Source organism: Mesorhizobium sp. M1A.F.Ca.ET.072.01.1.1 (genome assembly GCF_004023325.1).
GTDB lineage: Bacteria > Pseudomonadota > Alphaproteobacteria > Rhizobiales > Rhizobiaceae > Mesorhizobium.
Genome location: NZ_RZSF01000006.1, coordinates 1 through 56,741, shown reverse-complemented (window position 1 = coordinate 56,741; position 56,741 = coordinate 1). Strand labels below are relative to the sequence as shown.

The following is a 56,741-nucleotide window of genomic DNA, read 5'->3' as shown; positions in this document are numbered from 1 at the left end:
GGTGAGTTCCAGCAGCCGATCAAGCGCAGCCGTCGGATCCACAGCGTCGTCGTCGCGCAACCAGAACTCCGCCTTGCGGTCCGCCCGTCGCCAGCACGCCAGTTCTTCCACCAAGGGCTGCCAGATCTGATCGAATGTCATGCAACCGCGATCTTCGCAAGAAGTTCGGAAAGCCGCGCCGCTGCAGTACCGAGAGAGCGTTCTTCGAGGATGAAACGTCTGGCGTTGCCGGCCATGGCGGTTCTTTCGTCGTCACGGACCAGAAGCCTTTCAATGGCAGACGTGAACGCTGCCACATCGCCCGGCGGGGTGAGAAATCCGGTCTGGCCATCCCGCACGACCTCCGGCACGCCGGCGAGGTCCTGCGCCACCACCGGAAGGCCGGCAGCTTGTGCTTCAAGATAGGCAACGCCATAAGCTTCGCCGCAACCCGGCCAGACGTAAATCCCTCCACTGTAGAGGACATCCGGCACGGCGGCTGGCTCGATCGCGCCAAGCCATTCGATCCGGTCGGCGGGCAGGCCGGCGAATTGCGCTTTGACCTCGTCACGGGCAGGCCCGTCCCCGACGACCGACATGGTCCAGGGCAGGTGGCCGATCGGAGCGAGGGCGTGCGCGAGCATGCGATAGCTATCGACCTTGTCGCCCGGTCGCATCATGGCGACGGTAACGAGACGCGTCGGACAACCACGCGCCGGCAGTTCCCGGAATACCGATGTGTCGATGAAGGGCGAAAGCATGCCGAAAACGGCGTCTGGAAGAGCGTCTGTCAGTCCCCGACGATCCCTTTGCGTGAAGCAGATGTTCAGCGCCGCCTGTTCGACGGCTCGCGCCACCAAGGCTTGCATATCGGTCCAAAAACCGACGTTGCGCCGCTTCGAATAGGAGGCTTCCGCGGTCACATAGGGGATGGCAAAGGCCGACGCCAGCTCGGGCCCGATCAGGTCGGGCGCCTTGTAATAGAGATGATAGGAGAACCAGAGGTCGGGCTTGCCGTCACGCTGCCAAAGCTCTGTCAGCCGCGCGACTTCCTGTCGGGCTTCGACCTTGAGCGCATCGAAACTTTTCGACTCCGGTTCGCGTAGATAGAAGCGCAATTCGGATGCCAGATCGACGCGATGCCCTCCATGCTCAAGCGCCTTGATCAACATCCGTGCCATCTGACGGTCGCCAGAGGCAACGGCATGATTGGGCGACTTCAGCGGCGCGTAGAAGGCAATTCGCATCGCCGGAGCCTATCATTCGAAAGCCTGCGCAAGTCAATTTCGAAGCATGATCGAGTTTCACCTTCAAGCAGTGGAATGTGCTATTGCATGCTCATGGAAACAGCCGCAGCGTCCGACCCGTTCGTCGCTTCCTTGCCGGTGTTCGCGAAGTTCGAAAGCGTTGCCGACATCGACAACTATCGGCCGCTCCCCGATGGCTGGGCGCTGGCCACCGCCGACATCGTCGGCTCGACCAAGGCGATCGGGGCCGGGCGCTATAAAACCGTGAATATGGCCGGCGCCAGCGTCATTTCGGCGCTGCTCAATGCGCTGGGTCGGCAAGATCTTCCCTTTGTCTTCGGCGGCGACGGCGCGCTCGTGGCGTTTCCGAGCTCGGCCCTGGAGATAACGCGCAACGCCCTGGCGGCGGTCCAGCGATGGGTGGCGGACGAACTGGACCTGACCTTGCGTGCCGCAATCGTGCCGATAGAGGATATAAGAGCGCAAGGCCTCGACGTTCGGGTAGCGAGGTTCCGGGCCTCCGAAGCGGTGTTCTATGCCATGTTTGCCGGCGGCGGCGGCAGTTGGGCGGAAGCCGAGATGAAAGCGGGGCGCTACCTGATCGATCCTGCGCCGGCCAACGCGCGGCCGGATTTGACCGGTCTCTCCTGCCGCTGGAGCCCGATCGAAGCCCGGCATGGCGAAATCGTCTCGATCATAGCCGTTCCGGGGGCCTCGCGCGATGTGCGCGGCTTTCAGGTTCTGGCTTCCGACATCATCGCCCTTGTCGGTCGACAGGAACGCGATGGCCATCCGGTGCCGGTGAACGGGCCGGCCTACGGTTTTTCGCCCGCCGGCCTCGATCTCGAGGCCCGGGCCGTCGCGCCGGCGGGAAGGCGGTGGTTGTCGAAGCTGTGGATAGTGTTCCTGTTGTCGCTTGCGGCTGTGACCGATCGATATGGCTGGACGATCGGGAGGTTCGATCCGAAGATCTACAAACGCGACGTGGCCAGCAATTCGGATTTCCGGAAGTTCGATGACGGCTTGAAGATGACCATCGATGTAGATGCGGATTTGTTGCAGCGGATCGAGCACCGGCTGCAGCAGGCCGAAGAGGCGGGCATTTGCACCTATGGCCTGCACCGCCAGCAATCGGCGTTGATGACGTGCCTCGTCGCCTCGCCGCTGCAGCGCGATCATGTTCATTTCATCGACGGCGCCGCCGGCGGTTATGCGATGGCTGCCGCAAGCCTGAAGGCGAAGGTGTCGGCCTGACGACGGCTTGCGGAGATCCATTTTCCGCAATATGCCTCGGGGTTGTTGGACCCACATGAGCCTCGCCGTGGAAGCGGGCAGTCTGTCCACATTGAGGAAAACAGATTTTTGGACGCCTCACGATCGACATATGACAGTCTGCTAAACCGGATTTCGACGCGCACCGCGCAAGTCGGGGTGATCGGACTGGGTTATGTCGGATTGCCGCTGGCGGTCGCGGTAGCACGCGCCGGCTCCCCGGTTTTCGGCTTCGACATCGAAGCCCAGAAGGTCGAGAATCTGAACAGCGGGCAATCCTACATCGAGGCGGTGACGTCCACTGCCCTTGCCGTCGAGGTGTCGAGTGGACGGTTTCGCGCCACTGCGGATTTTGCCGAACTGGCCGTCTGCGATGTCATCATCATCTGCGTTCCGACGCCGCTGACGAAAAACCGCGAGCCAGACCTCTCCTTTGTCAGGAACACGGCAGGCACCATCGCGAAGCATCTGCGTCTCGGCCAGCTGGTCGTGCTGGAATCGACCACCTATCCCGGCACCACCGACGACGTGATCAAGCCCATCCTGGAACAAACCGGCTTGCAGTCGACAATAGACTTCTTCCTTGGCTTCTCGCCCGAACGCGAGGATCCCGGCAACCGCAGCTTTGAAGTCGCGACGATCCCCAAGGTCGTGGCAGGCGACGGCATTGAAGCGGCGGCGCTCGTGAAGGCCTTCTACCAAGGTGTGGTCAAGACCGTCGTTCCGGTTTCCACCACCGCGACCGCCGAGGCGGTCAAGCTGACGGAAAACATCTTTCGCTCGGTCAACATAGCCCTGGTCAACGAGTTGAAGGTCGTGCTCGGTGCGATGGGCATCGACATCTGGGAGGTGATCGAGGCGGCAAAGAGCAAGCCCTTCGGCTACATGCCTTTCTATCCTGGGCCCGGACTTGGCGGGCACTGCGTCCCCATCGATCCTTTCTACCTGACGTGGAAGGCGCGCGAATACGAACTGCCGACCCGCTTCATCGAGCTGGCGGCAGAGATCAACACGGCTATGCCGCGTCATGTGGTCGATGAACTGGCCAGGGCGCTGGACCAGCGTTGCGGCAAGGCGCTCAGCCGCTCGCGCATTCTCATCATTGGGCTCGCCTATAAGAAGAATGTTCCGGACATCCGCGAGAGCCCTTCATTGCGGCTCATTGAACTCATCGAGGAATGGGGCGGCAAGGCCGAATTCCACGATCCGCACGTCAGAGAAATTCCGACGACACGGGAGCATATGGCGATCAAGGGGCGTCGGTCTGTCGAATTGAGCGAGGCAACCTTGAAGGATTTCGATGCTGTCGTCGTTGCAACCGACCACGACGCGATCGACTATCAGGCGATCGCCGATCACGCCCTTCTGATCGTCGACACGCGCAATGTTTTTGGCCGCCTCGGGCTAGCCCGAGAGACGGTGGTAAAGGCCTGACGGCGGTCTGAGCCGGCGAATTCTTTGCTCGATGTCAGTATCTTGGTTGCACTCGGCCGGCAGCGTCGACACATAATGCCCCAGTTAATAGATAAAGTTACGCCTGTCGCTCGCCCGCACGGACAGCCAGTTGCGAAGTTCTTCGCCGGCTTTTCCTGCCAAAGCTGGCTTCATTAACTTCGGGGATCTCTTCTTGGGGTCGTTGGCGGACTGTGTTGTGGGCGGATCAAAGGACAATGCCTCGTCTTCGAGGAGTTTCGAGATAGCATGAGCACAACGCAAGCAGAAATTTCCACCATCCTCATGGATAAGGTAGCCGATTGGCTGAACCAATCGGTACTTGCCGGCAACGACCTGGAAACATTGGTAAAAGGCTTTTGCGAACGGCTGGCTGCTGCCGGCCTGCCGTTGAAGCGGGTGCATTTGAGCTTTTCGATGCTTCATCCGCTTTATGATGCGCTTGGCTTCACCTGGGTTCGCGGCCGAGGCTTAGAAATCGAAAGCTTCCGCAATGAGCCCGGCGCGCCGTCCGACAGGTTCCTGACCAGCCCATACTATCATCTGCTCAGCAATAAGCTCGACCACCTGCGACGCCGGCTCGACCCGTCGCTGCCTTCAGAGTTTCCTGTTTTCGATGATCTCAGGCTTATAGGCGTCACCGACTATTTGGCTTTCGTGCATTCCTTCAACGGCAACGCCAGTCAGGGCATGATGGGGTCCTGGTCCACCGACAGTGCCGCAGGGTTCAGCGACAGCATGATTTCGGCGCTGCTGCGCATCCAGAACCATCTCGCTATGGCAACCAAGATGGCGGTGCTCACCAAGCTCGCCGACAACATGATGACCACTTATCTCGGCGGCGACGCCGGCAGGCGCGTGCTTGACGGTCAGATCAAGCGCGGCGAGGGCGATACAATCCGGGCCGCGCTGGTCATGGGCGACATGCGCGGGTCGTCAAGGCTTGCCGAAACCTCCGGCCGTGAAATCTATATCGATACGCTGAACCAGTTTTTCGACGCCGTTGCAGCACCTTTCAATCGCAAAGGTGGGCAGATCATGAGTTTCATCGGGGATGGCTTCATCGCCGTTTACCCTTGCGAAAGGCATCGCTCGCAGTCCGAGATCGCCTGCCAGGCTGCTCTTGCGGCAGCGCGCAGCGCCACAGCGCGCGTGACGGATCTCAATCTGCGCAGAAAGGAAAAGGGGCTAATCGACATAAAATTTGGTATCGGCCTACATGTCGGCAATGTGATGTTCGGCAATGTCGGGCTTACCGACCGGCTCACATTCTCCGTCTTCGGCTCGGCTGTAAACGAGGTCCAGCGCCTCCAGGTACTGACCAAGAAATATCCGCACAGCATTCTCGCCAGCAAGGACTTCGCCAGCTATTGCGGCGCCAGCAACTGGCTGACGCTCGGCAGCGAGGAACTGGCTGGCATCAAGCAGAAACTGACGGTGCTCTCACCCGATCTGTCGGGTGCTCTCGCAGTCGATGAAGACGGTGCGCTGGAGCCGGTTTATGACCGAAGATCGGACGCCGAGCAGGTCATGCTGCTTCACCGCGATGCCGCGCGGCTGTCGGCGGGCGACCCGAGCAAGCTCCAGTAACCGCCACGACCTGATCCGAAGGGCCCCAGATAGACAGTCCGCTCGCCGGTTCCGCCGCTGGCGACCGTTCCGAATCCAAGTTGCTCTAAGCTGGCAATAGGTTAGTCTCGCTTCCGAACCTGCCAGATTGGGGCTGGTGTGGAATGAATTCGGGTGTTGATCTGCTGCGGATCGAGGATGTTGGCATCTCTTTTGCCATCATCGGCGGACCGTTGCATGCCGTCAGGCGCGCAAATCTTCGCGTCCTGCCCGGCAAGGTTACCGCGCTTGTGGGCGAGTCCGGCTCCGGAAAATCGGTTCTCAGCCAGGCAGTGATGGGCATTCTGCCGGGATCAGCCCATGTTCGCGGCCGTATCCTGTTCTCCGATCCTGAAAGGCCCGGCACCACGCAAGATATCCTGAAGATGCCACGTGACGGACCCGAAATCCGGGCATTGAGAGGCAGCCGCATCGGCAAGATCTTTCAGGAGCCGATGACATCGCTGTCGCCGCTGCACACGATCGGCAACCAGGTCAGCGAATCCTTGCAGATTCATACCCCCATGGCTCGGGCGGAGCGCAAGGCGCGGACCGAGGAAATGCTCGGTCTTGTCGGCTTTCCCAATCCCAAACGCGCCTATGATATGTATCCCTTTGAGCTTTCAGGAGGATTGCGTCAGCGCGCCATGATCGCCATGGCGCTTATCTGCCGGCCCGCCCTGTTGATCGCCGACGAGCCGACGACGGCGTTGGACGTCACCATCCAGGCGCAAATCCTACATTTGCTGCGCGGCCTTCAGACCAAGCTGAACATGGCGATGTTGCTGATCACCCACGACCTCGGCGTGGTCGCCAACGTCGCCGACGAGGTCGTGGTCATGTACCATGGCGAGATCATGGAAGCGGGACCTGTCGAGGCGATATTCCGCCGACCAGGTCACCCCTACCTGAAGGGCCTGATGGCAGCCGTTCCGCATTTCGACCTGAAGCCTGGCGAAAGGCTAAAGGCGCTGCGCGAGGTGCCGGTGAATGTCGAGAACCTGCTCGGCAAGCAGACGGCGCCGCCGTCGAAGGGGCCAGACGATATCCTGTTGTCGGTCAGGGATCTGAAAAAGACCTTCACAATCCGCAAGTCCGGATTGTTTGGCGGGGATCATCAAACCACGGTTCGCGCCGTGGGCGGCGTGAGCTTCGATATCAGGCGCGGCGAGTGCCTGGGGCTGGTCGGCGAAAGCGGCTCCGGCAAAACCACGGTCAGCAAGATCCTTATGCGGGCTATCACCCCTAGCGGCGGCTCTGTGACGTTCAACGGCCGCGATGGAGCGATCGACGTCTTGCAAGGCGAGGGAGACGCCCTGCGCATGCTGCGCGCCAAAATCCAGATGGTCTTCCAGGATCCGGTTTCATCGCTGTCACCTCGCATGACGGTGGAGAACATCCTGAGCGAGCCGCTGGAGATCCATCAACGTGGCGATGCCGCGTCCCGACTCGCCACTGTCAAAAGCCTGATGCAGGCGATCGGGCTCGATCCGCGCTTCATCAAGCGCTATCCGCACAGTTTCTCCGGCGGGCAGCGTCAGCGTATCGGCATCGCGCGCGCGTTGGCGCTGGGCCCTGAACTGCTGATCTGCGACGAGCCGGTTTCGGCGCTCGACGTCTCTGTCCAGGCGCAGATCTTGAACCTGCTGAAGGACCTGCAGAAGGAACTGGGCCTGACCTACCTGTTCATATCGCACAATCTGGCGGTGGTGGACTACATGGCAGATCGAATCGCGGTGATGTGCGGTGGGCGTATCGTCGAGCTTGCGCCGCGCGAAACTCTGCTGAGGAAACCGATCCACCCCTACACGCGCTCACTCGTCGCCGCAGTACCTTTCCCCGACCTCGACAGGCCGATGGATTTCAAGACGCTGAAGCTCAGCGGCGCTTCCGACACCAGCGCATGGGGACCGCAATTCCGCGATGAGGGCGACGAGGATGTACTGTCGCCACTCGATCTTGGTGGCGGCCACCTCGTGCTGGCCCGACGTTCGGCCGATGTCAGCGAGCTACGCCATTGATCAGCCGGCGCACCGTCCTTGGACTCATGGCTTCCGCGTTTGTGCCGGGCACGTTGCGCGCAGGCGATCTGGAGCCGGAATTTCTTCAGCCGCTGCTGAAGGCCCTGGCGCTGCCGGCACTCTCCGAGCGCTTGCCCAAGAGCCCGCGCGTGTTGAATCTCGCTGCGATGGGGCGGCAGCCCGGCCAGTACGGCGGCACGCTGCGCACGATCATCGGCAGTCAGAAAGATATCCGGATGATGACGATCTACGGATATGCTCGCCTGGTCGGCTATGACGAAAAGCTCAACTTGCAAGCCGACATTCTTGAAAGTTTCGAGGTGGCAGACGATCGCGTCTTCACCTTCAAGATACGGGAAGGACATAAATGGTCTGACGGTAGCCTGCTGACGCCGGAGGACTTTCGCTATTGCTGGGAAGATGTCTGGCTGAACGACGAACTTTCGCAAGGCGGGCTCGCCCCGGCCCTGCTGGCCGACGGCAAACCGCCACGCTTCGAGATCGTCGATCCGTTGACGGTCCGTTATACCTGGGATGCGCCGAATCCCGACTTCCTGCCCAAGCTCGCTGCTGCTTCGCCGCTATCGCTTGTTCTGCCGGCCGCCTATCTCAAGCAGTTCCACAAGAAATACCAGGATCCATTCCGGCTCGCCGGCCTGATGGAGGAGAACAGGGCCAAGAAATGGACGCTCCTGCATATCCGCATGTCGCGGCAGTATCGCCCGGAGAACCCGGAACTGCCGACGCTCGATCCCTGGCGGAACCGGACCAAGCCGCCGGCTGAGCAGTTCGTCTTCGAGCGCAATCCGTTCTTTCACCGCATAGACGAGAATGGCCGGCAACTGCCCTATGTTGACCGGATTGTCATGAATGTGAGCTCGTCGGCGATTATTTCCGCCAAGACCGGCGCGGGCGAGAGCGACCTGCAATGCATGGGAATTGATTTCAGCGATTACTCCTTCCTGAAGGACGCGGAGAAGCGCTACCCGGTCAAGATGCACCTCTGGAAACGCACACAGGGTTCGCGACTGGCGCTGCTGCCCAATCTGAATTGTGCCGACCAGGTCTGGCGTGGCCTTTTTCGCGACGTGCGCGTGCGTCGAGCACTGTCGCTCGCTGTGCACAGGCGCGAGATCAATATGGCCGTGTTCTATGGATTGGCGCAGGAAAGTGCCGATACGGTCCTGCCGGAGAGCCCGCTCTACCGGCCCGAATTCGCGAAAGCCTGGGTTACCTACGATCCTGATCAGGCCAATGCCCTACTCGACGAGGTCGGGCTTCAGACGCGTGACAATGACGGCCTGCGGATACTTCCCGATGGACGCCCGGCGCAGATCGTCGTGGAAACGGCCGGCGAAAGCACGCTGGAAACGGATGCGCTCGAGCTCATCAGCGATCACTGGCGCCAGATCGGTATCGCCCTGTTCATCCGGACTTCGCAGCGCGACATCTTTCGCAGTCGCGCGCTTGGCGGCCAGATCATGATGTCGATGTGGTCGGGCATCGACAATGGCGTGCCGACCGCCGACATGAACCCGTACCAGCTGGCCCCCACCATTGACGACCAACTGCAATGGCCGCTCTGGGGTGCTCACTACTTGTCTCGTGGCAGGCTCGGCGAGGCGCCCGATCTTCCGCCGGTGGTCGAGTTGATGACCTTACTCAAGCGCTGGAACGCATCGACCGAAGCCACGGAGCGCGCTGAAATCTGGAATTCAATGCTGTCGATCTACACCGATCAGGTGTTTTCGATCGGCACGGTGAACGGAACATATCAGCCGGTTCTGGCCTCCTCGCGGCTGCGCAATCTGCCTGACAAGGCGCTCTACGGCTACGACCCGACCGCCTATTTCGGTGTCTACATGCCCGATACATTCTGGCTTGGAGAGTCCTGAGCGTGCTTCGATATATTGTCTGGCGCCTTGCCGTAATGGTTCCAACGCTGCTGATCATATCGGCGCTTGTGTTCACGATCATCGAACTTCCCCCAGGCGACTATTTCGACAGCTATGTTGCCGAGCTTCGGGCTCAGGGCGAAGCGGTGGATTCCGACCGCATCGAGATGATGCGGAAGGACTATGGTTTCGACAAGCCGCCGGTCATTCGCTACTTCTACTGGGTCGGCGGGATGCTGCACGGCGATTTCGGCTATTCCTTCGAATATGAGCTGCCGGTTCGCGACGTGATCGGGGACCGAATGTGGCTGACCGTGCTGGTTTCCTTCGTGACGATCCTCTTCACCTGGCTCATCGCCTTTCCGATCGGCATGTACTCGGCCACGCATCAATACAGCTGGGGCGACTACGGCCTGACTTTCTTCGGCCTTCTCGGCCTTGCCATCCCGAACTTCATGCTGGCGCTGATCCTGATGTATTTCGCCAATATCTGGTTCGGCACGTCCGTCGGCCATCTCATGGACCAGCAATATCTCGGCGAGCCGATGAGCTGGGCCAAGGCGAAGTCGATCCTCGCCCATCTCTGGATCCCGGTCTTGATCATCGGAACCGGGGGCACGGCAAGCATGATCCGGCGGCTGCGCGCCAATCTGCTCGATGAGCTTCACAAGCAATATGTCGTGACGGCGCGCGCCAAGGGCCTTCATCCCTTCAGGACCCTGGTCAAATACCCGCTGCGCATGGCGCTCAATTTCTTCATTTCGGACATCGGCTCTATCCTGCCGGCCATCATTTCCGGTGCCGAAATCACGGCGATCGTGCTGTCTTTGGAAACGACCGGACCGATGCTGATCAAGGCGCTGCAAAGCCAGGACATGTATCTGGCAGGGTCGTTCCTGATGTTCCTTGCCTTCCTGACGGTCATCGGCGTGCTGATTTCCGATCTGGCGCTGGCACTGCTTGATCCACGAATTCGTTTGCAGGGCGGCAGTACCAAATGAACACGCAATCGCCACTTCCCGCTCCGGGTGCTCCGCTGCAACACTATGTTTCCATCGCGCCCTTTGACCTGCAGTCGGTCGAGGCAATGACGCCGGAGCAGTCGAAGGTCTTTCAGGCGTCCCAGTTGCGGCTGATGTGGTGGAAATTCCGACGCCACCGGCTTGCTCTTGTATCCGGCATATTCCTGGCGGTGCTCTATTTCGCGATACTGATCTGCGAGTTCCTGGCGCCCTACAATCTGCACACGCGCAACATGGACTACATCTATGCGCCGCCGCAGCGGGTGCACCTGTTCCACAACGGCCAGTTCGTCGGGCCGTTCGTCTATGGCCGCCAGATGAAGCTGGATATGGACACGCTGAAGCGGAACTACATCGACCAACAGGACGATGTTCAGCGGATCCGCTTCTTCTGCGAGGGCGACAGCTACCGGTTCTGGGGCCTGATCGAAGGTGACAGGCATTTTGTCTGCCCTGCCGAAAACGGCCAGCTCTTCCTGGCCGGCACTGACAGGCTGGGGCGCGATGTGCTCTCGCGCATCATCTATGGTGCACGCATTTCACTGACGATCGGCCTCGTCGGCATCAGTTTCAGCTTCCTGCTCGGCATAGTCATCGGCGGACTGGCCGGCTATCACGGCGGCATCTTCGACCTGATCGTTCAACGGATAATCGAAGTTCTGCAATCGATCCCCAGCATTCCGCTATGGCTGGCTCTGGCGGCGATCATGCCGATAACTTGGAGTCCGATCCTGATCTATTTTGGCATCACCGTCATCCTCGGGCTGCTCGACTGGACCGGATTGGCGCGGGCCGTGCGTTCAAAGCTTTTAGCGTTGCGAGAGGAGGATTACGTTCTGGCCGCGCAATTGATGGGCGCCAGCAGCGGCCGCATTATCCGGCGGCACCTCATTCCGGGCTTCATGTCGCATCTGATCGCGACGGCGACGATCTCCATACCCGGCATGATCCTGGGCGAGACGGCGCTGAGCTTCCTCGGGCTCGGGCTGCGGGCACCGATAACCAGTTGGGGCATCCTGCTTACTGAGGCGCGCAGCGTCAGCGTGATCGCGTTTTATCCATGGCTACTTTTGCCGATCCTCCCCGTCATTCTCGTCATTCTGGCGTTCAACTTCCTGGGCGACGGCTTGCGGGACGCTGCGGACCCCTACAAGTGACATCGCCAGTCCGCCGCGCTTCAAGGCGCAGACTCCGCCCGGTTCGTCGGGGGCCTGTTCTGTTGTTGCCGCGTTGACCGTTCGCCTCTATATGCGGCGACGCCGGATCGGGCTAACACGTTGCTCTCGGGCTTCATCCTGGTCGCGGGCATTGCCGCTCTCTTGAGCTGGTTCAGGACACACAAACGCATATGAGTCGCCTCGAAAGTTTCATCCGCAGGCTGACCGCACAGCGCGACATTCTCGATCAAGTCTGCGCGGAGGTGGCGAAGATCGAGGGTCCCATCCTTGAGCTCGGCCTCGGCAATGGCCGGACGTTCCACCATCTGCGCGAGCGTCTGCCCGGCCGACGGATCGTGGCGTTCGACCGCGCACTTGCCGCACACGCCAGCTCAATTCCCGAAGCTGAAAACCTCGTGCTCGGCGAAATCCGCGAGACGGCGAGCAGGTTCATCGGCATCGAGGCCGCTCTTGTTCATGCCGACATCGGCACCGGCTATGAAGATCGCGATGCAGTGACCTCTACCTGGCTCCCCGAACTGACCGCGCGCCTGCTTCGCGTCGGAGGCATTGCGGTCAGCGGCACGCCGCTCGATCACCCGCAGTTGCAAAGCCTTCCACTGCCGCCTTCGGTACCCGCCGATCGCTATTTTGTCTGCAGGCGCGTCTGAGGTCCCCAACGGCCCAAGTCTTAGGGGATCGTGTATACCGCTATCTCCCTCTCGATGCCGCGCAGCGAGACCTCGTGTGGCACGGGCGTCAGCGCGTTCCTGTGCAACAGATCGGCGGTGAGATTGTCGTCGACCACCGCGCGCGTGGCGAAGATCGCCTGTGCGTTGGCAAGGTTCTGGACCCGCGAAGCAATGTTGACCGTCTGGCCGAAATAGTCCTGTCGCTCGTTCATAGACACAGCAATGCACGGGCCGGCATGAACTCCGATCTTGAGCAGCAGATCCTCGCGCCCGCTCTTCTCATTGAGCGCACGCATGGCGTCGCGCATCCTGAGGGCCGCCGCAATCGCACGATCCGGCGTCGCGAAGGTCGCCATCACCGCATCGCCGATCGTCTTCACCACCGCGCCTGCCTCGGACGCGACGATCTCGTGCAGGACCTGAAAATGCACGCGCACGAGATCGAAGGCTGAAAGATCGCCCACCCGCTCGTAAAGCTCGGTCGATCCGCGCAGGTCGGTGAACAGGAAGGTGAGGCTAGTGATCTTCAGGCGCTGGTTGATGTCGAGCGTATCGGTGCGATAGAGATCGCGGAAGGTCTGGTTGGTGAGCAGGCGCTTGGCTGTCAGGAACGGCCGGCGTTTGCCCAGGAGATCATGCAATTCCTGGCCGGCGATGAAGACCGTCGGCAGCACGCGGGTGTCGGTCCTGTTTTCCAGCGAAATGCGCAACGGGCCGGGTTGCATCTCCAGCGTCTGGTTCTGGACATGCTCGCGGTCGAAGACCAATGAGAGGCTTCGGCGCTCTCTTGTCGGTTCGCCCTTGACGTCGATGAACTGCACTGAATGGGTGACCGGCTCGAAGACGATGATGAATTCGGACGGAAGCTGTACGGGCAGAACAGCCTTTTCACCGGGCGCAAGCTCGATATCCTCCAGCGAGAACGCTTCCATCGTCTTGGCGAAATCCTCTTCCGGCAGGTCGACGCCGGACGCCCAGTAGATCTGGCGGAAATATTCCACCAACGGCAGTTCGTGTGGATTGTGGGCGGCAATCTTGCGCACGCGAGGACTGACCGTGAATGTCACCTCGACCATCTCGTCGAGGGTCGGTGAATAGCCCTCGGAACACAGCGCGCAGGTATATTCGTCCTTCTGCAGGGTTTTCAGCGTGGCGTTGCTGTCGAGCACGCCGCCACAGCCGGGGCATAGAACATTCCAGGAAATGTCGAACAGGCCCACCCGCGCCGCATGCAGAAAGGCGCCTATGGCGCGTTCCTCGTCGAGGCCATGCTTGCTGGCGAACGCTAGAGCATTGATGCGGCAAAGCTCGCGGTCCTTGCCCTCCGCGATGGTTCGCTTGATCGCATCGATTGCCCGCGGATCGACATCGGTCGATTGCCGCAGAAGCGAGAACAGATCCTGAGCTTCGTTCATCGTGCAGGCTCCGGAAGAAGTGCGCCGCCGAAACGTGGTGACCGGACCGGTCTTGGTCCGACTGCGCCATTTTACTTCGAAACCGACCCTACGGCCATTCGAATAGACAAGCCGGGCGATAGCTCAATTCCGTTTGCAGGATTTTCGCCGGCCGCAAGCGGCACTATGATGACCATGGGCATTTATCTATGCGGGCTCTCCGATGCCGACATCCGACAATCCGCCGCTTCCGGCCACCCTGCGCCTCTTTTCCTTGGTGGTCATTATCGTCCTGGCCGTAGGCGCCGGCCTGTTCTTCGCGCCCGTGCTGGTCAAGCCGCGCTGGCCTTGGGCCGTCACCCCGTTCAATGCCCGCTTCCTTGGTGGCTTCTACACCGCCGAAATGGTCGTGATGGCGGCGCTGCTGTTCTGGAATCGCTGGTCGCCTGGCAGGCTCGTGCTCGTCATGGCCCTCATCTTCACCGTCATCGTGTCGCTGGCCTCGTTCATCAATCTCGACTATTTCAACTTCGGGCGCAAAGCGCCCTGGCTCTGGTTTCTGGTCTATCTTGGTTCGGTCGCGGTATCCGGGCTGTTCCTATGGCGGGCCGGGGCCCGTCCTTCTGCAAAAGGCGTGACCTTAAGGCCCGCATGGCGCGGCTACATGCCGGTGGAATCGGCAGTCCTTGGGCTCTATGGCGTCGGCCTGTTGCTGTTCCCCCTGACATTCGGCAGCTTCTGGCCATGGCCGGTCGATGGCTTCCACGCTCAGGTTTACAGCGCCATCTTCCTCGCGGGGGCGGGCGGCATATATGTCGTCTGGAGAAGCGCGCCGCGCGAGGAACTGCTGGTGCTGGGCTTGGCGCAGTTGCTGGTTGGCCTGCTTGCCATTGTTGGACTCGTCATCACCGACGCTGCCGTGCACCGGATCGACTGGGCGGCGATCGGGACATTGTGCTGGCTCGCCCTTTTCGGCTGGATCGGCATCAGCGGCGTCTTCAAAATCTCCGCCGCCACTCGGTATTTCAGCTCGCAATCGGCATCATAGGTTCTAGAGACGGCTGGATTTTCAGGTGACGTAGGGTGCATCGTACCGTGCCGATTGCCATCGCCCGGAACGTTATGACCAGCACAACCTCGCCATCCTCCGAGAACATCCAGCCGCAGCTCCGATCCGTTCGGCTAAGCGATGCGGAGGCGCTTTGCGCCATCTTCAACATGCCGGGCTTCCGCTCGGGCACGCTCAGGATGCCTTTCGAGATGGTGGAGCAGGTGGAGCGGCGCATCGCCAAGTCCGGCCAGGAAACCACCTGGATCGTTGCGGAGGTGGAGGGCAGGGTCGTCGGCCATGGCAGCCTGGTCGTGCAGGGCTCGCCGCGCCGTTCGCATATCGGCGAGATCAATATGGGTCTTGACGATGCCTTTGTCGGCAAAGGCATCGGCTCTGCCATACTTGGCGCGCTGCTCGACGTGGCCGACAACTGGCGCGCTCTGAAGCGGGTCGAATTGACCGTCTATGCCGACAACGAACCGGCCATGCGCCTCTACAAAAGCCATGGCTTCGAGGTCGAAGGTCGGCATGTGAAAGCCGGCTTTACCGACGGGCAGTACCACGACCTCCTGAGCATGGCCCGGCTGCGATTCTGAAATCGGCTGTTCGGTGTTAACTGTTTGGCCAATCTAGCAATTCAAGCCGAGTTGGCGAACTGGTGGTTGCCGATGGAGAGCTCTGTAGGATAATTTCATCTCACACCGTTCTGATGAGTTGACGATCCATGTGTGGGCCGGCATCCAGGAAGTCTGGTCTCCCTTGGCGTTTGCACCGCGAGCCGCCAGACGGGACAGATGACCGCCGTGGCTGACCCAATCCCTGCGCCTCCGGCGGAAATTCTGGCTGTGCTGTCGCTGCTCTGCCCGGAGGTCGTGCGTGACATCGAGCAGAACTGGAATGCACCGGTTTCCGATTATGCCCGCCATCTGTGGCGGCCGGTGGTAAGGCCTGCATCGGACCCGGCGATCGCTGCCCGCTCGATCCTGCGCGACGTGCTGCATCAGCGTCTTGGTGCGATCATGCAGCCTGAAGAGGTCGGCAAGGCCTTCGACGAGTTCGAGCACAGACCGGTCATTCAGTCGGGCCTGCACTGTCTGCTTCTGATGGACCGGATCACCTTCGACGCCCTCCTGCTTGCCTGGCTCGGCGCGGTCGAAAGCGGGCTCTCGGCCTTCTTCTGCTTCATGGGAACGACGATGACCATGGAGACAATCGGCCGGGAGGGGCCCGGATGGCTCGATATCGGCGACGACAAGGTCAACCTGTTTGGCATGGGGCGCCACAAGCTTTGCCGCAAAAGCGCCTGCGTGGCCGGTCCCGTCTTCCTCAACAAGCGTGCGCTCGAAGCGGTGGGTGATGAAACGGATGCCAGCCGCTGGCTGGGCACACTGCTTGCCAGCCGGGACAAGATGTTTGCAACCGCGGCCGACGCGGTGACAGCCCTCAACGAGGATCTGGTCGCCAATTGGGACTGTTCCGGCATGGCCAAGCCGGTTTTCATCGATGATCGGCTGGCCGCGGCCGCCATGGCTCGGCATCTGGAATATGACGGCAGCCTTCTTTCCAAGCTGCTCTTTGAGCCCGCGAGGCGCCAGCGTCTCGAACGTGCCCTGCAAGAGACCGCATCGAGACCATTTGGCAGATTCCTGCCCAATGCCACAGCCTATTTCTGGGGCATCCGCGACGAGCGCGTGCGCAAGCTCGTCCTCGAGAACGGGCACCTGATCGAGCCCGACAGGCCGCATGGTCTTTCCATCCCGTTCGAGCGAACGCATCTCAAGCAGGCGCTACTGGAAGGCGTGCTGCTGCCGAACTTGTTCCTCACGTTCCTCGTGCTCGCCATATTGCCGCGCGTGCGGGTTGTGGGCGGCCTGAGACAGATTGGCTATGTGGCGCTTTTCCACTCGATCCTGCTGGCCGCGCTTGACGAGAACGCGCCGGAAGAGCGCGATCTGGCTCAGGAGCTGCAGGTTCGGGAAAATGCCTGGGGCGTGCGGGTCATCGATGAAAAGATCTCGGTTCGCGAGCAGCTTGCCGGCCTGCCGCAAGGGGCGCTCTTCGCGGATCTGCTGCGGCAGTATCGCTTGCAAACATTTGCCGAGACGTCCGACGACCTGAAACTGGTTCGAGAAGACGCCCGATGGCGCAAGATCGGCCAGGCAGAGATCAAGGCGACCTGAGCTTCGCATCAGGTTTTATTCGCGGAGAGTCCATTCGCGATCGGCCGCAGTTCAAGGCCTGACCTGACATGGCCTCACCTGTCATTGCACGATACCGGCCTTGCGGAGCCCATCCACGATGAGTTCGAAATCGGCAGGGTTCTTGTAGGGCAAGACCTTGCGTCGGTAGTCCAGCGAATAGTCGGGATTGATGCGAAGCACCTCCTGCCATGCCCTGCGGGCCTTGGCGAAACGGCCCAGATGGCCGTAGCTGGCGGCCAGAAGCGCGCGCGAGACATCGGTGACGGCGTTGCGAGCCAGCCGCTGCAGCAAGAGGTCAACGGCCTCTTCGTACCTTCCGAGTTGAAACGATGCCAAAGCCTGGAAATGCAGAAGCACATCCGGAAAGTATGGATTCAAGGTCTTGCCCCGGGCGTAACTCTCGAGCGCCTCTTCGGATCTGCCCGAATAGTGCAGCGACTCGCCGAGGATCACGTGCCCTTCGGCGAAGTTCGGATTGAGAGCTATCGCGTGCTCGGCCTCGTTGATGGCCTCATCGTGCCGTCGTGTATACAGCTTGACGATAGCCAGCGCCCAATGCGCCCAGGGATCGCTGTCATCCAGCGTTACCGCTCGCGTTGCAGCCTCTTCCGCTTGCGCCATCGATTCCGGCGGCGACGCACTCCACCTGTTCAGGTAATCGAGCCCGTGCGTGAGGGCGAGGAAGGCGTGGGCAGAGGCAAACTTCGGGTCCAGTTCGATCGCACGTTGCAAGAGGTCGCGGGCTGCGACGTTCGTCTCCTTCGTCAGCCGGTGCCACAGCTCCCGGCCCCGCATGAAATAGTCATATGCCTGCGTGTTGCGCGCATACTCGGGCGCCAGCCGCTGACGGTCGCCCTCAGTCAGATTAAGCGCCAACGCCCCGACGATCTGCTGCGTCACGTCGTCCTGCACGGCGAATATGTCGGTCAGGTCGCGATCGAACCGCTCTGCCCAAAGATGGCCGCCCGAGGTTGCATCGATGAGCTGCGCGGTGATGCGCACCCTGTTCCCCGACTTGCGTACGCTGCCCTCGAGTACATGCCGCACGCCGAGCTTCGAGCCCACCTCCTGCACATGGACGTTCTGGCCCTTGAAGGTGAACGACGAATTGCGTGCGATGACGAAGAGCTGCGACAGTTTGGACAGCGCCGTGATGATGTCCTCAGAAATGCCGTCGGCGAAGTAATCCTGTTCGGCGTCACCGCTCATGTTGGCGAACGGCAGGACGGCGATCGACAGTTTCGGCGGCGCTGCCGTCGCGGGCCGGCTCGCCGCGCTTTCCGGGGTCGCGGCCGGCTTGGTCCCGGCGCTGCCGACTTGCAGCGAATAGACCCGGATCGGCTCGGCGATGTTCTTGAGCTGTGTGCTGCCGAGATCGCTGACCGAGAGGTCGAGCCGCGCCTTGACCTGGCGATAGGCATCCTCGGACAGGCAGATGGCGCCGGGCGCCGCGACGCCCTCCAAACGCGAGGCGATGTTGACGCCGTCGCCCATCAGGTCGCCGTCGCTCTCTTCGACCACATCGCCCAGATGGATGCCGATCCTGAACTCGATGCGGCGGTCCTGCGGCACGCCGGCATTGCGCTCGACCATGCCGTTCTGAACCTCAACGGCGCAGCGCACGGCATCCACCACGCTGCGGAACTCGACCAGCGCTCCATCCCCCGTGCGCTTGATCACCCGCCCGTTGTGCACTGCGATGATCGGATCAATCAGGTCGCTGCGCAGTGCCCGCAACCTCGCCAAAGTACGATCTTCGTCCTCGCTCGCGAGCCGGCTGTATCCAACCACATCTGCAGCGAGGATTGCGGCCAGCTTCCGGTTTTCGCTCATTGGCACGTGTCCTCGGCTCCATAATAGCAGGAAGCCGGAGGCTAAGAGGGAATTTTCGTGGACGACGGCTACGCAGACGCGCGAGCCGGCAGCGATCTGCCACCGGGCCTAGACCGATCGCTCGATGGCCCATTTGCCCTGCCGCTTGCTGGCCGACGACTATCGGTTCATTCTTGTCTGAATACCCCGGCCGTGAAGTGCGTGGCGAGATCACGCCGTCATGGCTCCAGTGAGGTCTTGCTCGATGGACTGCTCGGGCTGCGGTTTCGAGGTTGAGGGCGGTTTCGCTTTCTGTCCGAAGTGTGGCAGGCGCCAGCCCGTGCCATGCGCCAACTGCGGCTACCTGTGCGCACCCGATTTCGAGTTCTGTCCGAAATGTGGGGCAAGCGTCGGTGCGACGGTAAAAGCCGTCGAACGGCCTGCTCCGACATCAAGCCGGACCATTGTGCCGCCTTCTCGAACTCCGTCGCTGCTCGCGAACATCGAAAGCGAAGATGATGGGTTGCATCCCGTCTCTGAAGCCGATCGCAGGACGGTGACGGTCCTGTTCGCCGACCTTTGCGGCTTCACGACACTCAGCGAGCAGCTCGACCCCGAGGTGATGCAAGCGCTGCAGAACCAACTGTTCAAGGAATTGACGGCAGCCGTGCGAAACTTTGGCGGTTTCGTCGACAAATTCATCGGCGATGCATTGCTTGCCTTGTTCGGTGCGCCGGTCGCGCATGAGGACGATCCGGAACGTGCGCTTCGCGCCGCTCTCGACATGATGGCCCGGACGACGCGGCTCGGCGAAAGCGCTCCCCACTCCGGCTCGCCTCTGTTGCTCCACATCGGCATAAACACTGGTCCGGTCGTCACTGGCGGATTGGGCATCGGCACCGCCAAATCCTATTCGGTGACCGGCGACACAGTGAATACGGCGCAACGCTTGCAATCGCTGGCCGCACCGGGTGAGGTTCTGGTAGGCGAACTCACTCACAGGCTGACCCGGCATGCCTTCTCTTTTGAGCCGCTGGGTGATGTTGTGCTTCGCGGCAAAGCAGGCAGTGTGCTCGTCCATCGACTGGACGCACCGCTTGCGTTGCCGCGCGCAGCGCGTGGGCTCGAGGCGCTCGGCCTCAGCGCGCCGATCATAGGTCGTGGTGCGGAGCTCCATAGAATGCTGGCCAGCCTTGACCAGGCGTGCGGCGGCTCGGCCCAACTTGTTCGCCTCGTCGGAGAAGCCGGTATCGGGAAATCGCGGCTGGTGAAGGAGTTTGTCGCCCGCGTCGGCGACGAGGATCGTTTTCGCAACGTCGCCGTGCGGCAGGCCACATGCTCCCCGCTGGGCGAACAATCCTTTGGCGCCTTGGGCGCAGTGGTGCGCAGCGCTGCCGGGATGATGCAAAGCGATAATGGGGACGAAATGCGGGCGAAGCTCGCAGGCTTGCTGACCGACCTCGGCCTCCAGGGCGAGGAGGCGAAGCGGCTGATGCCTTTGCTCTACCATGTGCTTGGCCTTGGCGACCCCGATGCCACCTTGCAGCATGTCGAGCCCGAGCAGCTGCGGAGGCAAATTCTCTACGCAGTCCGCACGATCATCGAACGGCGGCTTGCGTTGTCGCCGCTGTTGATTGTCGTCGAAGATCTGCACTGGGCCGACGCCGTGTCGCTCGAGGCGCTGCGTTTCGTGATGGACAGGTTGGAACGCACGCGGTTGATGTTGCTGGTCACGCATCGTCCGGCGCCGGACAACGACCAGCTCGACTCAAGCCGGGTCAGTCACACAGCGCTCAGGCTTTCGCCGCTCAACACTGATGACGGACGCGGGCTGCTGGCGGCGCTGTTCGGTGAGAGCTGGGTAAAGTCCACAGGCAGGCTTGTCGACCAGATCCTCGAGCGCGCCGGCGGCAACCCGCTTTTTATAGAGGAGATCGTTCGCGGCCTGATCGATCGCGGTGTGCTGATGCGCGAGGGCCAGCGATGGCGGACTGCGGCAGGCGAAGTCGCAACCGGCATTCCCGCCACTATCCAGGCAATGCTGCTTGCCCGGGTCGACCGGCTGCCCCAGGAGGTGCGCCGGTTGGCCCAGGAAGCCGCGGTGATCGGCCCGCGCTTCGATGCCACACTTTTGAAAGCCGTGACAGCCGAACCCGGCCGCTTGGAAGCCGGCTGCGAACTGCTTTGCGATGCCGAAATCATCGAGGAGGTCGCCGGATCAGGCTCGATCTCGTCGCCAAGCTACCGCTTTACGCAAACGTTGCTGCAGGACGTGATCTACCAGAATCTGCTGTTGCAACGCCGGACCGATATCCACGGGCGGGTCGGTGCCGCCTTGGAGCAGCTGTGTGGCGACAAGCCGGAACGGCTCGAGGATTTGACCGTGCTCGGTCATCATTTCGCGCAGAGCGCGGAGCGGGAGAAAGGCGCGCATTACTTGCAGGCGGCGGGCGATCGCGCTCGCATGATATACGCCAACGACGACGCCCTTCGTTTCTACGAGCGAGCGTTGACTGCGTTGAGCGCGATCGGGCAAACGCCGCTCAAACTGGCAATCGCGGAGCGCATTGCCGATTTGAGCGGCCCGGTAGGCCGCCGCGAAGTCGCGCACCAACACTACGAAACGGTGCTGCAGGCATATCGGGAGTCAGGCAATCGCGTCGCGTCGGCACGAGTTTTGCGCAAGATCGGTCGGCTGCTCTGGGACGTCGGCAAGCGGGACAACGCAGAAACCCGCTATGCTGAAGCCGCGGCGCTCCTCGAAGGAGCGGATGCCCCGATCGAGCAGGCGCAGCTGTGGCAAGAACGTGGCCGACAGGCGTTCCGTAGCGGAGATCACACTCGCGCAGCAAAATGGGCAGACGCGGCGCTGGATGGCGTACGCGCTCTGACAGCGGAGCATGTCTCCGAGGAAGGGCGTGACGCCACTCTTGTGACCGCCGAGGCACTCAATACCAAGGCTGTCGCGCTGGCTCGCCTTGGGCGAAATCTTGAAGCGGTGCGCCAGATCGAGCGTAGCATTGAATTGGCCGAAGCCGCCGGCCTGCTGGGCGCGGCCTGCCGCGGCTACACCAATCTCGGCGTGCTTTACACGACCATCGATCCGGCACAGGCCATAAAGGTCTGTCGGCGCGGTCTTGAAGTGGCGCGCCATATTGGTGATTTGGGTTTTCAGGCGCGCCTCCTCGCGAACCTGGCGGTTGCTTGTTGTACTTTCACGGATCGCTGCCCAACGGAGGGCGTGCCTGCTGCCGAGAAGGCCATCGAGATCGACCGGGCACTCGACCAGCGCGAGCATCTGCCGGTGCCGTTGATCGTGCTTGCGCAGATCCACCAGTGCAACGGTCGTCCGGAACTGGCGGTTGGCTTGTTCCACGAAGCACTGGACGTAGCGCGCGAAACGAGTGAACCCCAACTGCTGTTTCCGTGCTATGATGGTCTGGCAACGCTTAATCTCGACCTCGACAATTTGGCCGAGGCCGAACGCTACTTTTCCCTGGCGCAGGGTATATGCGCCCAGCACGGGCTAGACCCGGAAGCGCTTGTGGTGCTGCCTTTTCTCGACTAGCCGGGTGGGAGGTTGAACAATGTCCGCGCGTATTGACTTGGTACCGCTTCAACCGGGCGATCGTGCGCCGAACGTGGTGCTCGACGCCATAACCCAGGAAGGCAAGATCGCGCTTGACGACTTCCGCGGACAAAAACCAGTGCTGGTTGGCCTTTTTCGAGGTCTGCATTGTGCGTTTTGCCGACGCCATATCGCCGCCCAGGCGCGGCTTGATCCGGAACTGCGCGAAAAGGGGGTGGAAAGCCTGACGGTGGTCAACACGCCGATCGAACGGGCGCGTCTCTATTTCCGCTACCACCCGATGCCGAATCTGCTTGCGGCTTCCGACCCTGAACGCGCTTCGCATCGTGCTTTTGGACTGCCCAATCTCGAATTCACCCAGGACGACACGAACTGGCCGTACAAGGTCTCGATGGCAGCGGCAAAGGATATGCGGGTCGACATACCAGGCGAGTTGCCCGCTCCCATGGATCCTTTTGCGGCCAGCGAATTCCTCGACAAGAAGGACCAATACGAAGTGACCGAGGCCGACCAGCAGATGATGGCAACGGGACACGGACAACTGATCGGTCAATTCCTGCTGGACCGGCAGGGGGTGGTCCGCTGGAGCTTCACGGAGGTTCCAGAGGGTGGGCGATACATGTTTGGGGCGCCAAACCCGCAGGAGCTGATGTCAGCCGTATCCCAGGTCGTTCAATAGACTTGCGAACAAGGTAGTCGGGCGGGACACCGATAAAAAAGCAGAACCCGGTTGTTCACCGTTCATCCGAGCACGGCCTCGACACGCGCAACAAAGTCTTCGAGCGAGCGATCCCCGCGAACCTCGATGCGCGGAAGGTCGATGGGATCGCAATCGAGATCCGCCGGCCCGTGTTTGCCGCCGAAGCCGATCCGATAGCCGCACTCCCTGGCCAGCCGGCCAAGCCGTCGGTCGGTGACAGAGAAGGGTGCCGCGAACGCCGTGGTTGGCCGACCGGTCCACCGTTCGACGAACATGCGAGAGCGCAGGAGCTCGGCGGCCAAATCAGAACTCGACAGACCATCGATCGCGCGATGCGTCGCCAGATGGCTTCCGAAGAACGCACCTTCGCCGGCGAGACGTCGCACCGTCCCAGCGTCCATAAGCTGCGTCGGCGGACCGCTGTCGATGTCCCACCGTGCACTTTCCCCTACCAAGTCCGTTACCAGGAACACTTCCGCGGTCAGGTCGTTCGCGCGCAAGATCGGCCAAGCATGGTCGGCAAAATTCTGGAAGCCGTCATCGAAGGTGATGAGCACCGGGCGGCCAACGAAAGGTTCACGGTTGGCGATGGACCATCCCAGTTGCTCGGACGTGATGGCGTGAAAGCCATTGGCGCGCAGCCATGCCATCTGTCGGTCGAATGCGGCGGGCGTGAGCCGAAAACGGGCGAGCGCGGCTGGACCATCATCGGCGATGCCGTGGTACATGAGGACAGGGACATGCTGCCGCCGCTCGCTGCGCGCGACGTCGCGGCGCAAGGCCCGTGCCCCGCCCCAGACGATATTTCGCGCGACTCCAACACCGATGGGCGCCTGGATTGGCACATGATCAATCACCGGGTCCGTCGCCACGCCGTCCGGTGACAGCCGGCGGAAGCGGTCTATGCGATAGAGCTCGGTCTGGATCGACTGCTCGAGGACGAGGCCTTCGGTCGCCGCCAGCGTCTCCGAGATGGCTTGTGCACCGAATGTGTTCCAGTCGAAGCCCGTCCTCTCAACATTGTCTCGGAGCACGAATGCGTGTGCGCTGACGAGACTGCCGCCAGGCGTCAACGCCTCAACAAATTTCTTGGCGATGCGCCGCAACTCAGCGAGATCGTCCAGGTAGTAGAGCACTTCCGAACAGACGATCAGATCCATCTCGCCCGGAAGGGTCTCCGCGGAGAAATCCAGTACGCCGAAGTCGACATTCGGCTGATCGCTGCATCGCGCGCGCGCCCGCTCGACGGCTATGCTGGAGATGTCAGTTGCGGTCAAATGGCCGACACGCGGCGCCAGCTGCCGCGTGAAGTGGCCCTCCGCGCAGGCCAGCTCAAGCGCCCGTCCGATGAGACCGGCAGGCAGAATTTCGAGCTGCCGCTCATACTTTTCCTGCTCATAGGGCGAACGATAGTTCCAGGGATCCTCAGTCGCGAAACGGCGATTCCAGAACGACGTGCGATCAGTACCGTTGTCATCCGCGGCCGGTTTAGGGCGCGGTGCCGCAAATGGCTCTGCAGGTTCGGCGCTCGACCGAACCAGTTCCTGCGCGTCCGCGGCCAATCGCGCCAGTTTGCCGAAGTGGCTGTCCGGATCGAACGGAGGCTCCGCCATGGACAACGATGCCCCGGCAACTGCAGACACGTTTGACTTGTCGGCGACGCCGCTCTGCGAGGCCAACTCAATCCAATGGCTCCTTGTCACTTTCCCAAGCGCCCCGAACTGCACGCGAGCCTCGATGCGGCCGTCCATCATCAGATACGCATAAATTCGATCGATTCCTTCCGGCAGTGCGGTGGAGGCCGGATTTCCAGCGTCGACGCGAATTCCCAGTGTCCGCGCCAATCTGCGCGGCGCGGCGAGATCGTCGGAGTCGAGAAGCATTTGCTCAAGGTGATACTGGACGCGGCGACCCGCTGCGGGATCGTCCCAGACCCTGCCGAGTTCGACGATCAACTCGGTGAGGGGGCCACCGAACCTGTCCCACCTGGCAGCCAATTGCGCTGGCACCGACAGGCTTCCTGCCATAAGGCCATCGAAGACCACCCTGGCGATCTCACGCGCCCATTTGCGCGCTGCCGGGAGCGCGCGCAGGGACTGCGCGTCGATTGAGCAGGCGCCGCGGCCGCAATCCGACGCGGCGTTCCACAGCGCGAACCACGCGAGTGCTTCGGCAGCGGAGCAGCCGTTCGCGTCGATCGCTCCATTGGCGTGAGCCGATGCCGGGTGTTCGACCCTGGGATCAGGAGAAAAGCCGCGGGCAATCACGATTTCCGCATGTGCCAGCATCTGCGTCGAATTGCAGGAGAGCGAGTTGGGGCTGACCCGATGGAAAGCGAGAGGCTCGTCGACCATCACCCAACGTTTGCCCAGACGTGCGAGACGCTGCCACAGGTCCCAGTCCTCGCAGGTGCGCAGCGACACATCGAAACCGTCCAACTCGACAATTGTCTTCCGATCGACCAGCAGCGCGTGAGTGCGGATGGCGCACCGGCGCGCGAAAGTTTCGAAGGGCTCGATCGCAACCTCTGTTGAGATGCTCGACGGGGTCAACTCGCCGTCGGGCATCACGCGCCGAGAACCGCAATAGGCGGCCACCGCATCGGGAGCGGTTTTCAGAGCGGCCAGCATTTTTGCAAGGAAGCTGGCATCCACCCAATCGTCCGCATCCAGAAACATGAGCCATTGGCCGCGCGCGACCGAAATCCCGCTGTTGCGCGCGCCGGCGGCGCTGTGCGCGCAAGAGCTCAATGTGCGAAATCGGGCATCGCGCTCAACATAACCGGCGATGATCGCGGGGGTGCGATCCGTGGAGGCGTCATCGACGATGATCGCCTCCCAATCCGCTATATCCTGACCGAGAAGGCAATCGAGTGCGCGCGCCAGCGTTGCCTCGGCGTTGTGCGCAGGAACCACGATTGAAACCAGAGGACTATGCGCCACGCCGTCTTACCCGCGCCTGCTTCCGAAGATAGAACAAGAGGTCCCAAACCATACCCGGCGATTTCCTGCAGGCAAACAAGACTTGAAAACAGGCTTGAGTGGCCCAGCGCGCTCATGCCCCACGATTTGGTCTAGCGTCAGGCCGATGCGCCAGGACGCTGTTTTCGCGTCACATCCCGAGGCACTCGCGCTTACCGAAGGGGCTGTCGGGGCAGACTGGATTAGCGTAAGCTGTTGTCCACAGGGGGTGCAAACATGCACCGTGTCATCGCCCTAGCGATCCTAGTTCTGGCGGCCGTGTTCAGTTCCGCGAGGGCTGAAGTGCTGATCGGGGTCTCGTCTGCGATGACAGGGCGGCTTGCCTGGATCGGCGAGCAGGGGCAACGCGGCGCGGAGAGGGCGGTGGCCGACCTCAACGCGGCGGGTGGCGTGCTCGGCCAGAAGGTGAGGCTGATCTCGGTCGACGATTTCTGCGATCCCGAGCAGGCGGTCGCGGCCGCCCAGAAGCTGGTGGCCGACGGGGTGGTGCTCGTCGTCGGGCATTATTGCTCTGGAGCCTCGATCCCCGCATCAAAAGTGTATGAGGCGGCGGGCGTCGTGCAAATATCCCCAGGCTCGACCAATCCGCAGCTGACCGAACAGGGCCGTGGCAATGTCTTCCGCACCATTGGTCGCGACGACGCGCAGGGTTTCATCGCCGGCAACTACCTTGCCGATCACTGGGACGACAAGAAGATCGCAATCCTTCACGACAATTCGACCTATGGGAAGGGTCTCGCCGACGAGACCAGGAAGCAGCTGAACAAACGGGGCGTGACTGAAGCTTTTTACGACGCATACAGGCCTGGGAAGGACGACTATTCAGCCGAGGTCGCTGCGTTGCAATCCGCCGGCATTTCGGCCTTGTATGTAGGCGGGTATCATGCCGACGTTGCGCTGATCGCTCGCGCTGCAGGCGACCGGGACTACACGCTTCAGCTCATATCCGGAGATGCTTTGGCTACCGAGGAATTCGCCCTGATCGCAGGCTCAGCGGCGGAGGGAACCCTGTTCACCTTCCCGGCGGACCCGCGGCGAAACGCCGGCGCGGCCGCGATCGTGGAGCAGTTCCGTGCGCAAAACTTCGAGCCCGCGGGCTACACGCTGTTGAGCTACTGCGCGGTGCAGGTCTGGGCCCAGGCGGTGGCGAAGGCAGGTTCGCTGGCGCCAAAGGCGGTCATAGCGGCACTGCGCGAACAGCAATTCGACACCGTCATTGGCAGGGTCGATTTCGACGCCAAGGGCGACCTCACGAGGCAGAGCTGGGTTTGGTACGTCTGGCGGGGCGGGGAGTACGTGCCGGTTGAATAGAGTGCGCCGAACGCCGGCGTGACGCTGAGACGTCTAGTCTGATGCAGACCAGTGTGGCTGGATTGTTCCGACTCCCCACGATGCTTGAACGCCTCGGTATACGCGGTCGGCTGTTGCTCGCCTTTTTCGGGATCAGCGGCCTTGCGGTGCTGGCTACCGCCGCGGCGCTTTATGCCTTCCTCGAAGTCGGCGACGTCGTCGACCGAATTACCAGGGATCGGGTGCCATCGGCGCTGGCCTCCCTCCAACTGTCGCGCCAGGCCGAACGGGTCGCCGCTGCCGCGCCATCGGTGCTGGCGGCGACAAGCAGGGCTCAGCACAGCAAGGTCTCGGCGGCCGTCGCGCTAGAGATGTCCCGCCTCGAGGCCCTGCGTACGGATCTCAGAGATGCTACACTGGGCACAGTGCCTTTAGCTGAGATCGAGGAAGCTGCGGTTGTTTTGAGGCGCAACCTGAAGGAGCTCGACTCTCTTGTTGTCGCCCGCCTCGATGTGGTCGCCCGCAAGGAGGAACTCCTGAACCGCCTCGCCGCGACGACGACCGGCAGCCAACGCCTTCTGGCCACCGGCATCGTGGTGATGGATTCCAGGCTCCCGCAATGGCGGGCGGTCGCGGCCGATACGTCGCTGTCGCCCGATCGACGCGCAGCGGCAATGGCCGACATGGTCCACGCGATTGCGGCTTACATCCCCCAGCAGAAGGCGCTGCTGGAGATCTCGGCGGTCAACGACGCGCTGGTGAAGGCCGCGACCGCGCCGACGCGAGGCGACCTGGCGTTGATCCTGTTTCCGCTGCACCGCTCGCTTGCCGCTCTGGAAACGGCTTCCTCGGAGATCGACGAAAAGCTGCAAACCCGTTTTCGGCTGCGGGTGGACGAGTTCGAGGCACTCACCGATGGTGAGAGCAGCATCCCGAAGGCACGGGAGGAGGAGCTTGCGGTCCTCGCGCAGGGCGAAAAACTTCTGGCCGAAAACAATCGGCTGTCGCGCAGTCTGACCGCAGCCGTCGACCGTCTTGTCGCCGCAGCGGACCGCGAGATCGCTGCCTCCGGTCGCGAAGCCGCGCTCGTCCAGCGCTACGGCACCGGAGTTGTCCTCGGCTCTGCCTTTCTCAGCCTGTTGAGCTCGGTTCTGGTCGTCTGGCTCTATGTCGACCGCAGCCTACTCGCCCGTCTGGGAGCGGTGAGTCAGGGCATGCTCGCGATCGCGGGCGGCGACCTTCGTGCGCCGCTGCCGGCGGCGGGCAGCGACGAAATCGGGCGCATGGCCGAGGCGCTGAGCCTCTTCCGGGATACCGCTGTCGAGGTCGAGGAAAAGAACCTGCGCGACGTTGCAGAAGCGCGTCAGCGGCTGGTCGATGCCATCGAAAGCATTTCCGAAGGTTTCGCTCTCTATGACAAAGAGGACTGGCTTGTCCTTAGCAACAGCCGCTACCGCGAACTGCTATACGCCGGTCTGGAGGCAGAGCTAACCCCCGGCATGGCATTCGAGGAGATCATTCGCCGATCCGCGGAGCGTGGCTACATCAGGGATGCCGAGGGTCGGGTCGATGAGTGGGTCGCGGAGCGCCTGTGGCGGCACCGTAACCCCGGCGAACCATGGGTGCAGCGGCGGGGCGACGGACGATGGATCATGATAAGCGAGCGGCGGATCAGCGCCGGCGGCACGGTCGCCGTCTATTCGGACATCACCGAGCTGAAGCAAAGAGAGGAGAACCTCGCCGAGAAGTCCGCTGCCCTGGAAGCGCTTTCCAGCAAGCTGGCCAAATATCTGGCGCCCCAAGTGTACAGCTCGATATTCACCGGCCGCCAAGACGTTAGAATCGCCAGCCAGCGTAAGAAGCTGACCATATGCTTCTCCGATATCGCCGGCTTTACCGAGACCACCGACAAGATGGAATCCGAGGATCTCACCCAGCTCCTCAATCACTACCTGACGGAAATGTCGAAAATCGCGTTGGATCATGGTGCCACGATCGACAAGTACGTCGGCGACGCGATCCTGATGTTTTTCGGCGACCCTGAGACGCGCGGCGTCAAGCAGGACGCGCTGGCTTGCGTGCAGATGGCGCTTGCCATGCAAAAGCGGATCAGCGAGCTTGCCGAAGTCTGGCGGGACATGGGGATCGAAACACCGCTGCGCTGCCGCATCGGCATCCATACCGACTACTGCACCGTCGGCAACTTCGGCAGCGAGGACCGGATGGACTACACGATAATCGGCGGCGCCGTGAATCTCGCCTCGCGCCTGGAACAAGAGGCGGCTCCGGGGACCATCCTCATTTCCTATGAGACGTTTGCGCAAGTGAAGGACACGATCGATTGTGAGGAGATGGGGCACGTCCAGGTCAAGGGCATCGCCTATCCCGTCGCCACCTACCGCGTCATCAAGGCCAATCTAGCGGGCGCCTGTCGCGTTGTTCGAACCGAGCTGCCGCACTTCAGGCTGGAACTTGAACCGGGGCTGATGTCCGCCGATGAGCGTGGCGGTGCCGCCAGTGCGCTTCGAGACGCGCTGGACCGGCTTTCCCACAAGCCCGGGCAGTAGGGAGTTGGGCGCCGCGCCTGCCGGCAAATCACCGAAGCCGCGTCCGAGCAAGTCACGACATATGTATCCGGGCCGGACATGGGTTGAGGTGGTAGCGGAGGAGGGACTTGAACCCCCGACCCCAGGATTATGATTCCCGTGCTCTAACCAACTGAGCTACTCCGCCAGGAGCGGCGAAGAGGCTCGAAGAACCACACCGGTCGTGGGCAATTCGAGGCGTTCGCCAAGGTCGCGCGGATATAAGGTTGGCAGGGCAAAGCTGTCAAGCCGCACGCATCAGCATAATCTCATCCCGAAAAAGCCGCGCCGGGCAGACGCTGAAGCGCATGCATCGGGGTTGAGTTCGACGGGGCACGTCGCTATGTCTCGGCCACGAAATTCTAGAGTTTGAACGAATGAAGCCGCGCATCGCCGTCCTCGGTTGCGGATACTGGGGCAGCAACCACATCCGCACCCTCAAGGCGCTTGGCGCGCTCCATGCCGTTTCCGACGTCAACCGTGCCCGCGCCGAAGGCTTTGCCAGCGAGCAGGACTGCCTGGCGATCGGGCCGGACCAGTTGTTCGAGCGCGCCGATGTCGACGCCATTGTCATGGCGCTGCCGCCGCAGTTCCATGCCGACATGGCGCTGCGCGCCATCGAGGGCGGCAAGGACGTGCTGGTGGAGAAGCCGATCGCGCTGACGGTCGCGGACGCCGAGCGTTCGGTGCAGGCGGCCAGGAACAATGGCCGCGTCTTTATGGTGGGCCACGTGCTGCGCTTCCACCCCGCCTTCGAGACGCTGAAGGCGCTGATCGACAATGGCGAGCTCGGTGAGGTGCGCTACATCCACTCGCACCGGCTCGGCCTCGGCAAGTTCCACACCGAGAACGACGCGCTCTGGGACCTTGCGCCGCATGACCTCTCGATGATCCTCGCCATCACCGGCACCGAGCCGATCGAGGTCAGGGGCGAGGGCGCGGCACTGCTCGACAACCTCAGCGACTTCGCGCATCTGCACATGCGCTTTCCGAACGGCGTGCGCAGCCATCTGTTCGCTTCTCGTCTCAATCCCTATCGCGAGCGCCGGCTGACCGTGGTCGGAACCAAGGCGATGGCGGTGTTCGACGATGTCGAGCCCTGGGAGCGCAAGCTTGCCGTCTACAGGCACGCTGTCTGGCAGGACAGCGGCCAGTGGGCGTTCACCGCCAACGAGCCTTCCTACGTTGCGGTCGGCGAAGGCATGCCGCTGACGCGCGAGCTCGCCCACTTCATGCAGTGCATCGAGACGCGCGCCGAACCCCGCACCGACGGCGAGGAAGCGATCCGGGTGCTGCGCATCCTGACGGCTGGGACGGTGGCGCATAGCGGGTCGCCCGCTTAAGGCGCGTTCACAAAAGGGAATCCTGAGGCAAAGCGCCCGATTGAAGGCGTGGGTTACTAGGCGGGGACGTGCGCGGGCTGTTGCGCAAGCCTGGACAGCATCGCCTCGGCCTCGGCGCCGCGCTCGGAGCGCTCGATAAAGCCGCCGCCATAGACTCGCGCCTCATCGCCGTCATCGGAATAGAGCACGCAGGCCTGTCCGGGCGCGATGCCGGATTCGCCGTCGACCAGCTCGACCGAGGTCACGCCGTCGCGGTGATGCAGCACGGCCGGGCGCGGCGGCCGGGTCGAACGGACTTTTGCGAAAAGCTCGATCCCGCCGGCCGGAACATCGGAGAGCGGGCCGTCGCCGAGCCAGTTCATGGCGCGCAGGTAGATCCTGTGCGTCTCCAGCGCCTCGCGCGGGCCGACAATGACGCGGGCGCGGTCGGCGTCGAGATGGACGACATAGAGCGGCTCGCCCGAAGCGATGCCGATGCCGCGGCGCTGGCCGATCGTGTAGCGCAAAATACCTTCGTGACGCCCGAGCACGCGACCGTCGATATGGACAATATCGCCCGGATTGGCGGCCGCCGGCTTCAGCTTCGCGATAATGTCGGAGTACTTGCCCTGCGGCACGAAGCAGATGTCCTGGCTGTCCTGCTTGGCGGCAACCGTCAGCCCCATCTCCTCGGCGATCGCCCGCACCTGCGGCTTGGGAAGTCCGCCGAGCGGGAAGCGCAGATAGTCGATCTGCGCCTGGGTCGTGGCGAACAGGAAATAGCTCTGGTCGCGGTCTGCATCGACCGGCCTGTAGAGCGCGCGATGCGCGCCATTGGCGCGCGAGCGGATGTAATGGCCCGTGGCCAAAGCATCGGCGCCGAGATCCTGGGCGGTGGCCAAAAGGTCCGCGAACTTGACCGTTTGGTTGCAGGACACGCAGGGGATGGGCGTCTCCCCGGCGACGTAGCTCTCGGCGAAGGGATCGATGACGGCCTTGCGGAAGCGCTCTTCATAGTCGAGCACGTAATGCGGGATCCCGAGCGTCTCGGAAACCCGGCGGGCGTCGTCGATGTCCTGGCCGGCGCAGCAGGAACCGGCCCGGTGCGTTGCCGCGCCGTGGTCGTAAAGCTGCAGGGTGACGCCGACAACATCATAGCCTTCGCGCTTCAGGATGCCGGCAACGACCGATGAATCGACGCCGCCCGACATCGCGACGACGACGCGGGTGTCTTCTGGGCGTCCGGGAAGATCGAGGCTGTTCATGGTTCTTTCAATCTGCGTGGCGCTGGCTGCCAATGGCCGGAATATAGGTCAAGCATCCCGGCGGCGCCAGCTTGGCTCCTCAAGCGATTTTATCGGCGATATTTCCGGGCAAAATCAGGGCCGGACCGCGATTATCTCAAATGCCGAACGAAAACCTAACGCGACGTTCACGATCCTTACCTAGTCATTAGGCTTCGCTTAGGCAATTTTTAAAGCTGTGGCGGTACGGTGGCGGGGATTGGGTCTTTGAGTTTTTAGTAGAGAGTACGATGACCGATCTGGTTAGACCTAGAGTCAAATATGTTATCGGGCCCGACGGCAGCCCTCTCACGATAGCCGATCTACCGCCGACGAATACACGGCGCTGGGTTATCCGGCGCAAGGCGGAAGTGGTCGCGGCGGTCCGCGGCGGACTGCTCAGCCTGGAAGAGGCCTGCCAGCGCTACAAGCTGACCACCGAGGAGTTTCTCTCCTGGCAGGCATCGATCGACGAATATGGCCTTGCCGGGCTGCGCACGACCCGGATCCAGCAATATCGCCACTAGGCTCCGACTGCCGGAAACCAAAGAAGGGCGCGGAACTCCGCGCCCTTTTGCTTCCGGGATCTGCGCTGATCAAACCGTCAGCACAACCTTGCCGATCGGTCGGGTGGCGAGGAAGGCATGGGCGGCACCTGCCTGGTTCAGCGGAAAAGCCTTCGCCACGTGCACGGCGAGCTTCCTGGCATCGACTAGCCTGGCGAGTTCCACCAGCCCCTCGCGATCCGGCACCACCGACATGCGCTCGACGCGGATGTTGCGCTCCCCGGCCTTGGCCCTTGTCGCATCATGGACGTTGAGCAACGACACCAGCACGCCGCCTTCGCGCAGCACTTTCAGCGACCGGTCGGCATGGTCACCGCCCATTGCGTCCAGCACCAGGTCGATATCGCGGACCCGTTCGGTGAAATCGCCGTTGGTGTAGTCGACGACCTCATCGGCGCCGATCGAGCGGACGTAATCAAGCTTGTCCGGGCTCGCAGTGGCGATGACCCAGGCGCCGCGCGCCTTGGCGATCTGCACAGCGAGATGGCCGACGCCGCCGGCGCCGGCGTGGATCAGGACGCGCTGGCCGGATTGCAGGCCGCCGTGGCGGACGAGACCCTGCCAGGCGGTCAGCCCGGCCAGCGGCAGCGCCGCGGCTTGGGCATGGTCGATGGCGGCAGGCTTGGCTGCGATCTCGTCCACCGGCGTGGCGACGAACTCGGCATAGGCGGCGGCCTGCTTGGGGAAGCGCGGCATGCCGAAGACCGCATCGCCGACCTTGAAGGCGGTCACGCCGGTGCCCAGCGCCTCGACGGTGCCCGAGATATCCCAGCCGAGAATGAAAGGTGGCTCGCCGATGAGAGGGAAGTAGCCGGCGCGCACCGCGCCATCGACCGGGTTGATGCCCGCGGCCTTGACGCGGACCAGAACTTCGCTGGCCTTGGGCGAGGGGGCCGGCTGTTGGGCGACGAAGAGGACGTCGGGTTCGCCAACGGAATTCTGGGTAACGGCACGCATTGGATGGTCTCCTGCTTGATTGATGCCGCTATCATTTGGATAGTAACAATCTCTTGTCTAGTATGCACCTTTCGGATATATAGATACCTCATGGATAGTGAAGACAGCGGTTCCTTTGGCTACGACGCATTCCGGCGCACATGCCCGTCGCATACGGTGCTCGAGATGCTGGCCAGCAAATGGGTCTATCTGACGGTTTGCGCGTTGCGGCGCGGCCGCCTGCGCAATGGCGAGCTCGCCCGCAAGCTGGAAGGCATCACGCCGAAAATGCTGACGCAGACGCTGCGCGTCCTGGAGCGCGACGGGCTCGTCCGGCGCGAGGTCTATCCGGTCATACCGCCGAGGGTCGAGTATGAATTGACGGAACTCGGCCAGAACCTTGCGGGACTGCTCAGCCAAATCAGGTCCTGGGCGGAAGAGCATGCGCCCGACATCAAGGATGCCCGTGCGCGGGCGTCGGCGGACCATCAGGATGATGAGACGGCGATGCTGCCCTAGGCCGGAGGCTGGGCTTTTTCGGCTCGGGGTTCGACACGGCGATGCCGGCAGTCCTCCGAGGCATCAATTGCGTTCGGCGGTCAGCCGATCATGGCGCTGCGGCCGCCCACTTCCGTGTCGCGGATCTTGCTGTCGCGCGATTCCAGCATCTCCGCCTTGGAAAGCTCCGCTTCAGCTTCGCCGAGTAATGATTCGGCCATGGTTCGCTGCTGGGCAAGATCGTTCTGCGAGTTCCTGAGGTTGTCGCGGCGCAGGCGTGCCGCCTTGGCGAAGGTCGGATAGGCAAAATGATTGATGTCGGTGATGCCGGCTTTTTTCTCTTCGGCGACGATCTGCGCCTCCAACTCGACGGCCATGCGTTCGAATTCGGCGATCATCATGTCCAGCTGCAACAGCTGGCGCCGCTTCTCATTCACCTGAAACTGCTTCAGCCGAACGAGGTTTTCACGTGACTTCATGACTCGGTACTCCGCAAAACGCACACCTGCATATCGTCCCATCGACCTCGAAAGGCCTACGCGTCGCCCGTTTCCACCGGCTTTCCCCCGCTCTATGGGAAACAAAGCCCTAAAGATTTTTGCCGGCGGTAACCATTCGTTTACGGGCATTGTTAATCATACGGGCGAGGACTTAAGGCCGGGTAAAAATTCCGGACAGCGGCAGGAAGCGCGGCCTGCGAGTCTCTGGAGTCACTTAGGCTTGCTTATTAATGTGGTACATGAGCGATTTGGGTCTACGATTCGTTATTAGATTCAAGTGGGTGTAGAAAGGGGTTAAAAAATCTGATATCGTGACCGACACGAAATTAGGATTTGTTAACCAGTCGGTGGCACCTTCTGTTCAGGCAATCACTGCTCCGGGTTCGGGACGGGTCGTGACGCGACCCGGCGGCAGAAAAGGGGAATGAAATGCGTGTTCTGCTGATTGAAGACGACAGTGCAACCGCACAGAGCATCGAGTTGATGCTGAAATCGGAAAGCTTCAACGTCTATACGACCGACCTCGGCGAAGAAGGGGTCGATCTCGGCAAGCTTTACGATTACGACATCATACTCCTCGATCTTAACCTTCCCGACATGTCGGGCTACGAGGTGCTGCGCACGCTTCGCCTCTCCAAGGTCAAGACGCCGATCCTGATCCTCTCCGGCATGGCCGGCATCGAGGATAAGGTGCGCGGCCTCGGCTTCGGCGCCGACGACTATATGACCAAGCCTTTCCACAAGGACGAGCTGGTGGCGCGCATCCACGCCATCGTGCGCCGTTCCAAGGGCCACGCCCAGTCGGTCATCACCACCGGCGACCTGGTGGTCAATCTTGACGCCAAGACGGTCGAGGTGGGCGGCCAGCGCGTGCACCTGACCGGCAAGGAATATCAGATGCTTGAGCTGCTCTCGCTGCGCAAGGGCACGACCCTTACCAAGGAAATGTTCCTCAACCACCTCTATGGCGGCATGGACGAGCCGGAACTGAAGATCATCGACGTCTTCATCTGCAAGCTGCGCAAGAAGCTCGACGCAGCGTCCGGCGGCCAGAATTACATCGAGACGGTGTGGGGCCGCGGCTATGTGCTGCGTGAGCCGGAAGACATCCGCGTCAGCGCCTGATCCTCTGCCAATTCACACAAAACCCGGCTCAGGCCGGGTTTTTGTTTGGGGTGTCGAAAAACTCAGGCCGCGATTTTCAGGAAGCGGAAGCTCTCGAGCAACTGCGCGCGGTTGAAGGGCTTCAGCAGGTAACCCTGGGCGCCGGCACGTTTCGCTCGCATGATCGAGCCGACATCGACTTCGACGAGCGAGACCAGGATCTGCGGCTTGACGGGGTTTTCGATGGCACGGATGCGGCGAATGAGGTCGACCGCCTGCATATCCGGCAGGCCGCCGTCGACAACAATGACATCGGGCATGTCGCCGGAGCAGATCTCGATCGCATCAAGCCCGCTGGCCGCCTCGAAGACCACGATGTCCGAGCCGCCAAGGATACGCTTCGCGACCTTCCTGATGACGCTCGAGTCGTCCACGAACAGGCAGCGTTTCATTTCCGGGTCCTCTTTGCCATCTGCCGAACCGGCAATCCGGTAACCGTGAGGCACCCTAGAACAATCTGGTAAAGAAGCCGAAAAGCGGTTAGGTAAAGTTTTTCCAAAGAACCGCTTTGCGCGATTTTGGCCTGCGATGCACTACAGTGCCAGGCGGGAGGCAATGCTTCGATCGCACTGCCAGCTGCAAGATCAGTGACAATGGATACTTGACCTGTTCTTGGCTGTCGCCTCAGGCTGCCGACAACACGATCTCATCGGCCGTTGCATGGATCGAGATCGTCATGTTCGCCTCGCGCGCCAGAAGCAGCGTGTAATAAGGCTGGACCGAGTGGGCGTCGATCGGCTCCTCGGGCTTGTGGCCCGAATGCAGCTCGAGGAATTTCGGCGGCACCCGCAGCATGGGGCCGCTCGCCGACAGCGAGAAACGCGGTTCGGTCTCGAGGTTCTCCAACGTGACAACCAGCCTGCCGCCACGCGGTATGGCGGCATTGGCGACAAGAATGAGATTGAGCAGAAGCTTGACCTTGTTCTTGGGCAGCAGCGCGCGGGCGCCGTTCCAGACAAGTTCCGGCTTCTCGTTCTTCAGGAAGGCAATGGCCACGGCCTCGGCGTCGCCGGTATCGATCATCATGCCGGCGGAGCCCGCGGCGCCGAAGGCGATGCGGGCAAACTGCAGCCGCGCCGAGGCGTTCCTGGCGCTCTGGCGAATCAGCTTCATGGCGTCTTCGTCGGCGCCGCCTTCATCGAGCAGTTCGAGGCCGTTGTTTATGGCGCCGACCGGCGAAATGATGTCGTGGCATACGCGGCTGCACAAAAGCGCAGCCAGATCGGGGGCGGAGAGGGTGAAGAGCTCGGCCATCGGAGAAATCCCTGCTGGTTCACATGTCATGGCCGAACGTTGTCGCGCCCGCTACGCGAATCACGCTCTTTTCCAAGGCCTCTGAATACACAGCGCCCGTCCATGCATCAACAAATCCGCAGCTGCGGACAGCGAAAATGGTGCGTGATGCCGCGAAATTGAGGCTGATAGAGATCGTGTCAGGCCCTTCAGCCCTCGAACCGCCATCTTCCTGCGCCAGCTTAATGGTTGAAAAAGGATTACGGCATAGTTTGCCTGTAACAGTCATCTCGAAACGGCCGCCAAGAGCCGTAGGGATACGAGGCGTCGGCGAAAGTGCTCCCTGACGGAGATTGGAAGCATGTTTTCCCGATTCTTTGACCGGATGTTCGTCCGCGTCCTCACCATGACGATCGCCCTCTCGGGTGCTCTCATCCTCTCAACCTCGGCGTCGCGGGCCCAGGAATACACCGCGCAAGAGATTGTCGATTCCGGCCACAAGTTCTTCGGCGCGACGTCGGGAGGCCTCGCCACCGTGGTCGAAAAGGTGTTCGCGTCCTACGGCCTGCCAAACGGTTATCTGCTCGGCGAGGAGGGATCCGGCGCGCTGATCGGCGGCCTGACCTATGGCGAGGGCACGCTGTACACCAAGAACGCCGGCGACCATAAGGTGTTCTGGCAAGGCCCATCGCTCGGCTGGGATTTCGGCGGCGAAGGCTCGCGCGTGATGATGCTGGTCTACAATCTCGACGATATCAGCAGCCTCTACAACCGCTTCGGCGGCGTCGCCGGATCGGCTTACGTCGTGGCGGGCGTCGGCTTCAACGTGCTGCAAAGCAACAGAGTGCTGCTCGTTCCGATCCGCACCGGGGTCGGTGCCCGGCTCGGCGTCAATCTCGGCTATCTGAAGCTGACCGAGCGGGCGACGTGGAATCCGTTCTGACCGGACAGGATTGCCACAGCCGCTCGGATAAGACTGATCGTGCCGCAGCGTGCTCTTGCCGCGGCGCTGGATTTCCGCCATGCCAAGGTGGCACAGTCGGCATGGCGGGTTGCCGCCTCGCATACGGATAGTCCACCTTGGTCCAGTCGATCCTGTTCTTCGCACTCGGCTTCCTCTGCGCGGCCTTTCTGGTGTCGCTGATCGCGCCGGCCGTCTGGCGGCGGGCCGTCGTGTTGACACGCCGGCGCCTTGAGGCCTCGATGCCGCTGACGCCTGCCGAGATGCTGGCCGAGAAGGACCGTATCCGCGCCGAGTTCGCCATGAACACGCGCCGACTCGAGATGAACATCAAAAATCTGAAGGAAAAGGTGGCCGAGCAACTGGTCGAGATCGGCCGCGCCCAGGAGGCCCTGAAGGGACTGGCGGCCGAGAAGAAGGACAAGACTCAGGCGCTTTCCGATCTGCAGGCCAAGAACGCGGAGCTCAGGCTGCGCGAGGAAGAGTTGCACAAGCTTACGGAAAAGCTGGCGCAGGCGGAGCGCTCGCTGGAGAAGCGCGCGCTGGAGCTGCAAAAGCTCGAGCAGATGTATGACGAAGCCAGCTTTTCTTCCTCAAACCGCCAGATCGAGCTCGTGGCCCGCGAATCGGAACTGGACAAGCTTGCCAATGACATTGCGGTGCTGCGCAGCCAGCGCAAGGAAGCGGACCGGCGCAATCAGGAACTGGCAGCGGAAAGCAAAGCCGCCAGGGACGCGCTCAAGGCGGAGAAGAAGCGGACAGCCGAGCTGGACAAGAAGGTCGAACGGCTGCTTGCAACCCTTGCCGACCGCGAGGAAAAGCTGGACAGGCGCGAAAAGGAGCTTGCGCGGATGCGCGAACGTCCAAGCAAAGATCATGCGGTAAATGGCGGAACGCACAAGGCCGACGAAGTCCAAGGGATCGACAATGCCATCGCCAAGCTCGAAGGCGATCGCGAGCGGCTGGAGGCGCGGCTGACGGCGCTTGCGCGGGAGAACAAGCGGCTCAAGACCGATCTTGCCGCGCTCGAAACGGCACAGCCCGAACAGGCAGCCGAGGCACCGCGCGCCGGTGCGGCGCTTCGCGAACAAATGAACGAACTGGCAGCCGAGGTCGTCAACCTGACGATGAGGCTGGAAGGGCCGGATTCGCCGATCGCCAAGGCCTTGGCGACACCTCGCGACGAGCGGCAAGATATCGGCGAGCGCGGCATCAGCCTCGCGGACCGTGTCAGGGCCTTGCAGAAGGCCAACGCAAGCAACTGATCCGAATGCCGTGGCGAGCGGAGCGTCTTGGTCCTGCGCCGCTATCGTTTCGAGAAGTGATGCAGGGCGATGGCCGATGCGGCTGCAACGTTCAGGCTGTCGAATCCCTCCGCCATGCCGATCCGTACGGTCCGCAGGCGACTGAGCAGGGTTTCGGGCAGGCCTTCGCCTTCCGTGCCGAGAAAGAGGGCCAGCCGAGACGTTCTTTCCGCAGCGCCGATGTCCGTTTCGCCGCGCGGCGAGAGCGCGAACTGGGCGAAACCCATCCGGTCAAGCGTTGCGGTCAAGCTCATCGCATTGTCGAAGGATCCGAAGGGCACCTTCAGCGCCGCGCCGACCGAAACGCGGATCGCCTTGCGGTAAAGCGGATCACAGCAGGTGGGATCGAGAAGCACGGCGTCCGCGCCAAAGGCTGCGGCGTTGCGGAAGATCGAGCCCATATTGTCATGATTGGATATGCCGACCAGAACCACGACCAATGCGCTTGCCGGCAAGGTTTCGAGCAGCACCTCGGCCGGTTGAGGAGAGCCCCGAATGCCAATCGCCAATACGCCGCGATGCATGTGGAAGCCGGCGATCCGGTCCATGACGTCGCCGTTTACGACATAGATCGGGAGGTCGGCTGGCGCCTTGCGCAAGACACCTTCGAGGCCCGCCCGCCTGTTCTCCAGAATGAGGGCCGATTCCGCCGCGAAGCGTCCGGCCGACAGCAGAAGATCCAGCACCACCTTGCCTTCGGCGACGAAGCGCCCATGTCGGCCGACGAGATCGCACTCGCGGATATCGAGATAGGCGGCGACACGCGGATCCCGCGGGTCGTCGACAGGGATGAGGTTCATAGAAATCTCGCCGGCGAACGATCGTCAGCAAGGTAAGGGGCTTTGCAGAGCCCGGGTCAAGTCCCGGCGCGGCGCATCCTGTAGGCCATCTGAGACAGGTCGCCGTCGCCGAAAATGCCTTCCAGCGTGCGAAGCAGCTCGCGTACCGCGTCGGAGTTGCAGGAATAATAGATCATCTGGCGATCGCGGCGCGTCTCGACGATATCAAGCGCTCTCAGCTTGGCCAAATGCTGCGACAGAGCGGACTGGCTCAACTGGACTTTCTCGGCGATGGCGCCGACGGACATTTCGCCCTCGATCAGATAGCTGACGATCAGCAGCCGCTTTTCATTGCCCATGAGCGTCAGAAAGGCGGCAGCCGATTCGGCGTTGGCGACTAGCTTGCTTGAGATCATGGATCCCCCATGTTTTCTGGCTCATCCAGCTGCCATGGGGGCAATGGCGGCTGATTTCCACGATATTCAGGTCAGGGAGCGCCGCTGAATCGGCGCTGCAACAAAAGGTAGATCATTTTACCTAAATCTCAAGAGTTGCTTTCGATCCGGGACGATTAACTTTCGCTACTGTGCCGGCCTGCGGCGCGGCCGGCCCTGGCCATCTCGACCAGCACGGACCGCAACTCGCCGGCAGTGCCGAGAGGCCGAGGGAAGAAGACCCTGCAGGTGGCATCCGGAGAGGCCAGATCCATGCCGTCCGCATCGAAGCCTGTGGCGATCCAGCCATCGCCTTCGGCCTGGCCGAAATGGCGCGCATAGATGCAAAGCGCATCGCGATGGTCGGCATTCATGTGGTCAAGCGCCGACTGTTCGCTGGCCGCCAACTCCTCGACGATCGGGCCGCCGGCGATCAGGTCGGCGCGATCCAGAAGATAGGCTTTGCCGAAGCCGCCATTGAGACTGGCGCGCTCGGGCTCGAGCCGGAATATCGAGAAGTCGCCGAGCCCGGCATAGAGTTTCGCCTTCGGATTGCGGTTGAGATAGCGCCGTTCGGCGCGGGCGTGACCCGCCGACCCGCGCTCCAGCCGCAGCGCCTGGCATACTAGCGAGATGCGGGGATGGGCGAGCGGATCGCCCTTGCCGGGTTCGCCGACGAGCAGCGCGCAGCGCGGGTCGGCGAGAAGCGCGCCGGTATGCGCCGACAGCATCGAGATCAGGATCAGCGGCGCGCCGTCGATGTCGGTCGCCACGCCGACCCGGCTTGCCAGCGGCGCCCCGGTGCCGGGCTGAATCGCCGCCAGAGCGCCGAAGCGGGCCGAGCGGACCAGAGTCTTCGCCAGCCTGACGGCCTCGGTGTCGGTCTCGCGGATGACATCCTTCCTGGTCTCGGTCACAGCGCTCACCGCGATAAGTTGATTTCTACTCTCCGGCTATCGGCCAAACAGGCCGGACCTGACAAGGGCTTCAATTTCAGTCTCGTCGATGCCGAAGCGTGCCAGCACAGCCGAATGCCGGCGGTCGGCGACCGTGGGCGCCGCGGCGAGCGGCGACGCGGCGTTGGAGAAGCGCGGCGCCGGCGTCGGACGTTCGAGCTCGCCCGATCTTGCAAAATTTTGCCGGGCGCGGCTCTGCGGATGATCCCTGGCTTCGGTCAGCGACAGGACCGGAGCGACGCACGCGTCGGTCGGTCCAAACACCTCGGCCCACTCGTCGCGTGTCTTCGCTCTGATTCTCGCGGCAATGGCAGCGCGCATGTCGGGCCACGATGTCCTGTCATATTGACCGCCGACAAAACGCCGGTCGAGCGGCAACAATCGGGCGAACTCGGCAAAGAATTGCGGTTCGAGGCAGCCGATGGCGACATGCCGTCCGTCCGCCGCCTCGTAAACGTCGTAGAAGGGGGCCCCGGAATCGAGCAGGTTCTCACCGCGTCGCTCGCTCCAGAGGCCGGCCGCCATGAAGGCATGGATCGGAGCCGCGAGCATCGATGCACCCTCGACCATGGCGGCATCGATCACCTGACCTTTGCCGGTGCGCGAGCGCTGGAACAGGGCCGCCAGCACGCCGGCGATCAGCATCATGGCGCCGCCGCCCTGGTCGGCGACAAGGTTCAGCGGCGGCACGGGCGGCGCTCCCTGCCGGCCGACGGCATGCAGCAGGCCGGCATAGGCGAGGTAGGTGATGTCATGACCGGCGCGGCGCGATAGCGGCCCGTCCTGGCCGAAACCCGTGAGGCGGCCGTAGATCAGCGCAGGATTGCCTTCCAGCACGACATCAGGCCCGAGGCCCAGCCGCTCCATGACGCCTGGGCGAAAACCTTCGATGAGAACGTCGGCCTTTTCCGCAAGGCGCAGCAGAAGCTCCGCGCCGTCCGGCCGCTTCAGGTCGAGCCTGAGGATGGAGCGGCCGTGGCGGTCGAGGTCGTGGGCCTCGGGCAAGGACAGAAGCGGCTCTTTGGCGTCCGCCCGCTCGATGCGCAGGACGTCTGCGCCCATCTCCGACAGCATCAAGGCGGCGAGCGGCACCGGGCCGAGGCCCGCCATCTCGATCAGCCTGAGGCCAGCCAACGGTCCTGTCTTGTCGGCGGCTGTCGGCGGCGTGCTCATTTCCTTTTATTTGGGCGCCATGCGGATCGCGCCGTCGAGACGGATGGTCTCGCCGTTCAGCATCTGGTTCTCGATGATGTGGAACGCGAGTGCTGCATATTCGGAGGGCTCGCCGAGGCGAGGCGGGAAGGGCACCGAAGCGCCGAGCGAATCCTGCACCTCTTGCGGCATGCCGGCCATCATCGGGGTCTTGAAGATCCCTGGGGCGATGGTGCAGACGCGAATGCCTGAGCGCGCCAGGTCGCGCGCCACCGGCAATGTCATGCCGACGACGCCGCCCTTGGACGCCGAATAGGCGGCCTGGCCGATCTGGCCGTCATAGGCGGCGACCGACGCCGTGTTGACGATGACGCCGCGTTCGCCGCCGGCGAGCGGGTCGAGTTTCGCCGCCCGGTCGGCGACCAGGCGGATCATGTTGAAGGTGCCGATCAGGTTGATCTCGATCACCTTGCGGTATTGATCCAGCGGGTGCGGGCCATCCTTGCCGACCGTCTTCACTCCAATGGCAATGCCGGCGCAATTGACCAGGATGCGCGGTTCGCCGAGCTTTGCCGCCACTTCGGCGATCGCCGCGCTGCCACTGTCTGCGCTGCTGACATCGCATCGAACCGCGATGCCGCCGATATCGGCGGCAACCTTGGCCGCGCGATCGATACCGATATCGAGTATCGCTATTTTGGCGCCCTTGGTGGCAAGGGCGCGCGCCGTCGCTTCGCCAAGGCCGGAGCCACCGCCAGTGACGATCGCGATCTGGCCGTTCGGGGTCATGCCGGCGTCCTCCCAGAATTTCGGATCATGCTACGAAGCGCGCTGCTGCGGCGCAACCTGAATGACCGGATCGATCGAGGACTGCGGATTGGCCGAGGCGCGGACCGCGACCTGGGCCAGGTCGGCAATCCGCGCCGTATCAGCATGACAGACCTCACCGACTAACCGGGCCACCGCGCCAGGCCTGATTTCGTGATGGAGCAGCCGGTCGAGATCAACCGGACGCGGCATGGTGATCTGCCCGCGCGGGAAGCGCTTGAAGCCGAGCGGCCCGTAGTAGGGCTCATCACCGACCAGCATGACGGCAGGCGCGCCGGCCTTCGCGGCGGCTTCGAGCGCGATCGCGACCAGCCTGCGGCCTATGCCGAGATTCTTGAAGGCGGGCCGGACGGCAAGCGGGCCGAGCATCATGGCGCGTCCGGCGCCTGCCGTCACGCGCGTCATGCGCACCGAGGCGATCACCGTCTCGCCCTTGAGGGCGACAAAGGACATCGAGCGGTCGTGCCCGCCAGCCTCGCGGATCTTATAGGCGGCCAGCACGAAACGGCCGGGCCCGAAGGCCTCGTCGTTGATGGCTTCGATTTCAGGATCGTGCGCCGGGGTCTCCGGCAGATATTTCACGTCGGCAAGGCTCATGGTCTTTGCGTTCCGGTATGCGAGGAAAGGTTTGCTGCAAGCGGCAGCGTTCGCCAGTCAGCGCTTCATCAAGCGCGGGCGTCCTTTCGTCGTCGGTCGAACCGGATCGTGGCAAAGTCAAACATGGGCGCTTCCGCTAGCATCAATTGTTCCCGGCTGCAATCGGCGCTTTTCACCTTTCTTTTCGCCGTTTGACGAACTGTTCAGCGCCTGGGGGCTTCGAGATTTCGGGTAAGCGCCTAGATGTCTGTTGGAACCGCAGGGAGATTTCGCATGGGATTGCTGGTTGAAGGCAAATGGCAGGACCGCTCGACCGTTGCCGACAGCAGCGGCAGGTTCGTGCGTGCCGAAGCGCAATGGCGCGACTGGGTGACGCGCGACGGTGCGCCGGCGCAAGGGCGCAAACGCGGTTTCAAGGGGGAGCCCGGGCGCTATCACCTTTACGTCTCGCTCGCCTGCCCCTGGGCGCACCGGACCTTGATCTTCCGCGTCTTGAAGAAGCTGGAAGACATCATCTCCGTCTCCGTGGTGCACCATTTCATGGGCGAGAACGGCTGGACCTTCACAGCCGAGGACGGCGCGACCGGCGACACGCTCTACGGCCTCGACTTCCTGCACCAGATCTATGCCAAGGCCGATCGCGGCTATTCGGGCCGCGCGTCCGTACCGGTGCTGTGGGACAAAAGGCAGGAAACCATCGTCAGCAACGAGTCGTCAGAAATCATCCGCATGCTCAATTCCGGCTTCGACGAATGGGGTGATGCGAGCCTGGACTTTTATCCGCAGGCGTTGCGTTCCGAGATCGACAGGATCAATGCGCTGGTCTATCCGGCGATCAACAACGGCGTCTATCGCGCCGGCTTCGCCACCTCGCAGGAAGCCTATGAGGAAGCGTTCGGCGAGCTGTTCGCCGCACTCGACACGTTGGAAGAGCGGCTGTCAAAGCAGCGCTATCTTGTCGGCGAGCGGATCACCGAGGCCGACTGGCGGCTCTTCACCACGCTGGTGCGCTTCGATCCAGTCTATGTCGGCCACTTCAAATGCAATCTGCGCCGGGTCGCCGACTATCCGAACCTGTCGAACTATCTGCGCGACCTCTACCAGGTGCCTGGCGTGTCAGGCACGGTCAGCCTGCATCACATCAAGTCGCATTACTACGGCAGCCACAAATCGATCAATCCGACGGGGATCATCCCGGTGGGACCTGAACTCGACTATGCCGCGCCACATGATCGCGGCCGGTTCAGGAAGGCGGCATGAGTTACCAGTAGGCCGAGACCTGCTCGCCGCCGAAAATTTCGGCATTCCGACGTCGCGTCGCCGGCGTCGCATCTGCCGGCAAACGGTCGAGCGGAAAGAACGCGGCCTCGGCGATCTCATGGTCCGCCGATTTCGGCGCCGTCTGGTTGAAGGCTTCGACCAGATAGAGGCCGACGTGGTCGCGTGTGCTGGCGCGACGGTTGAAGTGCATCGATCTCAGCACCGGCGGAGCCGTCAACGCGATGTTGCCCTCCTCGGCGAGCTCGCGCGCCAGCGCCTCGACAAGCGTCTCGCCGACCTCGACGCCGCCGCCAGGCAACTGCCAGCCCGGAACATAGGTGTGGCGGATGAGGAAGACGGAGTTGGATGCGCGGTCGTAGATCAAGCCGCGCACGCCAAGCGTCATCGGGCGCCGCAGCAGGAAATAGAGATGGAACAGCCTTGCCCGCAGTCCCGCCCAGCCGGTCTGGCGGAACGCCTGTTCCGGATCGGCGCCAGTCATCCACGAAACCGCGAGCGGACAGGAAACGTTGAGTAGAAAGCCCGGACCGGGTCGCTTAAGAAGGGGCTATGCTCAGGCTTGCACATATTTCCGATGTCCATCTGGGGCCGCTGCCCGATGTAACCTATCGCGATCTCGCGTCCAAGCGCGTGCTGGGTTACGTCAACTGGCAGCGCAACCGCCGCCGTCATATGCACGATGCGGTGATCGACACGATTGTCGGCGATATCAAAGCCAACGCCCCCGACCACCTCGCGGTCACCGGCGATCTCGTCAACCTGGCGCTCGATGGCGAGATCGAGATGGCGAAACATTGGCTGGAGACGCTGGGCTCTGCGAATGACGTATCCGTGGTGCCGGGCAATCACGATGCCTATGTGCCGGGCGCCTTCGACAAGGTCTGCCGGTCATGGGCGCCGTGGATGACGGGCGACGGCATCAACAGCCCAATCGACCGTAATTCCTTTCCCTATTTGCGGGTTCGCGGTGATGTCGCTCTGATCGGCGTCACGACGGCGCGGGCCACGGCGCCCTTCATGGCCAACGGCTTCTTCATGGAGGGCCAGGCGGAGCGGCTCGGCAACATCCTCGACGCGACGGCCAGACAGGGGCTGTTTCGCGCCATCATGATCCATCATCCGCCGGTGCGTGGCGCGGTCTCGCAGCATAAGCGGCTGTTCGGTATCGCGCGCTTCCACAAAGTCATTCGCCGGTATGGCGCCGAGCTTGTGCTGCACGGCCACTCGCACTTGCCTTCGCTGTTCACCATCGGTCCGCGCGGCGCCAAGGTGCCGGTGGTCGGCGTGGCCGCCGCCGGCCAGGCGCCGGGCGGCGATCATCCCGCCGCTCAGTACAATCTGTTCGAGATCGGCGGAAAAAAAGGTGGTTGGTCCATCCGCCTGACACGGCGCGGCCTGACCGGTCCGGCACTGCCGCCGTCGGACATTCAGGTGATCGAGCTCGGTGCCGATATGCCGGTGGTGCGCGAGCCCGTCGTCAGAAGCTGATCTTCATCTGGGCGATGCGGTCCCAGAACAGCACCAGCGATACCGCCAGGCCGACCAGGGCGCCGGCGGCGATCAAGCCAAGGCCGGCGAAGAAGGTCGTCCAGCCGTTGCGGCGCGTTGCAGCCTGCAAGGGCGGCTCGGCTTCCCGGACCTCGGCTCGATGCAGGCCAGTCACCGCGCTCTCGACCGCGCCTTCCATCATCCGCTGCCGCTCGACGACACGCTCGGCCACGTATCGCGTAACGGCATCGGCGACGGGCTTCATGTCGGTCGATTCGGCCAGCACCACGCGGCCGATGCGCGTGTCCTTAAGGAAGCGGAAGGTGCGGCGATCCCGCCCCATGGCGACATGGCTCACGGCATCGACCCACAGCCGCGGCTGCAGGCCGGAGGAGACGGCGAAGTCGAAATTGTCGATATCCGCCGGCACGTCGGCGAAAACGGGGGCGAGCTCCGCGGCCAGCAACTCGAGCCGCATGCGGTGCGCCTCGCGCATGTCGACCACCACATCATCGCGGTCGGCGAAGGCGTTCTTGACGTCGCGGATCGCGTCCGCGAGCTTTCGCGATGGCTCGATCGGGGTGATTTTGTCGCCTGCATCCTTCATGGCGCTGCCTCGCTGTTGGTAAACAGCGAGTTAACACAGTCGCCGGCAAAATGCACTGCGAGATGGGCTCAGCTTGCGGCTGCGCTGAACACCGGTCTCTGGATTCTGCTGCGGCGACGCGTGTTGCGGCGCACGGCCTCTGCAATCAGGTCAGGCGCCTCCTCGACCAGCATGTGGCCCGCCTCCAGCACGTGGTGCAGGTGGAAACGCGGCGGCAAGTCCTCGGCCTGGGCGACGGGCAGGACGGGATCGTCCGTTCCCCAAAGCACCATCACCGGCATGCTCAGGGTTTCCAGCCGTTCGCTCGGGATGATACCTTGTCGGTCTTCCCTGGTGATCACGGCTGCAGCACCGACGAGGGTCCGCAACTGGCCCGGCCGTTTGCGCATGCCGCACAGCGCCTCCACCACGTGTTGAGGAGGAGAACTTTGCGGCCCCGACATGGCGGCAAGACAGGCGCGGATCTCATCTCGATCGGCCGCGGCCGCATAGCGCCGCAGCAACGGACCGTTGATCTCGGGGCCGAAGCCGCCGGGCGCCAGCAAGGTCAGCGAGGCCACCCTTTCGGGATCGGCAGATGCCATCAATGTCGCGATCGCGCCGCCCATGGAATGGCCGACGACGTGAACTTTGCCCAGGCGGCGCTTGCCCAGATCGGTCAGGATAACCCCAGCGGCCTGCTTGACTCCTGCCGCCTGGCACTCCAGGGAGTTTCCGTGGCCCGGCAGGTCGTAGGCCAGTGTCCTCACATCGGGCGTCAATCCCGCAATCACGTCGCGCCAGATCGAATGGCAAGCGCCGAAGCCGTGCAGAAAGACGATCGTCTTCGAGCCAGCACCGCTTTCGGCGACGTGAAGAGAGTTAAACATCGAGATTGTTGGCTGTGAAGCAGTATGAGGGGCAATTCAAGATTGTGGCTGAATTGCTCCCTGAGCAGGTCGATAGCCAGTAAAATCTTCGCGAATTCGCCGTGCGCGCCCCAATCGAACGCGTAAGCAGGCCTAAGACTCGTTGAGTGTCGACGCCCGCTGTGCCGAGCAGATCCGGCGAGCGAATTCAACAGGCTCGCACGCGTCAGCGAATGCTCCACGTTCGCTCAGCTCGGATTGCCGATGCCCGCAGAGCGCAAGGATTGCACCAGCCGGTCGATGAGATCGGCGGGGTACTTCCTGTCAACAAAAGTGGCGCGCGGATTGGCGGCGAATTTCGGGAATTCGGCCGTGAGCTCGTTCGCCAATTCGTTTGCGAGCTTGTCGCGGCCTGAGATCTTGGCGCCGATCAGGCGTGCCGCCAAATAATGCGACTTGGACGCGGTGGTCCGCAGCGACTCGCTGGCAATCGCTGCCCTCTGGGTGTCGCCTTGCATGAAGGCTCCGACAAACAGGCCATAGTCCCACCAGGTCGGATGACCGCCGAAGGCCTCGACGGCATGGCCCAGGATCGGCGTCCCTTCCTGGTATCTGCCAGCGAAGATCAGGCCATAGCCATAAGCGGCGGCCATGCCGAGATCGTAGGGGTTGAGCTCATAAGCCTTGCGCATCCAGCGGATCGCTTCGTCGGTGTTGCCGAGGCGCGAGTTGAGGTAGCCATAGGCGCGATGCGCGTGCGGGCTCATCGGTGCCATCTGAATGGCGCGGTGGGCAAACGACATGGCCTGCTCGACCGTTGCGCCGGGCGGATAGGCGTAGCGGTTGTTGACGGCTTCCAGTTGCAGGGAAGCCAGTTCCGAGTAGACGAGCGATGATTTGGTGCTTTCCCTGACCAGCTTCTCCAGACAGCGATACGCAGCTTCGTGCGCCTTGGCGCTCTGGTCGAGATAGTAGAGGTCGTCGAGCACCAGACATCCTATCTGGCTGGTCCGGATATCGCTCTGGTCGATATAGCTGTAGATAGCGCCCGAAGCGGGGACGGTAGAGGTCAGGAGATTGGCGATGTTGCTTTCGACCGCACCAGGCGCGCTTTCGGCCGGTGTCAGGTTGCGTGACAGGAGAACCCGTCCCGTCGCGACGCTCTGCAGCTCGATCATGACGTCGCCGGCGGCTGTCCCGGGGATAAGATCGAAAACGAAGCTGATCGGATCGGCGGAACGGTTGCGCCTAGAGTCGGCGTCGCGTCCGATGAAGTCTATCGTATCGAAGCCGGCGAGACCGGCGCGCAGCGAGGAAGCAACACGGGCCGCCTCGGGTCCGTCGGCTTTGATGGCCAAGTAGATCAAAGGCAGGCCGTCGAACGTTTGGGAAGCGACGCTGCCGGTCGCGCCTGCCGTTTCGACTTCGACCGGCGCGGCCGCGTCGTCACCACGAAGAAAGGCGTTCCCCTGGCGGACGACAAGGATACCCAGCATGGCGATGACCAGCACCATGGCGGCCCAGAAGAACCGCAACTGGCGCGTCAGCAATGACGCGGATTCGGTCGGTGCCGGGGTCGTCGTCAGCGGCACGGCGTCGACCGGAGCGGCGGCGGCCTCGGGCTTCTCGAAATGCTTGGATGGCCGGGCGATCGGGGCGGCATCCGCGGGTTCGGCGTCGGCTGGGAGCCGTATGGCGTTCAGCTCGTAGGAAGGCACATAGCCGCCGCGCGGAATGGCGATGCGCACCGGCTCGCCAATACCTTCGCTGGCGAAATATTGATCCAAAAGCTCGCGCAGCCGCCCCGCCTGGACCCTGACGACCGCGTCGGTCGATCCGTCGAAATCGCCGTCCTTGCCGAAGACATCCATGGCAATGGATACACCCTTCAGCCGGTCGGCTTCGCCTGCCTGCTCACGTTCGACGAGATAGCGTAACAGCCTGCGGGCCCGCTCGGATCGTCCGAACGTTTCGCTGGCAAGCAGTCGCTCCAATGTCTCGCGCACTGCGGGGGCGGCAGGCGTGGCAGGCTCCAAGTGTCGGACCTTTCAGAGTCGGCACAGGTTAGGGCGCGATAATATAGCGCGCGCTCCAGCGCACAAGGAACCTTCTGTTATGTGATCGCGTAAGCCACGGGAAATTTACCGGCCGGTTAACGAATTTGAACGCGGCTCGCGCCTGCCATGAAGCGTGGCACGTCCGATGAACGGGCCACGCTTTATCAATCGAACAATCAGGCGGGCTTGCGGCCCAGGATGCGGTTGGCGGCCGAGACCACGGCCTCCAGCGAGGCGGCGACGATGTTGGTGTTTATGCCTGCGCCGAACAGCTTGCCGCCCGGATATTCCATCTCGACATAGGAAATGGCCGAGGCGTTCGAGCCGCGCTGCAAGGAATGTTCGGAATAGTCGAGCACCGACATGTCGACGCCGATATGGCGCGAAAGCGCATCGACGAAGCCGTCGATCGGGCCGGTACCGGTGCCGGTGATGGTGACTTCCTTGCCGTTGTCGAGGATCTCCGCCTCGACCACGCGACGGCCCTTTACCCCAGTGTCCGGATAGGTGCGATGGTCGAGGAATTTCAGCCTGGCGCCGGGCTGGTCGACATAGGCTTCGAGGAAGCGCTCGTGGATGCGCTTGGCCGGCACTTCCTTGCCTTCGGCGTCGGTGATCGCCTGGATGTCCTGGCTGAACTCGATCTGCAGGTTGCGCGGCAGATTGAGGCCATAGTCGGCCTGCAGCACGTAGGCGATGCCGCCCTTGCCCGACTGCGAGTTGATGCGGATGATCGCCTCATAGGTGCGGCCGACATCAGCGGGGTCGATCGGCAGGTAGGGCACTTCCCACACCGGCGTGTTGGCTTTGCGCAGCGCCTTCATGCCCTTGTTGATGGCATCCTGGTGCGAGCCGGAGAAAGCGGTGTAGACGAGCTCGCCGACATAGGGGTGGCGTTCCGGGATCTTCAGCTGGTTCGAATATTCGTAGACGTCCTTCATCCGGTTGATGTCGGAGCAGTCCAGCTCGGGATCGACGCCTTGCGTGTACATGTTGAGCGCCAGCGTCACGATGTCGACATTGCCGGTCCGCTCGCCATTGCCGAACAGCGTGCCCTCGACGCGGTCGGCGCCGGCCATCAGGCCAAGCTCGGTGGTGGCGATGCCGGTGCCGCGGTCGTTGTGCGGATGCAGCGAGATGATCAGCTTGTCGCGGTTGTCGAGATTGCGGCACATCCACTCGATGCGGTCGGCGTAGACGTTGGGCGTCGACATCTCGACCGTCGACGGCAGGTTGACGATCAGCTTGTTGTCGGCCGTCGGTTTCACGATCTCGGTGACGGCGTTGCAGATCTCCAGCGCGACCTCGAGCTCGGTACCGGTGAAGCTCTCCGGCGAATATTCGAAACGGAAGCCGCCGCCGGCCTTGGCGGCCATGTCGGTGATCATCTTGGCGGCATCCGTGGCGATGCGCTTGATGCCGGCGACGTCCTTTTCGAAGACGACGCGGCGCTGCAGCTCGCTGGTCGAGTTGTAGAAATGCACGATCGGGCGGTGGGCGCCCTCGAGCGCCTCGAAGGTCCGCGTGATCAGCTCGGGCCGGCACTGCACCAGAACCTGCAGCGACACGTCCTTGGGCACGCCGCCCTCCTCGACGCACCAGCGGGCAAAGTCGAAGTCGGTCTGCGAGGCCGACGGGAAGCCGATCTCGATCTCCTTGAAGCCCATGTCGAGCAGCAGCGCGAACATGCGCGCCTTGCGCTCATGGCCCATCGGGTCGATCAGCGCCTGGTTGCCGTCGCGCAGGTCGACCGAGCACCAGATCGGCGCCTTGTCGATCACCTTGGACGGCCAGGTGCGATCGGCGAGGTTGACGGTCGGGTAGGGCTGATATTTGCGGGCGGCATCGGCCATGTGGCCGGGCGCTTGCGCGCCCGTTTCGGCCTCGCCGGCGCGGATTGCTTCTCTTCTATTCATCGTCGTTTCTCCCGGCGGCTCGTGGGACCGCCTTCAGGCGGATCGGTGCCGAGCGGCGCCTTACCAAAGAGTTTCGTTCGCTTGATGTGACTTGCCAATCTAGCCAAGGAGCAGGCGCCCAAAGCGGCGGTTTTCGACCGCCGGGCGCTCCTTCAGCGAACCCGGCGATCGCCAATAAGGCCGAGAAGGAGCAGGGTCGAAGCAAGCGCGCGCACGGTCTCACCGGCAAAGCCGGGGCGAGGAGAAGCGACGGAGCGGGTGCGCGTGGTCATGCCGGCTCTCTTACAGGAGCGGGCATCCGGAGGCAAGTGCCGGGGGCTTTAAGTCTTTGGTTTCATGCATATCGTCTTCCCAAAACCGCTGCACAGTTTTGCGCGGCATGCCTTGGCGCGGCTCTTCCCCGCATCGGCCAAATGCGCCACACTCGCTTCCGGAGGACCTGATCCGAGGGGGAGGTCGTGCATGAATTTCGTGTTCTTCTCGCCGCATTTTCCGGCCAACGGCGCCGACTTCTGCGACCGGCTGAAGAAGGCCGGCGCCACCGTGCTCGGCATCGGCGACGCGCCCTATGAGACGCTGAGCAGCAAGCTCAAGGCGGCGCTTTCGGAATATTATCGGGTCGCGGACATGGAGAACTACGATGCCGTATTCCGGGCGATGGGCCATTTCATCCACAAATGGGGCCGCATCGACCGCTTCGAGTCGTTGAACGAGCACTGGCTGGAGCTCGAGGCCAATATCCGCACCGACTTCAACATCTTCGGCACCAAGCTCGACTTCGTGAAGAACTTGAAGCGCAAGAGCCGCATGCGGGCCTTCTTCCGCAAGAGCGGCGTCGAGACAATCCCGCAACGCAAATGCTCCGATCGCGCCGGCGCCATGACCTTCATCCGCCGGGTCGGCTATCCGGTGGTGGTGAAACCGGATTCGGGCTCCGGCGCCTCGAACACGTTCAAGATCTCCAACGCGAAGGAGCTCGACCAGTTCTTCAAGGACAAGCCCGAAGGCGTGACCTTCGTCATGGAGCAGTTCATCGAGGGGCTGGTGGTAACCTTCGACGGGCTTGTCAACCGCGACGGTGAGGTGGTGCTGGCGGCGAGCCACCGCTACGACCAGAGCGTCATGGAGGTGGTCAACCGCGACCGCCATATGAGCTACACCTGCTTCCCCGAGATCACGCCCGGGGTCGAGGAGGCAGGCCGCAAGATCCTCATGGCGTTCGACGTACGCGAGCGCTTCTTCCACATCGAACTGTTCGAGACCAGGGACAAGCGCATCATTGCGCTGGAGGTCAACATGCGGCCGCCAGGCGCCTGGATGACGGATGCGATCAACTACACCTTCGACATCGACGTCTATGCCGAATGGGCCAACATGGTGGTGAAGGACGTGGCCGGCGGGCCCTACAAGGGCAAGTATTTCACGGCCTATGCCAGCCGCAAGCGGCACCTCGACTATTTGCACAGCCATGAGGACGTGCTAGCCGCCTACGGCGACAAGATCGTCCACCATCAGGCCATCGAAGAGGTTTTCAGCCGCGCCATGGGGAACTACGCCTACCAGATGCGCTCGAAGGACCAGAAGGCGCTGCGTCAGGCGGTTGACTATATCCACGCGGAAAAGGCGTGAGCCGATGGACGTCTCCTATCACAAGGCCCATGCCCGCAATCTCGGCCGCGACATGGAATACAAGCGCTACGGCCATGCCGGGCGGCCGGTGGTGGTGTTTCCCACCTCGCAGGGGCGTTTTTACCAGTTCGAGGATTCGGGAGGCGTCGCAGCACTCGCCGAATTCGTCGACACCGGCCGCATCCAGCTGTTCACGCTCGACGGCATCGATTCGGAATCCTTCTTCGACAAGCATGGCGATCCCATCAGTCGCATCGCCCGCCACGAAGCCTATTTCCGCTATGTGCGCGAGGAGGCGCTGCCGGAGCTGCAGGCGGTTGCCGCCAAGGCCAATGGCGGACGCGCCCTCAAGCCGCTGTTCTGCGGCTGCTCGATGGGCGGCTACCACTCGTCGAATTTCGTGTTCCGCTTTCCGGAGCTGGCGAGCGGCGTGATCTCGCTATCCGGCGTCTATTCGACCCGCGACTTTTTCGGTCGGGCGCTGGAGGGCAGCATCTTCTACAATTCGCCGCTCGACTATCTGCCGGGCATCGTCGACCAGAAGCTGCTCGGGCGGCTGAGGGCGCTGAGGCTGATCTTCTGCTGCGGGCAGGGCGCCTGGGAAGAACGAATGCTCGTCGAAACGCGCGAACTGGAGCAGGTGCTGCGCGAGAAATCCATTGCGGCCTGGGTCGACTATTGGGGCGGCGACGTCAGCCACGACTGGCCGTGGTGGCACAAGCAACTCGTCTATTTCTTTGGCCGCTGGCTCGATGACGACCTGATGCACAGGATCGACTGATGACCGCGCCCGACCCGATCCGCCGCTTGTCGAAGCCACCAATGCCGGCGACCCGGGGCCTTTCTCGAACCCTCACCGCCGATGCCTTGCTCACCGATTGGGGCCGTTCCTTCCGCGGACGCGAGCAGACCGCGCGCTGGAACCAATCCGACAGTATCGGCGTACAATCCCTTTTGATGCGCGTCGCGGGGTTGGCCGCCACCTCGGGCCATGTGGAATGGCGGCGTGGGCGCGCTGTCGCGATCCTCGCTCAGTAGGTCGCGCGCCCGCCGGACAGATCGAAGGTGGCGCCAGTGGTGAAGGAATTCTCGTCCGACAGCATGAAGGCGACCATGGCCGCAGCCTCCTCCACCTCGACGAATCGACCGCGCGGCACCTTGCTGAGCATATAGGTCACCTGGGCCTCGGTGAGCTGTTCGAGGATACGGGTGCGGGCGGGCGAGGGGGTCAACGCGTTGACGGCGATGTCGAGGCCGGCGAGTTCCTTGCCGAGCGACTTGGTCAGCGCAAGCACGCCGGCTTTGGCGGCCGAATAGGCGGCGGCGTTGGGATTGCCTTCCTTGCCGGCCACCGAAGCGACATTGACGATGCGGCCATAGTTGTGCGCGATCATGCCGGGCACCAGGCGTCGGCAGCAGTAAAAGACGCCGTTGAGGTCGATTTCGATGATCTGCCGCCAGGCGGCGGGGTCATAGTCCACCACGGTCGCGGCTGGCCCGGCAATGCCGGCATTGTTGACAAGGAGATCGACAGGCCCGAGCGCCTGCTCGGTCTCGATGGCGGCGCGGTCGACGGCCTCGATCTGCGACTGGTCGCAAAGCAAGGCTTCGACCCGGCCCAAGGGAGCAAGCTCGGCCACAGCGCTCGCCATCGCGGCCTGGTCGATGTCCCAGATGGCGACGCTTGCGCCCGACGACAGCAGGCGTCGGGCGACCGCAAGGCCGATGCCTTGCGCGCCGCCCGTCACGACCCCGACGCGGCCAGAGAGATCGACAGCATTCAAACGACGGTTCATGGCCAATTCCTCTGCTTCTCCATGCACTTGGTTAGCGCGGATCAGTCCCTGACGTTTCGCGCCACAAGCTTGGCGACGCTTGGCCCAACAAGCAGCACGACGAGGAAACGGGCCGATTGCAGCGCCATGACGAAGGAGATGTCGACGTTCTGCGCGGCGGCGGCGATGATGGCGACGCTGTCCATGCCGCCGGGGCTGGTCGCCAGATAGGCGGTCAGCGGATCGATGCCGAGCACGCGGCTGATGACGAAAGCCATGCCGCCGCAGAAGGCGATCAGCGCTACGATCGAGGCGATGATCTGCGGCAGGGCGCGTGCCGCGTGGCGCAGGATCGGCCGGGTGAAGTTCAGCCCGATCGACCAGCCGACAATGGCGTAGCTGACGGCCAGCAGCCAGGGCGGCAATTGCATCGGCACGCTGAAGCCGAGATGGATTACCGCGCCAAAGATGAAGGTGCCAAGGAAGAAGGGCGAGGGCAGTCTGAGCAGCTTGCCGAGCAGGCCGCCGACGACCGCGATGCCAAGGGTGGCGCCAAAGGCCAATGGATCGATCGGCGGAAACCAGATGATGGGCGGCACTTCGACGCCCGACGTGTCGACCCACATCTTGGCGACGAGCGCCGCCGTCACCGAAACGAAGATGACGCGCAGATATTGCA

50 protein-coding genes and 1 tRNA gene are annotated in these 56,741 nt (G+C 62.6%); 27 read left to right on the top strand and 24 right to left on the bottom strand.

All coding sequences use genetic code 11. The features are described from left to right. Positions 1-137: 137 nt before the first annotated feature. Positions 138-1,226, bottom strand: coding sequence for a glycosyltransferase family 4 protein (locus EOA32_RS01980; RefSeq protein WP_128370693.1), 1,089 nt, complete (start codon positions 1,224-1,226; stop codon positions 138-140). Between the two features lie 93 nt (positions 1,227-1,319). Between EOA32_RS01980 and EOA32_RS01975 the strand changes: the two genes are divergently transcribed. The 8 genes from EOA32_RS01975 (at position 1,320) to EOA32_RS01940 (ending at position 12,324) form a co-directional block, all read left to right on the top strand. Continuing rightward, positions 1,320-2,480, top strand: a complete 1,161-nt coding sequence (locus tag EOA32_RS01975; RefSeq protein ID WP_128370695.1) for a DUF3095 domain-containing protein — start codon at positions 1,320-1,322, stop codon at positions 2,478-2,480. 108 nt (positions 2,481-2,588) lie between these two features. Continuing rightward, a complete protein-coding gene (locus EOA32_RS01970) occupies positions 2,589-3,932 on the top strand; it encodes a nucleotide sugar dehydrogenase (protein WP_128370692.1) in 1,344 nt (447 codons plus the stop codon). Between the two features lie 267 nt (positions 3,933-4,199). Next, the gene (locus tag EOA32_RS01965; protein WP_095781217.1) at positions 4,200-5,540 is read left to right on the top strand and encodes an adenylate/guanylate cyclase domain-containing protein; all 1,341 of its coding nucleotides are present in this window, start codon (positions 4,200-4,202) and stop codon (positions 5,538-5,540) included. A 143-nt stretch (positions 5,541-5,683) separates the two neighbouring features. After that, positions 5,684-7,579 carry an ABC transporter ATP-binding protein gene (locus EOA32_RS01960; protein WP_128370691.1) on the top strand — a complete coding sequence of 632 codons (1,896 nt, stop codon included), beginning with the start codon at positions 5,684-5,686 and terminating at the stop codon, positions 7,577-7,579. Beyond that, complete coding sequence (locus tag EOA32_RS01955; RefSeq protein ID WP_095830681.1) at positions 7,576-9,474, top strand: ABC transporter substrate-binding protein; 1,899 nt, start codon at positions 7,576-7,578, stop codon at positions 9,472-9,474. Before EOA32_RS01960 ends, EOA32_RS01955 begins: the two co-directional genes overlap by 4 nt. 2 nt (positions 9,475-9,476) lie before the next feature. Next, positions 9,477-10,475, top strand: a complete 999-nt coding sequence (locus tag EOA32_RS01950; RefSeq protein WP_066994096.1) for an ABC transporter permease — start codon at positions 9,477-9,479, stop codon at positions 10,473-10,475. Beyond that, on the top strand, positions 10,472-11,653 hold the full coding sequence (locus EOA32_RS01945) for an ABC transporter permease (RefSeq protein WP_128370690.1): 1,182 nt from the start codon (positions 10,472-10,474) through the stop codon (positions 11,651-11,653). The genes EOA32_RS01950 and EOA32_RS01945 overlap by 4 nt, the downstream gene beginning before the upstream one ends. 191 nt (positions 11,654-11,844) lie before the next feature. Continuing rightward, positions 11,845-12,324 (top strand): class I SAM-dependent methyltransferase, encoded by a 480-nt coding sequence (locus EOA32_RS01940; protein WP_066994102.1) that lies wholly within the window; start codon positions 11,845-11,847, stop codon positions 12,322-12,324. A gap of 20 nt (positions 12,325-12,344) precedes the next feature. Here the strand turns inward: EOA32_RS01940 and EOA32_RS01935 are convergent, their stop codons facing one another. After that, positions 12,345-13,760, bottom strand: a complete 1,416-nt coding sequence (locus EOA32_RS01935; RefSeq protein ID WP_095800371.1) for an adenylate/guanylate cyclase domain-containing protein — start codon at positions 13,758-13,760, stop codon at positions 12,345-12,347. A gap of 202 nt (positions 13,761-13,962) precedes the next feature. Between EOA32_RS01935 and EOA32_RS01930 the strand changes: the two genes are divergently transcribed. The 3 genes from EOA32_RS01930 to EOA32_RS01920 all read left to right on the top strand — a co-directional run bounded on the left by EOA32_RS01930 (position 13,963) and on the right by EOA32_RS01920 (position 16,970). Continuing rightward, complete coding sequence (locus EOA32_RS01930; protein ID WP_128370689.1) at positions 13,963-14,787, top strand: hypothetical protein; 825 nt, start codon at positions 13,963-13,965, stop codon at positions 14,785-14,787. A gap of 74 nt (positions 14,788-14,861) precedes the next feature. Beyond that, complete coding sequence (locus EOA32_RS01925; protein WP_128370688.1) at positions 14,862-15,386, top strand: GNAT family N-acetyltransferase; 525 nt, start codon at positions 14,862-14,864, stop codon at positions 15,384-15,386. 198 nt (positions 15,387-15,584) lie between these two features. Continuing rightward, positions 15,585-16,970: a hypothetical protein gene (locus tag EOA32_RS01920; RefSeq protein WP_128370687.1), complete on the top strand. Its 1,386-nt coding sequence runs from the start codon at positions 15,585-15,587 to the stop codon at positions 16,968-16,970. 81 nt (positions 16,971-17,051) lie between these two features. Here the strand turns inward: EOA32_RS01920 and EOA32_RS01915 are convergent, their stop codons facing one another. After that, a complete protein-coding gene (locus EOA32_RS01915; protein ID WP_128370686.1) occupies positions 17,052-18,824 on the bottom strand; it encodes an adenylate/guanylate cyclase domain-containing protein in 1,773 nt (590 codons plus the stop codon). Positions 18,825-19,068: 244 nt separating this feature from the next. Between EOA32_RS01915 and EOA32_RS01910 the strand changes: the two genes are divergently transcribed. Next, positions 19,069-22,371 (top strand): adenylate/guanylate cyclase domain-containing protein, encoded by a 3,303-nt coding sequence (locus tag EOA32_RS01910; RefSeq protein WP_128370685.1) that lies wholly within the window; start codon positions 19,069-19,071, stop codon positions 22,369-22,371. Between the two features lie 19 nt (positions 22,372-22,390). Next, entirely contained in the window at positions 22,391-23,071 is a 681-nt protein-coding gene (locus EOA32_RS01905) for a redoxin domain-containing protein (protein ID WP_067326351.1), read from the top strand. A gap of 62 nt (positions 23,072-23,133) precedes the next feature. On the opposite strand, the gene EOA32_RS01900 is transcribed toward EOA32_RS01905, so the two are convergent. Beyond that, complete coding sequence (locus EOA32_RS01900) at positions 23,134-26,007, bottom strand: trifunctional glycosyltransferase/class I SAM-dependent methyltransferase/polysaccharide deacetylase (protein ID WP_245499118.1); 2,874 nt, start codon at positions 26,005-26,007, stop codon at positions 23,134-23,136. Between the two features lie 282 nt (positions 26,008-26,289). On the opposite strand from EOA32_RS01900, the gene EOA32_RS01895 reads away from it, so the two are divergent. Beyond that, positions 26,290-27,384: a branched-chain amino acid ABC transporter substrate-binding protein gene (locus EOA32_RS01895; RefSeq protein WP_095781228.1), complete on the top strand. Its 1,095-nt coding sequence runs from the start codon at positions 26,290-26,292 to the stop codon at positions 27,382-27,384. A gap of 80 nt (positions 27,385-27,464) precedes the next feature. Further along, positions 27,465-29,930 carry an adenylate/guanylate cyclase domain-containing protein gene (locus EOA32_RS01890; RefSeq protein ID WP_095830674.1) on the top strand — a complete coding sequence of 822 codons (2,466 nt, stop codon included), beginning with the start codon at positions 27,465-27,467 and terminating at the stop codon, positions 29,928-29,930. A gap of 89 nt (positions 29,931-30,019) precedes the next feature. Here the strand turns inward: EOA32_RS01890 and EOA32_RS01885 are convergent. Continuing rightward, positions 30,020-30,096: transfer RNA gene (locus EOA32_RS01885), tRNA-Met, on the bottom strand. 229 nt (positions 30,097-30,325) lie between these two features. Between EOA32_RS01885 and EOA32_RS01880 the strand changes: the two genes are divergently transcribed. Beyond that, a complete protein-coding gene (locus EOA32_RS01880; RefSeq protein WP_095777253.1) occupies positions 30,326-31,291 on the top strand; it encodes a Gfo/Idh/MocA family oxidoreductase in 966 nt (321 codons plus the stop codon). 56 nt (positions 31,292-31,347) lie between these two features. On the opposite strand, the gene mnmA is transcribed toward EOA32_RS01880, so the two are convergent. After that, positions 31,348-32,535: a tRNA 2-thiouridine(34) synthase MnmA gene (gene mnmA, locus EOA32_RS01875; protein ID WP_128370683.1), complete on the bottom strand. Its 1,188-nt coding sequence runs from the start codon at positions 32,533-32,535 to the stop codon at positions 31,348-31,350. On the opposite strand from mnmA, the gene EOA32_RS01870 reads away from it, so the two are divergent. After that, on the top strand, positions 32,534-32,719 hold the full coding sequence (locus EOA32_RS01870; protein WP_127246013.1) for a hypothetical protein: 186 nt from the start codon (positions 32,534-32,536) through the stop codon (positions 32,717-32,719). The two genes, mnmA and EOA32_RS01870, sit on opposite strands and share 2 nt — an antisense overlap. Positions 32,720-32,804: 85 nt before the next feature. After that, entirely contained in the window at positions 32,805-33,080 is a 276-nt protein-coding gene (locus tag EOA32_RS01865) for a DUF1153 domain-containing protein (RefSeq protein WP_006203587.1), read from the top strand. Positions 33,081-33,149: 69 nt separating this feature from the next. Here EOA32_RS01865 and EOA32_RS01860 read toward each other — a convergent pair whose 3' ends face one another. Continuing rightward, the gene (locus EOA32_RS01860) at positions 33,150-34,076 is read right to left on the bottom strand and encodes an NADP-dependent oxidoreductase (RefSeq protein ID WP_095830672.1); all 927 of its coding nucleotides are present in this window, start codon (positions 34,074-34,076) and stop codon (positions 33,150-33,152) included. 90 nt (positions 34,077-34,166) lie between these two features. On the opposite strand from EOA32_RS01860, the gene EOA32_RS01855 reads away from it, so the two are divergent. Beyond that, on the top strand, positions 34,167-34,574 hold the full coding sequence (locus EOA32_RS01855) for a helix-turn-helix domain-containing protein (protein WP_066994146.1): 408 nt from the start codon (positions 34,167-34,169) through the stop codon (positions 34,572-34,574). Positions 34,575-34,654: 80 nt separating this feature from the next. Here the strand turns inward: EOA32_RS01855 and EOA32_RS01850 are convergent, their stop codons facing one another. Continuing rightward, a complete protein-coding gene (locus EOA32_RS01850) occupies positions 34,655-35,032 on the bottom strand; it encodes a flagellar export protein FliJ (protein ID WP_066994149.1) in 378 nt (125 codons plus the stop codon). A 450-nt stretch (positions 35,033-35,482) separates the two neighbouring features. On the opposite strand from EOA32_RS01850, the gene ctrA reads away from it, so the two are divergent. Next, a complete protein-coding gene (gene ctrA / locus EOA32_RS01845) occupies positions 35,483-36,178 on the top strand; it encodes a cell cycle two-component system response regulator CtrA (protein WP_006203583.1) in 696 nt (231 codons plus the stop codon). Between the two features lie 62 nt (positions 36,179-36,240). On the opposite strand, the gene EOA32_RS01840 is transcribed toward ctrA, so the two are convergent. The 3 genes from EOA32_RS01840 to EOA32_RS01830 form a co-directional block, all read right to left on the bottom strand. Next, a complete protein-coding gene (locus EOA32_RS01840; RefSeq protein WP_066994154.1) occupies positions 36,241-36,609 on the bottom strand; it encodes a response regulator in 369 nt (122 codons plus the stop codon). Positions 36,610-36,841: 232 nt separating this feature from the next. Further along, positions 36,842-37,471 carry a histidine phosphotransferase family protein gene (locus EOA32_RS01835; RefSeq protein WP_067326376.1) on the bottom strand — a complete coding sequence of 210 codons (630 nt, stop codon included), beginning with the start codon at positions 37,469-37,471 and terminating at the stop codon, positions 36,842-36,844. A gap of 19 nt (positions 37,472-37,490) precedes the next feature. Beyond that, positions 37,491-37,739, bottom strand: a complete 249-nt coding sequence (locus tag EOA32_RS01830) for a hypothetical protein (RefSeq protein WP_128370682.1) — start codon at positions 37,737-37,739, stop codon at positions 37,491-37,493. A gap of 117 nt (positions 37,740-37,856) precedes the next feature. Between EOA32_RS01830 and EOA32_RS01825 the strand changes: the two genes are divergently transcribed. Both EOA32_RS01825 and EOA32_RS01820 read left to right on the top strand, forming a co-directional pair. After that, positions 37,857-38,393: an EipA family protein gene (locus tag EOA32_RS01825; RefSeq protein WP_245299591.1), complete on the top strand. Its 537-nt coding sequence runs from the start codon at positions 37,857-37,859 to the stop codon at positions 38,391-38,393. Positions 38,394-38,530: 137 nt separating this feature from the next. After that, positions 38,531-39,676: a hypothetical protein gene (locus tag EOA32_RS01820; RefSeq protein WP_128370681.1), complete on the top strand. Its 1,146-nt coding sequence runs from the start codon at positions 38,531-38,533 to the stop codon at positions 39,674-39,676. Between the two features lie 41 nt (positions 39,677-39,717). Here the strand turns inward: EOA32_RS01820 and EOA32_RS01815 are convergent, their stop codons facing one another. The 6 genes from EOA32_RS01815 to EOA32_RS01790 all read right to left on the bottom strand — a co-directional run bounded on the left by EOA32_RS01815 (position 39,718) and on the right by EOA32_RS01790 (position 44,461). Beyond that, positions 39,718-40,515, bottom strand: a complete 798-nt coding sequence (locus EOA32_RS01815; RefSeq protein ID WP_128370680.1) for an RNA methyltransferase — start codon at positions 40,513-40,515, stop codon at positions 39,718-39,720. A gap of 56 nt (positions 40,516-40,571) precedes the next feature. Further along, positions 40,572-40,910 carry a metalloregulator ArsR/SmtB family transcription factor gene (locus EOA32_RS01810; protein WP_066994170.1) on the bottom strand — a complete coding sequence of 113 codons (339 nt, stop codon included), beginning with the start codon at positions 40,908-40,910 and terminating at the stop codon, positions 40,572-40,574. Positions 40,911-41,065: 155 nt separating this feature from the next. After that, entirely contained in the window at positions 41,066-41,845 is a 780-nt protein-coding gene (locus EOA32_RS01805) for a HugZ family protein (protein WP_128370679.1), read from the bottom strand. A 36-nt stretch (positions 41,846-41,881) separates the two neighbouring features. Continuing rightward, positions 41,882-43,057, bottom strand: a complete 1,176-nt coding sequence (locus EOA32_RS01800; RefSeq protein ID WP_128370678.1) for a CaiB/BaiF CoA-transferase family protein — start codon at positions 43,055-43,057, stop codon at positions 41,882-41,884. 6 nt (positions 43,058-43,063) lie between these two features. Further along, a complete protein-coding gene (locus EOA32_RS01795; protein ID WP_128370677.1) occupies positions 43,064-43,825 on the bottom strand; it encodes a 3-hydroxyacyl-CoA dehydrogenase in 762 nt (253 codons plus the stop codon). A gap of 30 nt (positions 43,826-43,855) precedes the next feature. After that, the gene (locus EOA32_RS01790; RefSeq protein ID WP_128370676.1) at positions 43,856-44,461 is read right to left on the bottom strand and encodes an N-acetyltransferase; all 606 of its coding nucleotides are present in this window, start codon (positions 44,459-44,461) and stop codon (positions 43,856-43,858) included. A gap of 273 nt (positions 44,462-44,734) precedes the next feature. On the opposite strand from EOA32_RS01790, the gene EOA32_RS01785 reads away from it, so the two are divergent. Further along, a complete protein-coding gene (locus EOA32_RS01785; RefSeq protein WP_128370675.1) occupies positions 44,735-45,721 on the top strand; it encodes a glutathione S-transferase family protein in 987 nt (328 codons plus the stop codon). 1 nt (position 45,722) lies between these two features. Here EOA32_RS01785 and EOA32_RS01780 read toward each other — a convergent pair whose 3' ends face one another. Beyond that, positions 45,723-46,223 (bottom strand): NUDIX domain-containing protein, encoded by a 501-nt coding sequence (locus tag EOA32_RS01780; RefSeq protein WP_128370674.1) that lies wholly within the window; start codon positions 46,221-46,223, stop codon positions 45,723-45,725. A 68-nt stretch (positions 46,224-46,291) separates the two neighbouring features. Here EOA32_RS01780 and EOA32_RS01775 point away from each other — a divergent pair, with 68 nt between their 5' ends. Next, positions 46,292-47,230 (top strand): metallophosphoesterase, encoded by a 939-nt coding sequence (locus EOA32_RS01775; RefSeq protein ID WP_128370673.1) that lies wholly within the window; start codon positions 46,292-46,294, stop codon positions 47,228-47,230. Here the strand turns inward: EOA32_RS01775 and EOA32_RS01770 are convergent. The 4 genes from EOA32_RS01770 to leuA all read right to left on the bottom strand — a co-directional run bounded on the left by EOA32_RS01770 (position 47,220) and on the right by leuA (position 52,595). After that, positions 47,220-47,837 (bottom strand): hypothetical protein, encoded by a 618-nt coding sequence (locus EOA32_RS01770; RefSeq protein ID WP_095801707.1) that lies wholly within the window; start codon positions 47,835-47,837, stop codon positions 47,220-47,222. The genes EOA32_RS01775 and EOA32_RS01770 overlap by 11 nt on opposite strands. 68 nt (positions 47,838-47,905) lie before the next feature. Further along, on the bottom strand, positions 47,906-48,706 hold the full coding sequence (locus EOA32_RS01765) for an alpha/beta fold hydrolase (RefSeq protein WP_128370672.1): 801 nt from the start codon (positions 48,704-48,706) through the stop codon (positions 47,906-47,908). 227 nt (positions 48,707-48,933) lie between these two features. Continuing rightward, positions 48,934-50,721, bottom strand: coding sequence for a tetratricopeptide repeat protein (locus EOA32_RS01760; protein ID WP_128370671.1), 1,788 nt, complete (start codon positions 50,719-50,721; stop codon positions 48,934-48,936). A gap of 197 nt (positions 50,722-50,918) precedes the next feature. Then, a complete protein-coding gene (leuA, locus tag EOA32_RS01755) occupies positions 50,919-52,595 on the bottom strand; it encodes a 2-isopropylmalate synthase (RefSeq protein WP_189406825.1) in 1,677 nt (558 codons plus the stop codon). Positions 52,596-53,120: 525 nt separating this feature from the next. Between leuA and EOA32_RS01745 the strand changes: the two genes are divergently transcribed. From EOA32_RS01745 to EOA32_RS38330, 3 genes are read left to right on the top strand one after another with little or no spacing between them, the layout of a single operon-like run. Then, entirely contained in the window at positions 53,121-54,287 is a 1,167-nt protein-coding gene (locus EOA32_RS01745) for an ATP-grasp domain-containing protein (RefSeq protein ID WP_128370669.1), read from the top strand. 4 nt (positions 54,288-54,291) lie between these two features. Then, positions 54,292-55,068, top strand: coding sequence for an alpha/beta hydrolase-fold protein (locus EOA32_RS01740; protein WP_128370668.1), 777 nt, complete (start codon positions 54,292-54,294; stop codon positions 55,066-55,068). Further along, positions 55,068-55,325 (top strand): hypothetical protein, encoded by a 258-nt coding sequence (locus EOA32_RS38330; protein ID WP_189406819.1) that lies wholly within the window; start codon positions 55,068-55,070, stop codon positions 55,323-55,325. Before EOA32_RS01740 ends, EOA32_RS38330 begins: the two co-directional genes overlap by 1 nt. Here EOA32_RS38330 and EOA32_RS01730 read toward each other — a convergent pair. Together EOA32_RS01730 and EOA32_RS01725 are read right to left on the bottom strand one after the other, a co-directional pair. Next, entirely contained in the window at positions 55,319-56,071 is a 753-nt protein-coding gene (locus tag EOA32_RS01730; RefSeq protein ID WP_128370694.1) for an SDR family NAD(P)-dependent oxidoreductase, read from the bottom strand. The two genes, EOA32_RS38330 and EOA32_RS01730, sit on opposite strands and share 7 nt — an antisense overlap. A 53-nt stretch (positions 56,072-56,124) precedes the next feature. Continuing rightward, positions 56,125-56,741 (bottom strand): AbrB family transcriptional regulator (locus EOA32_RS01725; RefSeq protein ID WP_189406818.1); only part of this gene is annotated, 617 nt, incomplete at its 5' end.

Bases quoted from the DNA above. Each gene is read 5' to 3' on its own strand.
- EOA32_RS01980 (WP_128370693.1), bottom strand. From the start codon at position 1,226: ATGCGAATTGCCTTCTACGCGCCGCTGAAGTCGCCCAATCATGCCGTT.
- EOA32_RS01975 (WP_128370695.1), top strand. From the start codon at position 1,320: ATGGAAACAGCCGCAGCGTCCGACCCGTTCGTCGCTTCCTTGCCGGTG.
- EOA32_RS01965 (WP_095781217.1), top strand. From the start codon at position 4,200: ATGAGCACAACGCAAGCAGAAATTTCCACCATCCTCATGGATAAGGTA.
- EOA32_RS01960 (WP_128370691.1), top strand. From the start codon at position 5,684: ATGAATTCGGGTGTTGATCTGCTGCGGATCGAGGATGTTGGCATCTCT.
- EOA32_RS01945 (WP_128370690.1), top strand. From the start codon at position 10,472: ATGAACACGCAATCGCCACTTCCCGCTCCGGGTGCTCCGCTGCAACAC.
- EOA32_RS01940 (WP_066994102.1), top strand. From the start codon at position 11,845: ATGAGTCGCCTCGAAAGTTTCATCCGCAGGCTGACCGCACAGCGCGAC.
- EOA32_RS01935 (WP_095800371.1), bottom strand. From the start codon at position 13,760: ATGAACGAAGCTCAGGATCTGTTCTCGCTTCTGCGGCAATCGACCGAT.
- EOA32_RS01930 (WP_128370689.1), top strand. From the start codon at position 13,963: ATGCCGACATCCGACAATCCGCCGCTTCCGGCCACCCTGCGCCTCTTT.
- EOA32_RS01925 (WP_128370688.1), top strand. From the start codon at position 14,862: ATGACCAGCACAACCTCGCCATCCTCCGAGAACATCCAGCCGCAGCTC.
- EOA32_RS01920 (WP_128370687.1), top strand. From the start codon at position 15,585: ATGACCGCCGTGGCTGACCCAATCCCTGCGCCTCCGGCGGAAATTCTG.
- EOA32_RS01915 (WP_128370686.1), bottom strand. From the start codon at position 18,824: ATGAGCGAAAACCGGAAGCTGGCCGCAATCCTCGCTGCAGATGTGGTT.
- EOA32_RS01910 (WP_128370685.1), top strand. From the start codon at position 19,069: ATGGACTGCTCGGGCTGCGGTTTCGAGGTTGAGGGCGGTTTCGCTTTC.
- EOA32_RS01905 (WP_067326351.1), top strand. From the start codon at position 22,391: ATGTCCGCGCGTATTGACTTGGTACCGCTTCAACCGGGCGATCGTGCG.
- EOA32_RS01895 (WP_095781228.1), top strand. From the start codon at position 26,290: ATGCACCGTGTCATCGCCCTAGCGATCCTAGTTCTGGCGGCCGTGTTC.
- EOA32_RS01890 (WP_095830674.1), top strand. From the start codon at position 27,465: ATGCTTGAACGCCTCGGTATACGCGGTCGGCTGTTGCTCGCCTTTTTC.
- EOA32_RS01880 (WP_095777253.1), top strand. From the start codon at position 30,326: ATGAAGCCGCGCATCGCCGTCCTCGGTTGCGGATACTGGGGCAGCAAC.
- EOA32_RS01870 (WP_127246013.1), top strand. From the start codon at position 32,534: ATGGTTCTTTCAATCTGCGTGGCGCTGGCTGCCAATGGCCGGAATATA.
- mnmA (WP_128370683.1), bottom strand. From the start codon at position 32,535: ATGAACAGCCTCGATCTTCCCGGACGCCCAGAAGACACCCGCGTCGTC.
- EOA32_RS01865 (WP_006203587.1), top strand. From the start codon at position 32,805: ATGACCGATCTGGTTAGACCTAGAGTCAAATATGTTATCGGGCCCGAC.
- EOA32_RS01860 (WP_095830672.1), bottom strand. From the start codon at position 34,076: ATGCGTGCCGTTACCCAGAATTCCGTTGGCGAACCCGACGTCCTCTTC.
- EOA32_RS01855 (WP_066994146.1), top strand. From the start codon at position 34,167: ATGGATAGTGAAGACAGCGGTTCCTTTGGCTACGACGCATTCCGGCGC.
- EOA32_RS01850 (WP_066994149.1), bottom strand. From the start codon at position 35,032: ATGAAGTCACGTGAAAACCTCGTTCGGCTGAAGCAGTTTCAGGTGAAT.
- ctrA (WP_006203583.1), top strand. From the start codon at position 35,483: ATGCGTGTTCTGCTGATTGAAGACGACAGTGCAACCGCACAGAGCATC.
- EOA32_RS01840 (WP_066994154.1), bottom strand. From the start codon at position 36,609: ATGAAACGCTGCCTGTTCGTGGACGACTCGAGCGTCATCAGGAAGGTC.
- EOA32_RS01835 (WP_067326376.1), bottom strand. From the start codon at position 37,471: ATGGCCGAGCTCTTCACCCTCTCCGCCCCCGATCTGGCTGCGCTTTTG.
- EOA32_RS01830 (WP_128370682.1), bottom strand. From the start codon at position 37,739: ATGACTGTTACAGGCAAACTATGCCGTAATCCTTTTTCAACCATTAAG.
- EOA32_RS01825 (WP_245299591.1), top strand. From the start codon at position 37,857: ATGACGATCGCCCTCTCGGGTGCTCTCATCCTCTCAACCTCGGCGTCG.
- EOA32_RS01815 (WP_128370680.1), bottom strand. From the start codon at position 40,515: ATGAACCTCATCCCTGTCGACGACCCGCGGGATCCGCGTGTCGCCGCC.
- EOA32_RS01810 (WP_066994170.1), bottom strand. From the start codon at position 40,910: ATGATCTCAAGCAAGCTAGTCGCCAACGCCGAATCGGCTGCCGCCTTT.
- EOA32_RS01800 (WP_128370678.1), bottom strand. From the start codon at position 43,057: ATGAGCACGCCGCCGACAGCCGCCGACAAGACAGGACCGTTGGCTGGC.
- EOA32_RS01795 (WP_128370677.1), bottom strand. From the start codon at position 43,825: ATGACCCCGAACGGCCAGATCGCGATCGTCACTGGCGGTGGCTCCGGC.
- EOA32_RS01790 (WP_128370676.1), bottom strand. From the start codon at position 44,461: ATGAGCCTTGCCGACGTGAAATATCTGCCGGAGACCCCGGCGCACGAT.
- EOA32_RS01785 (WP_128370675.1), top strand. From the start codon at position 44,735: ATGGGATTGCTGGTTGAAGGCAAATGGCAGGACCGCTCGACCGTTGCC.
- EOA32_RS01780 (WP_128370674.1), bottom strand. From the start codon at position 46,223: ATGACTGGCGCCGATCCGGAACAGGCGTTCCGCCAGACCGGCTGGGCG.
- EOA32_RS01775 (WP_128370673.1), top strand. From the start codon at position 46,292: ATGCTCAGGCTTGCACATATTTCCGATGTCCATCTGGGGCCGCTGCCC.
- EOA32_RS01770 (WP_095801707.1), bottom strand. From the start codon at position 47,837: ATGAAGGATGCAGGCGACAAAATCACCCCGATCGAGCCATCGCGAAAG.
- EOA32_RS01765 (WP_128370672.1), bottom strand. From the start codon at position 48,706: ATGTTTAACTCTCTTCACGTCGCCGAAAGCGGTGCTGGCTCGAAGACG.
- leuA (WP_189406825.1), bottom strand. From the start codon at position 52,595: ATGGCCGATGCCGCCCGCAAATATCAGCCCTACCCGACCGTCAACCTC.
- EOA32_RS01745 (WP_128370669.1), top strand. From the start codon at position 53,121: ATGAATTTCGTGTTCTTCTCGCCGCATTTTCCGGCCAACGGCGCCGAC.
- EOA32_RS01740 (WP_128370668.1), top strand. From the start codon at position 54,292: ATGGACGTCTCCTATCACAAGGCCCATGCCCGCAATCTCGGCCGCGAC.
- EOA32_RS38330 (WP_189406819.1), top strand. From the start codon at position 55,068: ATGACCGCGCCCGACCCGATCCGCCGCTTGTCGAAGCCACCAATGCCG.